This window comes from Gordonia sp. VNK1, from assembly GCF_040049135.1.
GTDB classification, from domain to species: domain Bacteria; phylum Actinomycetota; class Actinomycetes; order Mycobacteriales; family Mycobacteriaceae; genus Gordonia; species Gordonia oleivorans.
The window spans coordinates 115,343-166,133 of sequence record NZ_JBDZDJ010000013.1 but is presented as its reverse complement, the minus strand read 5'-3'; the positions used below and the strand labels follow the sequence as shown (position 1 = coordinate 166,133).

General features: G+C 67.6%; 53 protein-coding genes and 1 pseudogene (1 of these 54 only partly in view). 24 read left to right on the top strand and 30 right to left on the bottom strand.

The features are described from left to right. Positions 1-411: 411 nt before the first annotated feature. The 3 genes from ABLE94_RS17000 to ABLE94_RS16990 are packed head-to-tail and all read right to left on the bottom strand — an operon-like array spanning position 412 to position 2,519. Positions 412-1,251: an HAD family hydrolase gene (locus ABLE94_RS17000; protein ID WP_348809351.1), complete on the bottom strand. Its 840-nt coding sequence runs from the start codon at positions 1,249-1,251 to the stop codon at positions 412-414. Then, complete coding sequence (locus tag ABLE94_RS16995; protein ID WP_348809350.1) at positions 1,248-2,075, bottom strand: lysophospholipid acyltransferase family protein; 828 nt, start codon at positions 2,073-2,075, stop codon at positions 1,248-1,250. Before ABLE94_RS16995 ends, ABLE94_RS17000 begins: the two co-directional genes overlap by 4 nt. A gap of 36 nt (positions 2,076-2,111) precedes the next feature. Beyond that, positions 2,112-2,519, bottom strand: a complete 408-nt coding sequence (locus ABLE94_RS16990; protein ID WP_348809349.1) for a YybH family protein — start codon at positions 2,517-2,519, stop codon at positions 2,112-2,114. Positions 2,520-2,618: 99 nt separating this feature from the next. Here ABLE94_RS16990 and ABLE94_RS16985 point away from each other — a divergent pair, with 99 nt between their 5' ends. Continuing rightward, on the top strand, positions 2,619-3,500 hold the full coding sequence (locus tag ABLE94_RS16985) for a LysR family transcriptional regulator (RefSeq protein WP_348809348.1): 882 nt from the start codon (positions 2,619-2,621) through the stop codon (positions 3,498-3,500). 1 nt (position 3,501) lies between these two features. On the opposite strand, the gene ABLE94_RS16980 is transcribed toward ABLE94_RS16985, so the two are convergent. Both ABLE94_RS16980 and ABLE94_RS16975 read right to left on the bottom strand, forming a co-directional pair. Next, the gene (locus ABLE94_RS16980) at positions 3,502-4,269 is read right to left on the bottom strand and encodes a lysophospholipid acyltransferase family protein (RefSeq protein WP_348807125.1); all 768 of its coding nucleotides are present in this window, start codon (positions 4,267-4,269) and stop codon (positions 3,502-3,504) included. A 79-nt stretch (positions 4,270-4,348) separates the two neighbouring features. After that, positions 4,349-5,209 (bottom strand): DUF5134 domain-containing protein, encoded by an 861-nt coding sequence (locus tag ABLE94_RS16975; protein ID WP_348807126.1) that lies wholly within the window; start codon positions 5,207-5,209, stop codon positions 4,349-4,351. An 84-nt stretch (positions 5,210-5,293) separates the two neighbouring features. Between ABLE94_RS16975 and ABLE94_RS16970 the strand changes: the two genes are divergently transcribed. After that, a complete protein-coding gene (locus tag ABLE94_RS16970) occupies positions 5,294-6,892 on the top strand; it encodes a Rieske 2Fe-2S domain-containing protein (protein ID WP_348809347.1) in 1,599 nt (532 codons plus the stop codon). A gap of 231 nt (positions 6,893-7,123) precedes the next feature. Here the strand turns inward: ABLE94_RS16970 and ABLE94_RS16965 are convergent, their stop codons facing one another. Then, entirely contained in the window at positions 7,124-7,468 is a 345-nt protein-coding gene (locus ABLE94_RS16965; protein WP_348809346.1) for an ATP-binding protein, read from the bottom strand. A gap of 278 nt (positions 7,469-7,746) precedes the next feature. Between ABLE94_RS16965 and ABLE94_RS16960 the strand changes: the two are divergent. Together ABLE94_RS16960 and ABLE94_RS16955 are read left to right on the top strand one after the other, a co-directional pair. Beyond that, positions 7,747-9,281, top strand: a pseudogene (locus ABLE94_RS16960) (basic amino acid/polyamine antiporter). 63 nt (positions 9,282-9,344) lie between these two features. Beyond that, positions 9,345-10,592, top strand: coding sequence for an arginine deiminase (locus ABLE94_RS16955; RefSeq protein WP_348809345.1), 1,248 nt, complete (start codon positions 9,345-9,347; stop codon positions 10,590-10,592). 33 nt (positions 10,593-10,625) lie between these two features. On the opposite strand, the gene ABLE94_RS16950 is transcribed toward ABLE94_RS16955, so the two are convergent. Genes ABLE94_RS16950 through ABLE94_RS16935 form a run of 4 tightly spaced genes read right to left on the bottom strand, consistent with a single transcriptional unit; the run spans position 10,626 to position 14,149 of the window. Beyond that, positions 10,626-11,504, bottom strand: a complete 879-nt coding sequence (locus ABLE94_RS16950) for a DMT family transporter (RefSeq protein ID WP_348809344.1) — start codon at positions 11,502-11,504, stop codon at positions 10,626-10,628. Positions 11,505-11,509: 5 nt separating this feature from the next. Next, on the bottom strand, positions 11,510-12,424 hold the full coding sequence (locus ABLE94_RS16945; RefSeq protein ID WP_348807135.1) for a DMT family transporter: 915 nt from the start codon (positions 12,422-12,424) through the stop codon (positions 11,510-11,512). 12 nt (positions 12,425-12,436) lie between these two features. Further along, positions 12,437-13,699, bottom strand: coding sequence for a serine--tRNA ligase (serS, locus tag ABLE94_RS16940; protein ID WP_348809343.1), 1,263 nt, complete (start codon positions 13,697-13,699; stop codon positions 12,437-12,439). A gap of 24 nt (positions 13,700-13,723) precedes the next feature. Next, positions 13,724-14,149, bottom strand: coding sequence for an ankyrin repeat domain-containing protein (locus ABLE94_RS16935; protein ID WP_348809342.1), 426 nt, complete (start codon positions 14,147-14,149; stop codon positions 13,724-13,726). A 79-nt stretch (positions 14,150-14,228) separates the two neighbouring features. Here ABLE94_RS16935 and ABLE94_RS16930 point away from each other — a divergent pair, with 79 nt between their 5' ends. The 3 genes from ABLE94_RS16930 (at position 14,229) to ABLE94_RS16920 (ending at position 16,267) form a co-directional block, all read left to right on the top strand. Continuing rightward, positions 14,229-15,620, top strand: a complete 1,392-nt coding sequence (locus tag ABLE94_RS16930; RefSeq protein WP_348809341.1) for a septum formation family protein — start codon at positions 14,229-14,231, stop codon at positions 15,618-15,620. Positions 15,621-15,632: 12 nt separating this feature from the next. Then, positions 15,633-15,983, top strand: coding sequence for a metallopeptidase family protein (locus ABLE94_RS16925; RefSeq protein ID WP_348807139.1), 351 nt, complete (start codon positions 15,633-15,635; stop codon positions 15,981-15,983). Positions 15,984-16,048: 65 nt separating this feature from the next. Continuing rightward, positions 16,049-16,267: a hypothetical protein gene (locus ABLE94_RS16920; RefSeq protein WP_348807140.1), complete on the top strand. Its 219-nt coding sequence runs from the start codon at positions 16,049-16,051 to the stop codon at positions 16,265-16,267. A 48-nt stretch (positions 16,268-16,315) separates the two neighbouring features. Here the strand turns inward: ABLE94_RS16920 and ABLE94_RS16915 are convergent, their stop codons facing one another. Both ABLE94_RS16915 and pheA read right to left on the bottom strand, forming a co-directional pair. Further along, positions 16,316-16,984: a histidine phosphatase family protein gene (locus ABLE94_RS16915; RefSeq protein WP_348807141.1), complete on the bottom strand. Its 669-nt coding sequence runs from the start codon at positions 16,982-16,984 to the stop codon at positions 16,316-16,318. Continuing rightward, entirely contained in the window at positions 16,984-17,985 is a 1,002-nt protein-coding gene (gene pheA, locus ABLE94_RS16910; protein ID WP_348807142.1) for a prephenate dehydratase, read from the bottom strand. Before pheA ends, ABLE94_RS16915 begins: the two co-directional genes overlap by 1 nt. A gap of 133 nt (positions 17,986-18,118) precedes the next feature. Here pheA and ABLE94_RS16905 point away from each other — a divergent pair, with 133 nt between their 5' ends. The 5 genes from ABLE94_RS16905 (at position 18,119) to ABLE94_RS16885 (ending at position 22,589) form a co-directional block, all read left to right on the top strand. Continuing rightward, positions 18,119-18,910 carry a DUF2470 domain-containing protein gene (locus ABLE94_RS16905; RefSeq protein ID WP_348809340.1) on the top strand — a complete coding sequence of 264 codons (792 nt, stop codon included), beginning with the start codon at positions 18,119-18,121 and terminating at the stop codon, positions 18,908-18,910. A gap of 147 nt (positions 18,911-19,057) precedes the next feature. After that, positions 19,058-19,864, top strand: a complete 807-nt coding sequence (locus ABLE94_RS16900) for a CPBP family intramembrane glutamic endopeptidase (protein ID WP_348809339.1) — start codon at positions 19,058-19,060, stop codon at positions 19,862-19,864. Between the two features lie 316 nt (positions 19,865-20,180). After that, on the top strand, positions 20,181-21,470 hold the full coding sequence (locus ABLE94_RS16895) for an LCP family protein (RefSeq protein WP_425476226.1): 1,290 nt from the start codon (positions 20,181-20,183) through the stop codon (positions 21,468-21,470). Between the two features lie 143 nt (positions 21,471-21,613). Then, positions 21,614-22,156, top strand: a complete 543-nt coding sequence (locus ABLE94_RS16890; RefSeq protein ID WP_348809337.1) for a ferritin — start codon at positions 21,614-21,616, stop codon at positions 22,154-22,156. A gap of 97 nt (positions 22,157-22,253) precedes the next feature. Then, entirely contained in the window at positions 22,254-22,589 is a 336-nt protein-coding gene (locus tag ABLE94_RS16885; protein ID WP_348807147.1) for a hypothetical protein, read from the top strand. Here the strand turns inward: ABLE94_RS16885 and ABLE94_RS16880 are convergent. The 5 genes from ABLE94_RS16880 to ABLE94_RS16860 all read right to left on the bottom strand — a co-directional run bounded on the left by ABLE94_RS16880 (position 22,576) and on the right by ABLE94_RS16860 (position 26,997). Beyond that, positions 22,576-23,565: a DUF5926 family protein gene (locus ABLE94_RS16880; protein WP_348807148.1), complete on the bottom strand. Its 990-nt coding sequence runs from the start codon at positions 23,563-23,565 to the stop codon at positions 22,576-22,578. The two genes, ABLE94_RS16885 and ABLE94_RS16880, sit on opposite strands and share 14 nt — an antisense overlap. Before the next feature lie 45 nt (positions 23,566-23,610). Next, the gene (locus ABLE94_RS16875; protein WP_348807149.1) at positions 23,611-24,399 is read right to left on the bottom strand and encodes a glycerophosphodiester phosphodiesterase; all 789 of its coding nucleotides are present in this window, start codon (positions 24,397-24,399) and stop codon (positions 23,611-23,613) included. Beyond that, entirely contained in the window at positions 24,396-25,388 is a 993-nt protein-coding gene (locus ABLE94_RS16870; RefSeq protein WP_348809336.1) for a DUF4328 domain-containing protein, read from the bottom strand. The genes ABLE94_RS16875 and ABLE94_RS16870 overlap by 4 nt, the downstream gene beginning before the upstream one ends. 2 nt (positions 25,389-25,390) lie before the next feature. Beyond that, the gene (locus ABLE94_RS16865) at positions 25,391-25,735 is read right to left on the bottom strand and encodes a rhodanese-like domain-containing protein (RefSeq protein ID WP_348809335.1); all 345 of its coding nucleotides are present in this window, start codon (positions 25,733-25,735) and stop codon (positions 25,391-25,393) included. 413 nt (positions 25,736-26,148) lie between these two features. Continuing rightward, positions 26,149-26,997: a S49 family peptidase gene (locus ABLE94_RS16860; RefSeq protein WP_348809334.1), complete on the bottom strand. Its 849-nt coding sequence runs from the start codon at positions 26,995-26,997 to the stop codon at positions 26,149-26,151. A gap of 53 nt (positions 26,998-27,050) precedes the next feature. On the opposite strand from ABLE94_RS16860, the gene ABLE94_RS16855 reads away from it, so the two are divergent. Continuing rightward, positions 27,051-27,812 (top strand): VOC family protein, encoded by a 762-nt coding sequence (locus ABLE94_RS16855; protein ID WP_348809333.1) that lies wholly within the window; start codon positions 27,051-27,053, stop codon positions 27,810-27,812. 17 nt (positions 27,813-27,829) lie between these two features. Here ABLE94_RS16855 and ABLE94_RS16850 read toward each other — a convergent pair whose 3' ends face one another. Together ABLE94_RS16850 and msrA are read right to left on the bottom strand one after the other, a co-directional pair. Then, a complete protein-coding gene (locus ABLE94_RS16850; protein WP_348809332.1) occupies positions 27,830-28,903 on the bottom strand; it encodes a winged helix DNA-binding domain-containing protein in 1,074 nt (357 codons plus the stop codon). A gap of 5 nt (positions 28,904-28,908) precedes the next feature. Further along, on the bottom strand, positions 28,909-29,610 hold the full coding sequence (gene msrA / locus ABLE94_RS16845; protein WP_348809331.1) for a peptide-methionine (S)-S-oxide reductase MsrA: 702 nt from the start codon (positions 29,608-29,610) through the stop codon (positions 28,909-28,911). Between the two features lie 166 nt (positions 29,611-29,776). Between msrA and ABLE94_RS16840 the strand changes: the two genes are divergently transcribed. The 3 genes from ABLE94_RS16840 (at position 29,777) to ABLE94_RS16830 (ending at position 31,509) form a co-directional block, all read left to right on the top strand. After that, positions 29,777-29,926 carry a hypothetical protein gene (locus ABLE94_RS16840; RefSeq protein ID WP_348807156.1) on the top strand — a complete coding sequence of 50 codons (150 nt, stop codon included), beginning with the start codon at positions 29,777-29,779 and terminating at the stop codon, positions 29,924-29,926. Positions 29,927-30,167: 241 nt separating this feature from the next. Further along, positions 30,168-30,797, top strand: coding sequence for a superoxide dismutase (locus ABLE94_RS16835; protein ID WP_348809330.1), 630 nt, complete (start codon positions 30,168-30,170; stop codon positions 30,795-30,797). A 256-nt stretch (positions 30,798-31,053) separates the two neighbouring features. Then, positions 31,054-31,509, top strand: coding sequence for a hypothetical protein (locus tag ABLE94_RS16830; RefSeq protein WP_348809329.1), 456 nt, complete (start codon positions 31,054-31,056; stop codon positions 31,507-31,509). 86 nt (positions 31,510-31,595) lie between these two features. Here the strand turns inward: ABLE94_RS16830 and ABLE94_RS16825 are convergent, their stop codons facing one another. Together ABLE94_RS16825 and ABLE94_RS16820 are read right to left on the bottom strand one after the other, a co-directional pair. Next, a complete protein-coding gene (locus ABLE94_RS16825) occupies positions 31,596-32,345 on the bottom strand; it encodes an energy-coupling factor transporter transmembrane component T family protein (RefSeq protein WP_348809328.1) in 750 nt (249 codons plus the stop codon). Continuing rightward, entirely contained in the window at positions 32,342-34,540 is a 2,199-nt protein-coding gene (locus ABLE94_RS16820) for an ABC transporter ATP-binding protein (protein ID WP_348809327.1), read from the bottom strand. Before ABLE94_RS16820 ends, ABLE94_RS16825 begins: the two co-directional genes overlap by 4 nt. 175 nt (positions 34,541-34,715) lie before the next feature. Here ABLE94_RS16820 and ABLE94_RS16815 point away from each other — a divergent pair, with 175 nt between their 5' ends. The 3 genes from ABLE94_RS16815 to ABLE94_RS16805 all read left to right on the top strand — a co-directional run bounded on the left by ABLE94_RS16815 (position 34,716) and on the right by ABLE94_RS16805 (position 36,956). Beyond that, positions 34,716-35,237 carry a peptidase gene (locus tag ABLE94_RS16815; RefSeq protein ID WP_348807162.1) on the top strand — a complete coding sequence of 174 codons (522 nt, stop codon included), beginning with the start codon at positions 34,716-34,718 and terminating at the stop codon, positions 35,235-35,237. Between the two features lie 116 nt (positions 35,238-35,353). Then, positions 35,354-36,100 (top strand): TMEM165/GDT1 family protein, encoded by a 747-nt coding sequence (locus ABLE94_RS16810; RefSeq protein ID WP_348809326.1) that lies wholly within the window; start codon positions 35,354-35,356, stop codon positions 36,098-36,100. A gap of 94 nt (positions 36,101-36,194) precedes the next feature. Then, entirely contained in the window at positions 36,195-36,956 is a 762-nt protein-coding gene (locus ABLE94_RS16805; RefSeq protein WP_348809325.1) for an SDR family NAD(P)-dependent oxidoreductase, read from the top strand. Between the two features lie 31 nt (positions 36,957-36,987). Here the strand turns inward: ABLE94_RS16805 and ABLE94_RS16800 are convergent, their stop codons facing one another. The 3 genes from ABLE94_RS16800 to ABLE94_RS16790 form a co-directional block, all read right to left on the bottom strand. Then, positions 36,988-38,217: an MAB_1171c family putative transporter gene (locus ABLE94_RS16800; protein ID WP_348809324.1), complete on the bottom strand. Its 1,230-nt coding sequence runs from the start codon at positions 38,215-38,217 to the stop codon at positions 36,988-36,990. Next, positions 38,208-38,714, bottom strand: a complete 507-nt coding sequence (locus ABLE94_RS16795) for a hypothetical protein (protein WP_348807166.1) — start codon at positions 38,712-38,714, stop codon at positions 38,208-38,210. Before ABLE94_RS16795 ends, ABLE94_RS16800 begins: the two co-directional genes overlap by 10 nt. Positions 38,715-38,782: 68 nt before the next feature. Further along, positions 38,783-39,334 carry an XRE family transcriptional regulator gene (locus tag ABLE94_RS16790; RefSeq protein WP_425476225.1) on the bottom strand — a complete coding sequence of 184 codons (552 nt, stop codon included), beginning with the start codon at positions 39,332-39,334 and terminating at the stop codon, positions 38,783-38,785. Positions 39,335-39,619: 285 nt separating this feature from the next. On the opposite strand from ABLE94_RS16790, the gene ABLE94_RS16785 reads away from it, so the two are divergent. After that, the gene (locus ABLE94_RS16785) at positions 39,620-40,453 is read left to right on the top strand and encodes a hypothetical protein (RefSeq protein ID WP_348809323.1); all 834 of its coding nucleotides are present in this window, start codon (positions 39,620-39,622) and stop codon (positions 40,451-40,453) included. On the opposite strand, the gene ABLE94_RS16780 is transcribed toward ABLE94_RS16785, so the two are convergent. After that, on the bottom strand, positions 40,433-42,130 hold the full coding sequence (locus tag ABLE94_RS16780; RefSeq protein WP_348809322.1) for a TM0106 family RecB-like putative nuclease: 1,698 nt from the start codon (positions 42,128-42,130) through the stop codon (positions 40,433-40,435). The two genes, ABLE94_RS16785 and ABLE94_RS16780, sit on opposite strands and share 21 nt — an antisense overlap. Positions 42,131-42,305: 175 nt before the next feature. Between ABLE94_RS16780 and ABLE94_RS16775 the strand changes: the two genes are divergently transcribed. Next, on the top strand, positions 42,306-43,031 hold the full coding sequence (locus tag ABLE94_RS16775; protein ID WP_348807170.1) for a DUF6474 family protein: 726 nt from the start codon (positions 42,306-42,308) through the stop codon (positions 43,029-43,031). A 90-nt stretch (positions 43,032-43,121) separates the two neighbouring features. Further along, positions 43,122-43,754, top strand: a complete 633-nt coding sequence (locus ABLE94_RS16770) for a hypothetical protein (RefSeq protein WP_348809321.1) — start codon at positions 43,122-43,124, stop codon at positions 43,752-43,754. 16 nt (positions 43,755-43,770) lie between these two features. Here the strand turns inward: ABLE94_RS16770 and ABLE94_RS16765 are convergent, their stop codons facing one another. Continuing rightward, the gene (locus ABLE94_RS16765) at positions 43,771-44,619 is read right to left on the bottom strand and encodes an alpha/beta fold hydrolase (RefSeq protein WP_348809320.1); all 849 of its coding nucleotides are present in this window, start codon (positions 44,617-44,619) and stop codon (positions 43,771-43,773) included. Between the two features lie 62 nt (positions 44,620-44,681). Further along, positions 44,682-45,512: an AraC family transcriptional regulator gene (locus tag ABLE94_RS16760; RefSeq protein WP_348807173.1), complete on the bottom strand. Its 831-nt coding sequence runs from the start codon at positions 45,510-45,512 to the stop codon at positions 44,682-44,684. A gap of 70 nt (positions 45,513-45,582) precedes the next feature. Between ABLE94_RS16760 and ABLE94_RS16755 the strand changes: the two genes are divergently transcribed. Then, positions 45,583-46,032, top strand: a complete 450-nt coding sequence (locus ABLE94_RS16755) for a DUF3224 domain-containing protein (RefSeq protein ID WP_348807174.1) — start codon at positions 45,583-45,585, stop codon at positions 46,030-46,032. Positions 46,033-46,101: 69 nt separating this feature from the next. On the opposite strand, the gene ABLE94_RS16750 is transcribed toward ABLE94_RS16755, so the two are convergent. Next, on the bottom strand, positions 46,102-48,225 hold the full coding sequence (locus ABLE94_RS16750) for an ArnT family glycosyltransferase (RefSeq protein WP_348807175.1): 2,124 nt from the start codon (positions 48,223-48,225) through the stop codon (positions 46,102-46,104). Between the two features lie 248 nt (positions 48,226-48,473). On the opposite strand from ABLE94_RS16750, the gene ABLE94_RS16745 reads away from it, so the two are divergent. Further along, complete coding sequence (locus ABLE94_RS16745) at positions 48,474-49,040, top strand: Rv1733c family protein (RefSeq protein WP_348807176.1); 567 nt, start codon at positions 48,474-48,476, stop codon at positions 49,038-49,040. Positions 49,041-49,377: 337 nt separating this feature from the next. Here the strand turns inward: ABLE94_RS16745 and ABLE94_RS16740 are convergent, their stop codons facing one another. Next, entirely contained in the window at positions 49,378-49,905 is a 528-nt protein-coding gene (locus tag ABLE94_RS16740; RefSeq protein WP_348807177.1) for a hypothetical protein, read from the bottom strand. 50 nt (positions 49,906-49,955) lie between these two features. Continuing rightward, positions 49,956-50,791, bottom strand: the 3' portion of a protein-coding gene (locus ABLE94_RS16735; RefSeq protein WP_425476222.1) for a CapA family protein. 352 nt of this gene lie beyond the right edge of the window; the window shows 836 of its 1,188 coding nt (coding positions 353-1,188); its start codon lies beyond the right edge, outside the window — the gene reads right to left on this strand; the stop codon is at positions 49,956-49,958.

Sequence of the window (50,791 nt, the reverse complement as noted above, 5' to 3'; positions counted from 1 at the left end):
CTGCACGCCGTCGACCGCATCCTCGACTGGACCCTGTGGCGCCGACGTCACCAGAAACGCGCCCAACAATGCCACCAAAACCGCAGGTCACAACAACAATAAACCCGATCTACGGCTGTAGTACTAGCGCTCCGTCCGGCTCGACCGGCGGGATGGGGCCGCCTCGACCGGCGAGAGGATGTGGCTCGACCGGAGGGATGGGGCCGACTCGACCGTAATATGAGCGCTGTCAACGGAATAGAGAGCGCTGTCAGTGACGAGGTGAGCGCTGTCAACGGAATAGGGAGCGCTGTCAGTGACGAGGTGAGCGCTGTCAACGTAATTCAGGGCGCTGTCAACGGGATACCGAGCGCCGTCAACGTAATTCAGGGCGCCGTCAACGGGATTGAGAGCGCCGGCGCTGCGATCAGGCTAGCCGAACCAGCGTTCCAGGACCCGGGCGACGCCGTCGTCGTTGTTGCCGACGGTGATCTCGTCGGCGGCGGCGAGGGCGGCGGGGTGGGCATGCCCCATCGCCACGCCGTGGTCGACCCAGGTGAGCATCTCGACGTCGTTGGGCATGTCGCCGAAGGCGATCGTCGAGGACGCGTCACTACCGGTGTATTCCAACAGCTTTCGCAGCCCGGAAGCCTTGTGGGTGTCCGGCAGGGATAGTTCGATCAGGCCGTTGTCGGTGGAGTAGGTGATCTGGGCGAGCTCACCGATCGGACCCGAGAGCCGTTGTGCCATTTCGGCACTGGGCATCCGTGGCGCGCGCACCAGGAGCTTGACAGCCGGTTCGGTGTAGATCTCGTGGTCGCCGACCTCCACGTGGTCGGGGTTGAGCCAGGCGTGTTGGTATCCGGCGGTGGCAACGAAGGGTGCGGTGGCGGCATCGTGGGCCGACTCCCCCACCCGCTCGGCGGCGATACCACAGCCCGGAAGGTGTTCCAGGGCAAGTCTTCCGAGCTCGATGAGCACCTCCGGGGCCAGGGTCGCCGCCCACAGCACCCGATCGCTCTCGACGTCGTAGACGATCGCGCCGTTCGCGCACACCGCATGGCGGACCGGCAGCACCGACGGATCGAACTGATCGGTGATCTCGGCGATCCAGCGCGGCGGACGTCCGGTGGCGAGAACGAAATCGACCCCTTGGGCGACGGCGTTGGCCAGCACCGACTTGGTCCGTTCGGACACCACATTGTCGTCGTCGATCAGCGTTCCGTCGACGTCGCTCGCGATCAGGGTCGGTCGCTGCCCGACGCCACTCATTTTCCGGCCTTCCGGTCATGCGCAGCGGCTTTCGCGGCCCGCGCCTCCGCTTTGCGTTGTGCCTCTTCGGTTTCGATCACCGCAGCCTCTTCTGGCGTCGGCGCCGACCCACCCAGGCGGGCCGGGACCCAGAACTCACCGGCCGGATGCGAGTAGTGCTCCTGGATCTCATGCAGCATCGTCGTCATCGTGTCGCGCACCCTCAGGATCTCGGCATCCATGTCGGCATCGACATCGACGACAATCGGCGCACCGTAGCTCACGCGGACCGGGATCCCACTGCGTCCCATGTTCCGCCGACCGCCCTTGGTCCACTGACGCTGAGCGCCCCACACGATCGCCGGAACAATGGGCACACCCACCTCGGCGGCCATCCGCACCGCTCCGGACTTGAACTCCTTGAGCTCGAAACTGCGGCTGATGGTCGCCTCGGGATAGACCGCAACGATTTCACCACTGCGCAAGGAATCGACCGCCGCGTGATACGCGTCGGCACCTTGTGAACGATCGACCGGAATGGTGCCGGTGTGCGTGACCAGGAAGCGCATGATGCCGATGTCCATGACCTCGGACTTGATCATGAACCGGATTCGACGGCCGACGGCGTGCAAACCGAGGGCAGCGGGAAGAAAGTCGACGTAGGACGTGTGATTGAGGACCAGCACCGCACCGCCGGAGGCCGGGATGTTGTCGAGCCCGGTGAACTGCAGATCGACGTTCTGCGCACGGCGCAGCGTCGAGGCGATGATCTCGAGGGTGCGAAAGACCGGCTCCCGACGCCGAGGTCGGGACCGGGAACCGGTCGGCCCGGCCGCAGTCATCATGCGGCCACCCTATCGGTAGCCTCCGACGGGGAACCCTCAGTCGTCGCTCGACCGCACGAACTCGGGCTGATCGATGATCCGCACCCACGATCCGTCGGGCCGCTGCACGACCACCTGGGCTCGCGCTCCCGCGCCGTCCTTCGGCGGCGTGGAGGTGAGCGCGATGTCACCGAAATACAGGGTCGGCAGCGGCGGCTCCGGCGTGAAAGTCGGCCGGTCGGCCAGCACCGTCGCCCACAGATCGCGAATGGCATCGCGGCCACGGGTCACCTCTCCCGGCGGGAAGGCCATCACCGCATCCTCGTGATACAGCGAGGCCACAGCGTCGGCGTCGCCCGCATTCGAGAACTCGACGAACAGCCGGGTGATGTCCTCCGGGGTGGCGGCGGTGGGTCGGGTGGCGGTGGGTCGGGTGGCGGTGGGTCGGGTGGTGTCCGTCGACATGAGGTCGTCCTCTCCGGTGGTTGATGTGCTCCTCCAGCATCGAACGCATCCACACATAAGTCCAAGACGCATCTTTGATCTGAACTATCATTGGCAGTTATGGAACTCCGGCAGCTGGAGTACTTCGTCGCCGTCGCACAGTCGGGCTCGTTCACCCGGGCGGCCGAACTCACCCACACCTCACAACCCAACGTCAGCGCCCAGATCCGCGGCCTCGAACGCGAATGGGGCACAGCACTTTTCGAGCGTGTCGGCCGCACCGTCACCCTCAGCGACGCCGGTGCCGCCGCCCTCCCGCACGCTCGCGCGGCGCTGGATTCCGCGGCGGCCGCGGCAACAGCGGTCGCCGACGTCGGGCAGGTCATAGCCGGATCGCTGTCGGTGGGCATGGTCGATGGATGCACCATCGGCGCACTGTTCGATGCCTTCGCCGGGTTCCGGAGGGCTCACCCCGGCGTCCGGTTCTCCCTGTGCGAGGACGAATCCCCGGCACTCGCCGACCGCGTGCGCACCGCCGATCTCGACGTCGCGCTCACCGGCCTGGCCGGCACCACTCCGGCCGATCTGGCCTGCCAGGTGATCATCGCCGAGCACATCGTCGCCGTGGTACCGCGCGGTCATCACCTCGCCGGACGTGCCCGGCTCACCCCCACCGACCTGGCGGCCGAAACGCTCGTCGGGTTGCCGCGAGGCGCCGGCATCCGCACCGTCTTCGATCGCGGGTGTCCGGATCTGCGCATCGACGTCGAGGCCAGCTCACCCGATGCGATCCTGGCCCTGGTCCGCAGCGGCGTCGGCGTCGGCATCCTCAGCGAGTCGATCGCGGCCGGTGCCACCGACACCATCCGTGGCCTGCGCATTCGGGGCGTCGACGAGCAGGCGCTGCTGGCCCTGCTGTGGCGCCGGAGTCCCTCACCGGCGGTGGCGGCATTCGTCACCCGGGCCCGCACAGCCTTCGGAGTGGACCGAGTGACGAGGTGACCTACTCCGCCGAACCACCCTCACGCTGCGCACGCTTGGCCGCCTTCGCGGCCTGCTCCTCGGCGTCCATCCGGTTGGCCTCCTCGAGAGTCGGCGCGGAGCCGCCGAGGCGCGCGGGTACCCAGAACGCACCCTTCGGATGATCGGGGTAGCTTTCCTGCAACTCGAGCAGCTTCTCGCTCATCACCTTGTGTAGTTGGGCGGTGAGGGCGTCGGGATCACCGACCGGCTCTATCGGCTCGGCCACCCCGATGGCGATCGGCGTCTTGGTCCGACCCAACCGCTTCGGATGGCCCTTCGTCCACACCCGCTGCGCGCCCCAGATGACGGTCGGGATGATCGGCGCACCCGATTCGATCGCCATCCGCGCCGCACCCGACTTGAATTCCTTCAGCTCAAAACTGCGGCTGATCGTCGCCTCCGGATACACGCCGACGAGTTCGCCGTCCTTCAGGTACTCGACGGCGGTCCGGTAGCTCTCCGCCCCCTGAGCACGATCCACCGGAATGTGCTTGAGCGAGCGCATGATCGGACCCGAGTACTTGTTGTCGAAGACCTCTTTCTTCGCCATGAACCGCACATACCTCTTGCCCTGCAGGAAGGCCGGGATGCCGGCGTAGGTGAAGTCGAGGTAGCCGGTGTGATTGATGGCGACGACGCCGGGCCCGGTCTTGGGCACGTTCTCGACGCCGGACACCGAGAACTTGAGTCCCTCGGCCAGCCACAGGAGGCGCGCGGTGGTGATGACGGACGAGTACACGGGTTCCATGACAGACGAGCTTAGCGAGGTGGTTACGGGTGCGTAGCCGCGTGCCGAGAACTCGGCGCCGACGCGGCCGTCACGGCACTCACAGCGAGAACCCGGCCATGCCCTGCATCCCGAAGAACATGTAGGCCATGCTCAACGCCATGAACGCCATCGCCAGCCGGTCCGGCCACCCGGACGGCAGGTAGGCGTCATCACCGGCGGTGTGGCTGTGTTCGGAGCCGGTATCGCTGCCCGCTCCCGGGGGCACGACCGAGTATCCGCGGAAGATGTCGCTGAGCCACCCGATCGCCTCGGCGACGAACCACACGATCAGGACGACACTGAGCAGTCCGCTCCACGACGCCATCGGCAGCCACATGTAGATCATTCCGGCCTGCTGAGCGAGCAGCAGCAGCCACAGCAACGAGAACGATCGTCGGCGGGCGAGCAGGCTGACGAGATAGGCCAGGACGAGCGCGCTGATGACGACGAAGAACCACATCTGTGCCCGCGAGACATCCGGCCCCCAGGACTCCGGCGGGCGGAACGACATGATCAGGTACATGTAGATCATCGACAGGCACATGACGATGTGCCCGAGGTGGAACCAGCGATTTCCGTGTCCGCGGATCACGCACGGCACGTGATGCAGAGCCGCGCCGAGCAGCAGGATCGACACGAGGATCGTCAGCCAGGGCGGGAACCAGTCGATCCCCGGTGCCATCTCGTGCATATCGGACTGCATCTCCATCGGCATGCCGGGCATCTCGTCGGCGAGCGTGATCATGGCGTTCCCCTGAACCTGGTCGGTCGTCATCTGCAGGGCGGTCATCACGATCACCCAGGACAGTGGTCGCCGGGGACAGCCCTGCGGTTCCGCGATGTGAGCGCGGTCATGCGTCGACAGGGCCGCACACGCCTCGCCGGAGGCGGCGCCGACAAACACAGCCCTACGGCCCACGACGTCACCACGCCGGGCTCGTTAGATTGGTATGTCGAAGCGACAGGCGCGCAGCCCCGCGCATGCGAAGCAGAAAGGCCCCACGTGCAGATCACCAGCATCGGCCATGCCGGATTCCACATCCAGACCTCGGCCGGGTCGATCCTCTGCGATCCCTGGACCAATCCGGCGTATTTCGCCTCGTGGATCCCGTTCCCGGACAATTCCGAGCTGGACTGGAAGGCCCTCGGCCAGTGCGATTACCTCTACGTCTCGCATCTGCACCGCGATCACTTCGACGAGCAGAACCTGCGGGACAACGTCAGCAAGGACGCGACGGTGCTGTTGCCCGACTACCCGGTGCCGGATCTGAAGCGGGAACTCGAGAAGCTCGGTTTCACCAAGTTCGTGGAGACCACCGACTCGGAGAAGACGACGGTCACCGGCCCCAAGGGCTCCCTCGATGTCATGATCATCGCGTTGCGTGCCCCCGCCGACGGCCCGATCGGCGACTCCGGTCTCATCGTCGACGACGGCGAGACCGTGGCGTTCAACATGAACGACGCCCGCCCCATCGACCTCGACGTCATCGACGAGCAGTTCGGTCGGGTCGACGTGCATCTGCTGCAGTACTCGGGCGCCATCTGGTATCCGATGGTCTACGACATCCCCCGCCGGTCCAAGGCGAACTTCGCCGCACAGAAGCGTCAGCGGGGCATGGATCGGGCCCGGTCCTACATCGAGCAGGTCGGCGCCACCTGGGTGGTGCCGTCGGCCGGTCCGCCGATGTTCCTCGACGAGGACCTGTTCTCGCTCAACGACTTCGGTTCGGGGATCGAGGGTTCGGACAACGAACGCCCCGGCGATGTCACCTCGATCTTCCCCGATCAGGAGACCTTCCTGGAGCAGATGCGGATCCACGGCACCGACGACGGCGTGAAGCATCGTGGGCTGATGATGGTGTCCGGTTCGGTCGCGAACTTCACCGGTGATGTTCTCGACGACGTCACGCATCCCTATGCGCCGCACGATGTTTTCGGCGAGAACAAGCAGGCCTATCTGGAGCGGATGAAGGAGAAGTTCGCCCCGGTGATCGCCGCGGAGAAGGCCGGCTGGGCGTCGGCCGAGGGCGATCCGCTGCTGCCGCCGCTCAAGGAACTCTTCGAGCCGATCATGGCCGCCTCCGACCTGATCTGCGACGGCATCGGCTACCCGGTCGGTCTGGTGATGGGCGAGGAGACCGTCGTCCTGGACTTCCCCAATCGCATCGTTCGCGAGCCGAAGGAGGGAGAGGGCAAGTACCGCTACGGTTTCCGGATCTCCCCGGAGATCGTGCGCACCGTCCTGCGCGACGACGAACCGGACTGGGTCAACACCATCTTCCTGTCGACGCGCTTCACCACCTGGCGCATCGGCGGATACAACGAGTACCTCTACACCTTCTTCAAGTGCCTCACCGACGAACGCATTGCCTACGCGGACGGCTGGTTCTCCGAGGCGCACGACGATTCGGCGTCGATCACCAAGGACGGCTGGCAGATTCAGCGCCGCTGCCCGCACCTCAAGGCCGACCTGAGCAAGTTCGGGGTGATCGAGGGCGAGAAGCTGACCTGCAACCTGCACGGCTGGCAGTGGGATCTGCCGACCGGCCGCTGCCTCACGTCCAAGGGACATGAGCTGCGCGCCAAGCACCTCGACGGCTGAGAGGTCGTGAGAGGTTCGGGGGTCACACCATGTGACCCCCGAACAGGGTCACCCGAAAGAGCCGCCGGGACCAAACCTACGCCGCCGGCGACCATTCCGGTCCGAGGGCGGTGGCGATCGAAGCCACCGTCAGGAACTCGATGAGCATCAGCGGTACCAGCCGGGCCGCCATCTCGGCCGCCGCGGTGGTCAGCACGCTACGTTCGTCGACGGACTGCAGCGCCGGAACCGTCAGGGTGACCGTCGTCCCCTGCTGCGCGCGGACTCGACCTCCACATCGGCCATGGCGTCGAGTGCTCTCGGCGCCAAGCGATCTCGCAGGGTATCGGCGTCGAACATTCCGGTTCCGTTGTCGCACAACGTGCTCCGTCGGAATCGGCGATCGAAGTGGACCGCGACCCGATCCGTCCCGGAGTGTTTGGCCGAGTTGGTGATCGCCTCGCCGATCAGACCGACGATCCCCTCCCGACGCCATCGGGGCTGGGCACCGAGCGCCCGCTCCGGATCATCCGCATCGTCGACGGTGACGTCCCGGTCGAACACCCGGGCACCGGCCGGCACGACGATGTCGGACACACGTAGTGATTCGAGTTCGTCGAGCGCCTCGATGTCGGTGGTCGGTAGAAATGCCGAAAACGAAGGCGTGATGAACGATGGGTGTACGCTGGCCGATAGGAATCGCGGTCACGCCCGTGACCTGGGGTTATCGGTTCGCCTTCGCATCCTTGACCCCCGAAATGTGGACAACAACTCGACATCGGCGCCCTCGCGCGACGTGCAGAATGAGCCTTGTGCATCATCGGTTCGCCGATATTCGATCCCCATTACGGCATCGCAGCGCAGGAGGATCATTCATGGCATCTCCGACGTCGGACACCGACCCGGCAACCACCACCGGCAAGGTCAATCTCGCCACCCTGACCGCCATGGTCGTCGGCTCCATGGTCGGATCGGGAGTATTCCTGTTGCCGAGGCGTTTCGGCACCGAGACCGGTGTCCTCGGCGCCATCATCGCCTGGGCGATCGCCGGCACCGGAATGCTGATGTTGGCCTTCGTCTTCCAGCGACTTGCCGTGCGCAAGCCGGCGCTGGACGCCGGAATCTTCGCCTACGCCAAGGACGGCTTCGGTGACTACGTCGGATTCAGCTCCGCCTTCGGTTTCTGGGCCTCGGCCTGTGCGGGCAACACGTCCTACTGGGTGCTGATCATGGCGACCACCAGCGCCTGTTCCCGGCACTGGGAGACGGGTCGACGCTGCTGGCCGTCGTACTCTCCTCCGTCGGACTCTGGTTGTTCTGCTTCCTGATCAGTCGCGGCGTCCAGCAGGCGGCCATCATCAATCGCATCGCCACCATCGCCAAGGTCGTGCCGATCATCGTCTTCATCGTGCTCGCACTTGTCATGTTCGACGCCGGATACTTCTCCGACAACTTCTGGGGCGGAAACGGGATCGACTCCGGCTCGCTGTGGGAGCAGGTCAAGGGCACCATGCTCATCACGGTGTTCGTCTTCCTCGGCATCGAGGGCGCCAGCATGTACTCGCGGTTCGCCAAGAAACGTGAGGATGTGGGCAGGGCAACGGTTTTCGGCTTCCTTGGCGTTCTCGGCGTCTTCGCCCTGGTCACCCTGGTCTCCTACGGCGCGATGCCGCAGGGCCAACTCGCCGAGGTCGACCAGCCGTCGATGGCATCGGTACTGGAATCGCTTGTCGGCGAGTGGGGTTCGGTGTTCATCCGCATCGGCGTGATCCTCTCGGTACTCGGCGCCTACCTCGCCTGGACACTGATGGCAGCCGAGATCCTCTCTATCCCCGCCCGCACCGCGGACATGCCGAAGTTCCTCTCGCGCACCAACAAGGCCGACGCCCCGGTCCCGGCACTGATCTTCGCGACCGGCCTGGTGCAGATCCTGCTGATCATCATCCTGTTCGTCGACGACGCCCTGGACTTCATGCTGGATCTGACCTCGGCGTTGGCACTGCTTCCGTATCTGCTCGCCGCCGCCTACATGCTCAAACTCACGCTCACCCGCGAAACCTACGGCGGCGAACCGGGTTCCGAAGGCAGCCGCGGCAGAGGCACCGACATGACGATCGCCGTCGTCGCGGTGATCTACACCGTTTTCCTGCTGTGGGCAGCCGGAATCGACAAACTCTTGTTGTCCTGCATCCTGTTCGCCCTCGGCACAATCCTCTACGTCATCGCCCGGCGCGAGCAGAAGCTGCCCGTCTTCCGGCGATTCGAGGCCGCGATCTTCGGCGTATTCCTGGTGGGTGCGATCGGCGGTGTCATCTACCTCGCCACCGGAGCCGAGGACATCTACGACCATCCCGAACAGGAGCGACACTCCAACTACGTCGAATATCCCGAAGCCGGACAACCGGATTGACCTCCGGCCGAACGGCCACCACCTCATCGCACAGGCACACATCATCGAGACAGGACGGACGCAATGACTGCACCATCAGCGAAGTACGGGGTTCATTCCGAGGTCGGGAAACTGCACAAGGTTCTGGTGTGCTCCCCAGGACTCGCGCACGAACGACTGACCCCCACCAACTCCGACGAACTCCTCTTCGACGACGTGCTCTGGGTGCAGAACGCCAAACGCGATCACTTCGACTTCGTCACCAAGATGCGTGACCGCGGCGTCGACGTCGTCGAGCTGCACAACGTCCTCACCGAGACGATGGACATTCCCGAGGCACGCACGTGGCTGCTCGACCGCAAGATCGTCGCCAACGAGACCGGCATTGGGCTCGTCGGCGCCACCCGCGAATTCCTCGACGACATCAGCACACGTGACCTCGCGAAGTTCCTGATCGGCGGATTGTCCACGGTGGACCTGCCCACCGAACTGCGCCCCCGCTACATCGACCTGGTCGACGAGGCCACCGGACGCGGCGAGTACCTGATGCCGCCGCTGCCCAACACCCTCTACACCCGCGACACCACCTGCTGGATCTACGGCGGCCTCACCCTGAATCCGTTGTATTGGCCTGCGCGCCATGCTGAAACACTGTTGATGAAGGCCATCTATCAGTTCCACCCCGACTTCGTCGGCTCGACGGTGTGGTGGGGCGATCCGGAAAAGTCCTGGGGCGCAGCAACCATCGAAGGCGGAGACGTGCTGGTGCCGGGCAACGGCGTGGTGCTGATCGGCATGAGTGAACGCACCTCCCGCCAGGCGGTCACCCAGGTGGCCCGCGACCTGTTCGCCGCGGGCGCCGCCGAGAAGGTGGTGGTGGCGGGGATGCCGAAACTGCGGTCGGCCATGCACCTCGACACGGTGTTCACCTTCGCCGACCGCGACCTGGTATCGGTATACCCCACCATCATCGACGCGGTCCGCCCGTTCACCCTGGTGCCCAGCGACGCCGAACCCGGCGTCGAGGTCATCACCGAGACCGACCACTTCCTCAAGGTGGTACAGAAGGCCCTCGGGCTCGACGGTCTGCGGGTGGTGGAGGCCGGCGGCACCGCCTACGCCTCGGAACGCCAGCAGTGGGACAGCGGCAACAACCTGGTGGCCGTGGAGCCCGGCGTCGTCTTCGCCTATGACCGCAACACCTACACCAACGCCCTGCTGCGCAAGCAGGGCGTCGAGGTGATCACCATCGTCGGTGCCGAACTGGGCCGCGGACGCGGCGGCGGGCACTGCATGACCTGCCCGATCATCCGGGATCCGTTGCCCGCCTGATCTCCCCGCCGCGTCGATTCACACCTGTGAGCGTCAGGCGTTCTCGGCCTGCTCGACCTCGGTGACCGCCGACGACGTCGCCACCACCATGGCGCCGGCGACCGCGACGACGAAGGCGGTCACGGCAATCGGCCCCCATCCCGATCGCACGGTGTCGCCGAGCCAGAGAATGCCGACGGCACTGGGGATCACGGTCTCGCCGACCACGATCGACGCGGCGGCCGCGCTCACCGATCCGGTCTGCAACGCGATGGTGAACAGGTAGAAGCCGCCGAGACCGCACGCCACCACGGCGTAGGCGGCCGGGTCGGTCAGCAGCGTCGGCAGGTCGAACGGATCGAGTCCGTCGACAAGGCGTACGGCCACCGCCATCACACCGAACAGGGTGCCGCCGAGCAGGCCCGCCATCACCGCGACGCGACCGGTGAGCAACCGCATCCCGATGAGGCCGGCCACGAGGAGTCCCAGTCCGATCCCCAGGACCATCCAGTGGCCGGATTCGGTGTTGTCGTGTCCCTCCTCACCGGCCGACACCCCGAGCACCACCAACGCGACCACGACCGCCACGATCGCCCACCGGTCCCGCATCCGCAGATCGATGTGCAGGACGATCGACGCGAGCACCGCGGTGACCGCGAGATTGGCCGCGATGATGGGCTGTACGAGGAACAGCGGTGCGGTGCGCGCGGCGAACAGATTGCCGAGGAAGCCCAGTCCGTCGAGGACCAGTCCGGCGATGAACGTGGCGGTGAGCATCGCCGCGATGGTGGACCGCAGGCTCGGCGCCCCGCCCCCATTCCCAGCGCGGCCATTCGTGTCGTCGGGGACACTCGTGGCGCCCTTGGCCTGCAGCACCGACGCCGTGCCGTAGGCGCATGCGGCCACGATCGCCGCGACGATGCCGATCACCATGAGTGTCAGCCGTGTCCGTACCCAGCGGGACGGTTGGTCAGGTCGGCCTTCTCGACCGCGGTCACCGCACTCGACGACGCCAGCACCACACCGCCCAGGACGGAGGCGACGAAGGCCACGATCGCCGCCGGGCCCCAGCCGTCGCGGACCAGATCGCCGAGGAAGATCAGTCCGACCGCACCGGGCAGAACGGTCTGCCCCACCACCAGGGCGGCCGCCGCGCCGTTGACCGACCCCGTCTGCAGGGCGACGGTGAACAGGTAGAAGCCACCCATGCCGCTGAGCAGCAGCGCATACAGCGCCGGGTCAGTGAACAACACACCCGGCTCAAAGGGGCTGACACCGTCCAGGATTCGCGACGCCACCGCCATCACTCCGAACACCGCACCGGCGATCAGACCGGTCGCCGCGGCAATGTGGCGACGCATCGTGCGCATCACCACCAGTCCGAGACCGAACAGTCCGAGACCTGCCACCAGCACCGCCCAGTGCATCCACCACATGTCGTCGGCGCCTTCCCGGCCCGCCGACACCGCCAGCAGGATCAACGAGAACACCACCACCGCACCGGCGATCCAGTCGCGCGTGCTCAGGCCGACCTTCAGCACCACCATCGCGAGCAGCGCGGTCGCGACGAGGCGCGCGGAAATAATGGTCTGCGACAGGAACAGCGGGATGAGTCGCGCCGAGGCGAGGGTCGCGATGAAACCGACGATGTCGAAGATGAACCCAATCAGGAACGGGACCGTCAGCATCGTCGCCGCCGTCGACCGCAACGACGGATGCGCCTTGTTCGACTCACGGCGTTCCTCACGGATCGCCGCGCGTTGGGCCACCTGATCGGCGCCGAGCGCCTGGAGTACGGCCGCCGCGGCGAAGGCGAATGCGCCGATCACCGCGACGATGATTCCGAGGGTCATCGCGAACTCACATCACGACATTGAGGGGGTGAGCACCTCGGTGCCGACGAAACGCGCGAGTTCCGGCGGCAGTACCACCGAACCGTCGGGCTGCTGATGGTTCTCCAGGATCGCGACCAGCCAGCGTGTGGTGGCCAGCGTGCCGTTCAGTGTGGCCGCGACCTGAGGCTTGCCGGTCTCGTCGCGATAGCGGATGGACAGTCGACGAGCCTGGAAGGTCGTGCAGTTCGACGTCGAGGTGAGCTCGCGATAGGTGTCCTGGGTGGGCACCCAGGCCTCGCAGTCGAATTTGCGGGCCGCCGACGATCCGAGGTCACCGCCGGCGACGTCGATGACGCGATACGGCACGTCGATCGCCGCGAGCATCTCCTTCTCCCAGCCGAGCAGCTTCTGGTGTTCGGCCTGCGCCTCCTCGGGTTTGCAGTAGATGAAACCCTCGACCTTGTCGAACTGGTGCACGCGCAGGATGCCGCGGGTGTCCTTGCCGTAGGAGCCGGCCTCGCGGCGGAAGCAGCTCGACCATCCGGCGTAGCGCTTGGGCCCATCGGCGAGATCGATGATCTCGTTCATGTGGTAGCCGGCCAGCGGCACCTCGGAGGTACCGACCAGGTAGAGATCGTCGTCCTTGTCGAGGTGATAGACCTCGTCGGCATGCGCACCGAGGAATCCCGTGCCGCCCATCACCTCCGGACGCACCAGCACCGGCGGGATCATCAGGGTGAAACCGTTGGCGGCGGCCTTCTGTGCGGCCATCGTCAGCAGCCCCAGCTGCAGCATCGCGCCGAAGCCGGTCAGGAAGTAAAACCGCGACCCGGACACCTTGGCGCCACGTTCCATGTCAATCAGGCCGAGGGATTCGCCGAGTTCGAGGTGATCCTTCGGGTTCTCGATCGGGCGGGGCTCACCGACGTGCTCAAGCACGACGTAATCGTCCTCGCCGCCGGGCGGTGCCCCCTCGACGACGTTGGAGATCGCGATGTGCGCGGCCTTCGACGCCTCGTCGGCCTCGGTCTGACGCGCCACCGCGGCCTTGACCTGGTCGGCGAGTTCCTTGCCCTTGGCGAGCAACGCCGTCTTCTCGTCGCCGGACGCCTTGCCGACCTGCTTGCCGAGGGTCTTCTGCTCCGAACGCAGCGCATCGGCCTCGACGATCGCTGCCCGACGCGTCGCATCCGCGGAGAGCAGCTGGTCGACCAGTCCGGGGTCTTCGCCACGGACCCGCTGGGACTCGCGAACACGGTCGGGGTTCTCACGCAGAATCTTGAGGTCGATCACGAGAAAAAACCTTACGCGAGCTGATCAGGAGTCCCAGAGTCGCAGGTAGTCGTCGCGGCCGAACATCGTCGCCGTGTCGTGCGCGGTGGGCGCCCCCGCTCGCGGATCGGCGCCCGCCCCGATGAGTGCCGCGACCACGTCGTCGACTCCCTTGAACACCGCCCCGGCGAGCGGTGTCTGACCACGATCGTTGGCCAGGTCGACGTCGGCGCCACGCTCGGCGAGCGCCATCACCGTGTCGGCGTGCCCGTGATAGGCGGCCAGCATGAGCAGCGAGTCCCCGGACCGATTGCGCAGGTCCGGGGGTGCACCGGCGTCGAGGTAGGCGGCGAGTTCGGCGGTCGCACCGGCCCGGGCGAGGTCGAAGAGCCGGGTCGCCAACTCGATCACGGCCGGGTCGATGTCCGGTTCGGGGGCGTGGCCTTCGGGCTCATCGGCGTGCGCAGACACGGGTCGAGTCTAGGGCGGACGGCCTCCGGGGCCGTGGCGACGCTCGCCGTGCGGGCCGCACCAGGCATGATGGATGGCGATGAGTGACGAAGCCCACCGTGACGACGACGTTCGGGACGACGACGCACCGGACGATGACGTTCAAGACGCCGCACCGCCGTACGACGATGCGGACGACGATCAACAGAGTCCGACGAGCGATCACCACAGCGCGACGACGAGCCTGGTGAAGCAACCCGACACCGACCCCGCCGACGACCAGCCGACCACACAGTTCCGTCAGGTCGACGCCGACTCCGACCGCACCCGGCAGGCTTGGTCGGAGGTCGAGCCGGTCGACGCCGACCAGGACACGGTCCGGTTCGAGCCGTCCGAGGACGAGTCCGTTCCCGAGCCCACCGCATCATCGAGTTGGCTGCAACGCAACATCGTGCTGATCGGTTTGGCCGCGGTGCTGGTGGGCGCACTGGTCGCCGGGGGCATCGCGGTGGCGATGGGCGCCTTCGACGATCGCGGCAGCGTCGGCGACACCGACATCGGCGAGAGCGAACGCCTCGCGGAGAACGCCTTCACCCAGTCGGGACCCGGGGATTGCCTGACGTGGCCGGCGAACAAGCCCGGTGAGCCGGTGAACGTGCCGTGCGCCGAGGAGCATCGCTTCGAGGTGGCCGGCGCACTGAACACGGCGATCCTGCCCGGCTCGGAGTTCGGTGAGTCGGCACCCTGGCCCGGGCCCGAGCGCTTCGGGCAGATCCGCGACGAGCAGTGCCCGGTGATCGTCAACCGCTACCTCGACGGACGGCTCGATCCGCAGGGCCGTTTCTCCGTCGGCCTCATGTACCCGCCGCAGGATCAGTGGGTCAAGGGTGCCCGCGAGTTGCGCTGCGGCCTGCAGGTGACCGGCGCCGACGGCACGCCGCAGCTGTTCGCCGGGAAGGTCGCCGACCAGGATCAGTCGTTCCAGTGGGCGGCCGGCACCTGCATCGGTATCAATCCCGAAACCCGCCAGGTCGCGGTACCTCCGACGACGGTGAGTTGCTCGGAACCGCACGCCTTCCAGACCACCGGCATCGTCGACCTCGCCCAACGGTTCGGCGACAAGAGCTCCGGACGTCCCTGGCCGGCGGTGAAGGACCAGAACGCCTACCTCGCCACCATCTGCCCCGCCCAGGCCGAACGCTTCGTCGGCGGCAAGGCCAAACTCGACGCCACCACGCTGAACGTCCAGTGGTCGGTCATCGGTGAGCCACGTTGGCTGTCGGGGAGCCGAAAGGTGGTGTGCTATCTGGGTCTACCCGACGGCGGCGGGTTCGCCACGCTGGTCGGCGACGCCCGCGGCACCGTCCTGATCAACGGCAAGCTGCCGGTGGCGCCGTCGCAGGCACCCCCCGGACGGGCACTGCCGACGCCGGTTCCATTGCCGCAGGGCGTCACCCCCAATCCGCTCGAGACTCCCGCCCCGGCCGGCTGAGAAAGGCGCACGATGCCCGTACGGATGCGCGACGAGGAGTTCGAGATCCTCGTCGGGGATGCGCTCGACTCCATCCCGAGCGAATTGACGGATGCGATGAGCAACGTCGTCATCCTCATCGAACCCCGCAACGCCGAGTCCGATCACATCCTGGGGCTGTATTCCGGTGTGGCACTGACGCGACGGACCCATGACTACGGCGGATTCCTGCCCGACACGATCACCATCTACCGGGAACCGATTCTCGCGATGTGCCACACCCGTGAGCAGGTGGTGCATGAGGTCGCGGTCACTGTGGTGCACGAGATCGGCCATCACTTCGGGATCGACGACGAGTGGCTGCACGCCCACGGCTGGGGGTGAGATCGAGTCACTGCCGCCCTCGATCCACCTCACGGGTCGCCGGACAATGGGTTACATTCGCAGACATGCCGCCTGTACCCGATCATGCCGCCCGGGTACAGGCGACGATCTTCGTCGACGAGTTCGAGGCGATGGCCGACTCGCTGGTGGCCGAACTCGACGACCTGCCACCGCGCTCACCTCAGCGGCATCAACTCACCGCCGACCTCTATGAGGTTCGTCGCCACATCGCGCAACTCCAGCACACATTCGGACTCCCCCCGGTCCGAGGCACCTCCGCCTAGCCGCGCCTGAGCGACGGGACGCAGCCTGCTCGGAGCCGGACCGCACTTCTACCCCATCGGATTGTCGTCGACCACCAGGGGCTCGTCGACGACATCCCCGAACGGCGCGCGTGTGGCACCCCACCGATGGCAGATCCACAGCCCGTCCCGGTACTCCAGCTCCACCGAGCCGGTGTTGGGCAGATGTGTTGCGGCGGCAAACTTTCCGTCGATACCCGCCAGCCGGGCGGCGACCAGCCGGATGGCGGCACCATGACTGACCACCACCACGTCGGTGGCGTCCGGTCCGCTCAGATGACGTTGCGCGAGAACGTCGATCGCCGGAAGGTAACGCGCATAGACCATCTCGAGGGACTCGCCGCCGGGGATGCGGGTGTCCGGTGCACCTCCGTACCAGGCGTCGAGGACCGATCGGAACACCCCGTGCGCCTCCTCATCACTGCGATCCTCGAGTTCGCCGGCCTGCACCTCGTGGATTCCCTCGACGACCTCGGGCGTCACCTCCCACACCGAGCCGATCAACTCGGCGGTCTGCTGGGCGCGTCGCGCGACCGAGCTCACCAGCACCGCCGGTGTTTGCCTACCACTTTCCAGCGCATACCGAACGCCTTGGCGCACACCGAAATCCGTCAGCGCGGCACCGGGCAGCGCGGTGTCGAGGCGGCGCATCACGTTGGATGTGGTCTCACCGTGGCGGACCAGATGCAACCGGGCCATCAGTCCTGCCCCTTGCGGATGCGCTCGAGCCACTGCGCCCCGGCGCGGTGATCGGGTGGTGGTGCGCCACCGGGTCGGGTCATCGCCCAGGACCCGAGGTAGGTGATCCGTTCGGCCCGACGGTAGAGCGCCTGCAACGCCTCCGCGACGGCCGCGTCATCGATGTGTCCGACGGCGTCGAGGAAGAAGCGATACTGCCCCGGCATCGTCGTGCCGTTGTCCAGATCGCGCCGGGGACGTGATTGGATGCGGGTGAGATCGATTCCGCGCGAAGCGAATTCGTTCATCGCAGCCATCAGGCTGCCGGGCTCGTTGGACAGTTCGAGGATCACCGACGTGCGGTCGGCGCCGGACACCGGCAGCGGGGCCGCGGGCCGGCCGATCAGCAGAAACCGGGTGAGCGCATCGGTGGCGTCACAGACGCCGTCGGCCAGCACGACCAACCCCGACGAGGCGGCGGCCAGACTCGTGGTGACCGCCGCGTCGGTCACGCCGGCCGCGGCGTCGAGCGCGGCGGCCGCATTCGAGGTGGCGGTGACGAACCCGGCCTCCGGGAACAACCGGGCGACGCTGGTGCGTACCTGCGCCGAGGCGACCGGATAGGCGGCGATGGTGCGCACGTCGTCTGCGGCGACGCCCGGCCGGGCGGCGATGGTGAAGGCGATCTCCAGCTGGACCTCGGCGAACACCTGCACCCGCGGTATCACCGCGCTCGCGACGGGGACGAGGGCATCCATCGTCGCCGGCACCGAACCCTCGAGGGAACTCTCGATGGGCACGCAGGCGAACTCCGCCCGTCCGGAGCGGACGGCGTCGATGGTCGCCACCGGGCTCGGCGCGACGACCTTCTCGATCGCCCCCGGTCCCGTCGCTCCCGCCTCGCCGGACACCGACGCACCCTCGCCGAGCAGTGCCGACATCAGGTCCGCGTCGGCGAGGAACCGATCGAGGGCCATCTCGGTGAACGTCCCCGACGGCCCGAAGTAGGCGAACTGTGTCACGACCAGAGCCTAGCCGTTCATCGGACCGGACGAATTTCGCTCAGAGGTATTTCGACCCTTGCCGTTGACGCCACCTCGAATTAGGTTAGGGTTACCTTCGTAGCCGCACAGCAGACCGAGTGAGGACCCGACCATGACACGAGCCATCACCGACCGACCGTCGGATGCCGAGGTGATCGCGACGGCCTGCCGACGCGCCGACTCGGCGATGCTGGCCGTCGAGGTCGCCGGTCGCACCCCCGCATCCGATGCGGCACACCCCGGCGGCCCGACGACGGTGGGCCTGGTCCACCTCTTCGAATCCCAGGCGTTTCTGCTGGTGGCGACCGATTCCGAGGTCATCGAACTCGCGTCGGGCTGGCCCGAGGGGGTCCCGGCGATGGTCGAGATCACCGACTGCTCCCCGATCGACCTGCGCGAACGCGTGCGGTCGTTGGTCTGGCTCAACGGAACCGCCCACGCCGTCCCGCGTGACCTGGAACGCGACCTGGCCCTCGAGATCGCCGCCGATCATCCCGACGGCGGACTCCTCGACATCGGCCACGGCCGGTCGATGATCCGACTGCAGGTCGACAACGCCGTGGTCGCGAGCAGTTCCGGCGCGGCCTGCGTGCAGGCGTCCGAACTCGCCGTCGCCGACCCGGACCCGTTCTGGGAGTACGAGGGCGACTGGATCGCGCACCTGGATTCCGATCACGCCGACGTCGTCGGGCAACTCGCCCGCAAGCTCCCCCGCGACCTGCGCAACGGTCGGGTCCGCCCGCTCGGGCTGGACCGCTTCGGCATCCGCTTCCGCGTCGAGGGCTCCGACGGTGACGCCGACGTCCGACTTCCCTTTCCCCGCCCGGTGAACGACGTGAGCGAGTTGTCCCGGGCGTTGCGTTCCCTGGCGGGCTGTCCGTTCATGAACAGCCTGCCCGACTGACCACCCGACGGAGTTCCACCCCGGTCTCGATGGTTGGGCTGGCCACCGAGATCGATGAGGCGAACTCCGGATGTGGTGCCGGTGGATCACCGCGATACCCCTCCGGGGTGATCCACGGCACACATTCGTCCCACTACCCTGACCGACATGCGCGCCACCCCGCGGACCTGGGTCCGCCCGCGGCCACAGACCGTCGTCCCGGTCGTCACCGATCGCGTGCAGCGGCGGGCGTTGATCATCGAACTCGCCATCGTCGGCGTGTTGACCTTCGGTTTCTCCGCGCTGTCGGCCATCTTGTCGCTGATCGAACTGCAGGTCTCGGTGGGTGTCGGCAATGCGACCGTCGCGCTGAATCCGAGCCGTTCGTCGGTCGGGGCGATCGACTTCCTCCGCCAGCTGATGAGCGCCGCACGTCTCTACGCCATCGCCGCGCTGGGCGCCTACCTGCTCTGGCGCGGTGGGATCGTCGCGCGCCGGGTGGGTCTCGGCCGCATCCGCACCCCCGACATTCCCCCGGGGCTGGTCCTGGCCGCGGTGATCGGGCTGCCCGGACTGGCGTTGGTCGCCGCGGCACGAGCCCTCGGCATGAACGCCCACCTGGTGCCCAGCGAAACCGACGGCGCCTGGTGGCGATGGCCCCTCTACATCCTGCTCGCGATCGGCAACGCGGCCGCCGAGGAGATCGTCGTCGTCGCCTACTTCATCACCCGGCTGCGCCAGCTCGGGGTGGGCGAGAACACCTCGATGGCCGCGAGCGCGGTGCTGCGCGGCGGATATCACCTCTACCAGGGCATCGGAGCGGGTATCGGCAACATCGCGATGGGGGTGATCTTCGGGCGGTACTACCAGCTCACCTCCCGCGTCTGGCCGTTGGTCATCGCACACGCGGTGATCGATGTGGTCGCGTTTGTCGGATATGCACTGGCGCACGACCATCTGGGGTGGGTGGGCTGAGGAGGCCACACCGGGTGAATGACACGGAAGTGGCGGGCCCGTCGGTACATTCGGTGGGATGAACCAGCCAGATCCGCCTCCCGTGGGGCGCCGCGGTTCCGCACCGCCGCCCCCGCGCCGACGGAATCCGGCACCCCAGCCCCCACCCGGCTTCTCACCCGAGTGGCAGGGCCCGCCACCGCAGAACCGGGCACAGCAGAACCCGCCCGGACGCCACAACCCGCCACCGCAGAACCCGGCACGTCAGGCCCCACCGCAGCAACCCGGCCGCGACCGGTTCCCCGCACCGGGTCCGCATGGCCACCGTCCGCCACGCCTGCCGGCCGATCAGTCGGGTCAGTTCCCGATACCGCAACGCGCGCGATCCCGGGACGCGGCACCGGCGTTCGCCGAGCCGCCGACCGTGCGGGTGGCCGACCCGCGTGACGCGGCGCCGGCGCCCCGGGCGTATTCGCAATCGGCGTACGCACCGACGCAGAAACCCGAACCGGTTCCCGACCGTGAACGCCGGCCCGTTCCCCCGGACCGCCGGCCACCCGAGCAGCGGCCCCGCGGCCCAGAACAGCGCGGCGCAGACCAACCGCCGCGTCCACCGGCCGCACCCCGTCCGACGGGGTCCGAACCGCCCCGCCGCCGCGCATCGCTGTTTCGCCGGTCCCCAGGCCGGCCGGTCCGGCGATTCACCCGTCGCCGCGTCGGCACGATCTTCCTCGTGGTGTTGCTGGTCGCACTGGTCACGCCGATCGCGTTGATGTGCTACTACGACTCGAAGCTGCACCGGGTCGACGCCCTCGCGCCGTATGCGGGCCGTCCCGCCGACACCCCCGGTACCACGTGGCTGATCGTCGGCACCGACTCCCGCGCCGATCTCACCGAGGAGCAACGGCGCGAACTGGCCACCGGCGACAGCGACGGCGCACGGACCGACACCATCATGATGGTCTACAAGCCGCCGTCCGGGGACGCATCGATCATCAGCATCCCGCGTGATCTCTACGTCCCAGTTCCCGGGCAGGGGCAGCACAAGATCAACGCGGCCTTCAACTTCGGCGGTCCGCAGCTACTGGTGCAGACCGTCGAGCAACTCTCCGGGGTGCGCATCGACCACTACGCGGAGATCGGTTTCGGGGGATTCGACCAACTCGTCGACGCCGTCGGCGGCGTCGACATCTGTATCGACACCGCCCTGCGCGATCCCAAGGCCGGCCTGAACCTGCAGGCCGGATGCCAAACACTGGGCGGCGCACAGGCTCTCGGGTTCGTCCGGACCCGCAACTTCCCCAACGCCGACCTCGAGCGAGTTCAGAATCAACGAAAGTTCCTGGCCGCCTTGATGTCCAAGGCGACCAGCCCGTCGGTCATCGCCAACCCGTTTCGCCTGTTCCCCTTCGTCAACGGCGTCGTCGACACCCTCACCGTCGACAACGGCACCCACATCTGGAATCTCGCCATGCTCGCGTGGTGGTTACGCAGCTCGCCACAGACGGTGACCACCCCCAACGGTGGTGCCGTCGACACCGACGACGGCAGTTCCCTCGCGGTCGACGACTCCACCACGGAGTTCTTCGACGCGATCCGGATGGGCAGGCAGATCCCGCAGCAGTGAGGCCCGATCCCGTGCACCGGGGAGACCCGTCGAATCCCGGTGCCGAATCCCGATGCCGCCGAGCGCATCAACCAAGGTCAGACTGCCCTCAGTAAGGGTCAACTGAGCCGAAACCGGATGCTTCGGCCGGTAGAATCGGACACATGACCACTACCGAATCGACCAAGTTCCACCAGTTGCTCCACGACCAGGTCGGCCACGAATTCGCCGCGTCACAGCAGTACATCGCCGTCGCCGTCTACTACGACAACCACGACATGCCGCAGTTGGCCAAGCACTTCTATCAGCAGTCCGTCGAGGAACGCAATCACGCGATGATGATCGTGCAGTACTTCCTCGACCGTGACATCCAGGTGGCCATCCCCGGAATCGAGGCCCCGCGAACCGAATTCGACGATTACAAGGCGCCGATCGAGTTGGCGCTCGACCAGGAACGACGGGTCACCCAGCAGATCGTCGACCTCGCCAAGTCGGCCCGCGACAGCGGCGACTACCTCGGCGAGCAGTTCATGCAGTGGTTCCTCAAGGAGCAGGTCGAGGAGGTCGCCACGATGACGACCCTGCAGACCATCGCCGAGCACGCCAACGGCAACCTGTTCGATCTGGAGAACTTCGTCGAACGCGAGTTCGCCGGCGGCAGCACCGGGGACGCCACGGCACCGGTGGCCGCGGGCGGCAACCTCTGAGAGGGTCCGGTCGAACAACCCGGGGTTGATCCCACGATCTGGGTGAATCTCCGGTGATGTTCAGCCATTCTTCAGCCCTATGCGGCAGGGTGGTCCCATGGCATCACGAAGCGGTAACAGCCCCGCCTCCTCCGGCCGCCCTGCCCGCTCGGGTCACACCAGGCGTACGACCCGATCGACGACGGTGCCGCGGTGGTTCGCGGTGCTCGCCGCGGTCTACGGCAGCCTGCTGACCTTCCTCGCCGTCGCGTTCTACCTGGGTGCGAGCACGTCGAAGACGCACACTGCCGCGGCATTGGTCGACGGGGTGGGCCGGTGGTGGCCGTCGGCGGTGCTCGCCGCGGCACTCATGGCCAGCCTGCTCGTCGGATTCGGTGCGGCCGCGTCGCGTACCCGCCGTTCCCGGGCCGACGGGCGCATCAACGTATCGTGACCTGCCGCCCGCGCAGCCCGTCGCGGGAACTGCGTTCGGCGGTGGTGAGGTCACCGGTCTCGGTCAGCGCCTCCGACAGCCAGGTGTCGAACTGATCGAGTCCGTCGTACCACTCCTCGTGGTGACGTTCGTTGTCCAGATCGAAGACGGGCACCAGCAACCCCAGCGTGCGGAACGACCCGGCGAACCGGGATCCCTCACCCAGCGTCAGCCGACCCGCGGCATGCAGACGTGCCAGCGCCGTCATCACCTCGTCCTCGGGTTCGGGACGCACCCACCGCAGGTGTGCGCGTTCCCCGGCGTCGACCCACCACGGCGCACCCTTGCCGCTCGTCACGGCCAACCGCGCCGTCGGCATGATGGTGTCGTTCGCTCGCTCGAGCATCACCGAGATCTCTTGCGGCACTTCGGTACCCGGTGGGAACCACCACGAGAAATCGCCGTGCACGGTGATCGACAGATCGGCGTCGGGGTTCAGGACGTCGGTGAGACGCAGGTCGGATTCCGTTGACGCACCCCGTAATTCGCCGCCGGGGTCGCTGTGCGCGGCCCAGTCGATGGCGCCGGCGAGCGCGGCATCGAGTTCGTCGGGTTCGGGATCGGACTGCAGCGCCACCAGACCCTCGGTCCGGCCCCGTGATTCCCGGGTGATCGCCGCGACGGCTCCGGGCAGGATGGTCGCCAGGATCACCTCGTTGCGGGTTCCCGCCGGCACCGGGGGCAACACCGCGGTCTCATCCGGCATCACCGACGTCAACTCCACCGGCGGCGGCCCCGGCTCGACGAGGTCGAGGACCGCGGTCGCCGACGACACGAACGTGTGCAGTGCCACCAGATCACATTCGGCGGCGAGCCCGGCGAACGGCCGGGGCGGGGCGACCAGCGCGGCCGCCTGCCGTGCCTTACGCGCCGCGACCCGCTCGGCTCGGTTGCTCCCCGGGCGCGGCCCGCTTCCCCGCTTGCTCTTCTTGCCCATCGGTCCACCTTCTCATGCGGCCCGGCCGAACATGGGGCCCGGCCGTCAGTCGACGGTCACCAACCAGTCACGCACCTTCTGCGGATGATTCGTCGCGATCCACCGCACCCCGAGGTCGGCACACAGCTGCACGTCGGCCAACTCGTCGACCGTCCAGCAGTAGGTCACCCGACCGGCCGCGGCGGCTTTGTCCACCAGATCCGGATGCAACCGCAAGGTCTCCACCGAGGGTCCGATACCCGTCGCCCCGACCGCCGTGGCGGCGCTGCCGCCCAGCACCCGTGCCGTCTCACCGAGCAGGATCGTCGGCAGCATCGGCGCGTGCCGACGGATTCGCCACACCCCCGACGACGAGAACGAGATCACCACGGCCCGACTGTGGTCGGCCGACGGTGGCGTCGCGACCCCGAAATCGTGCAGCGTGGACAGCAGTTGCTGCTCGACGAGACTGCCGAACCGCACCGGATGTTTGGTCTCGATGAACAGCCGGACCGGCCGACGCCAGTCGAGGGTGAGGGTGAGCAACTCGGTCAGCGTGAGCACCTGCGCCGGCTTGCCGGCGTTGTGCCAGCTGCCGAAATCGAGTTCACGCAGTTGCGGCAGGGTCATCTCACTGACCACACCCGATCCGTCCGACGTGCGGTCCACGGTGCGGTCGTGGATGCAGACCAACTCGTGGTCGGCGGTGAGGCGGACGTCGCACTCCAGACCGTCGGCGCCCTGCGCGAGGGCCAGTTCGTAGGCCGCGAGGGTGTGTTCGGCGTGATCGGCCGACGCACCGCGATGGGCGACGACTGCGGGCTTGCCCGACCGGGAGACCTGGTCGCCGATCATGCGGCCACCACCCATCGCCGCTGCGGGGCCACGTCGACGTCGGTGTGATCGAAGATCGCGATCAGGCGTCGGCCCACCCACAGGGCGAACCCCGCCGACACCGCCGCGCTGAGGGCCACCATCAGCACGGCGTTGGCCCCGGTCTGGATGGACCCGGATTCGGCGGCCACCCACCAGGTGATCGCGGCCAGCACGGCCACACCGTTGACCAGGGCCCACGCCACCCACATCGTGCGCAGGCGCGACGAATCGCGGGCATCGCGGCGTCCGTCCATCGCGGCCGCCTCGTAGATGAGCATCGGTGCGCCGACCACGTTGACCAACGGGATCGCGGCGAGCGGGATGCTCATCCATCGCGGCCGCGGATCGAGATACCCCGCCGACGCATACGCCTCTGCGCGCTTGGCGAGCAGCCACCGAACGAAGACGACGGTGGCGTAGACATAGCACCCGAGGGCCGCCACCCCGGCGACGAGCACGAGGATGGTGCTGAAGGTGATCAGCCATTCCGGAAGGGTGGTCGTCCGGTTGATCGCCAGCAGCACATAGCGGAACAGGTGGATCACCGCCGAGACCACCAAGGCCAGACCGACCAATTGCAGGGCGCTGGTCAGCACTTTGGTCAGACGTGTCGCCGCCGACGGCCCGTCGTCGGGTGACACCGGCGAATCGAGCAGACCCCACTGCGGGATGTAGGCGTAGCGCGGGATCTGATGCGACACCGCCTGGTGCGGCGCGCGTGGCGGCGGCAGGGTGTCGGCGGGCCGTCGCGCGATCCACCGCACTGCCCGGGTGCCGTACATGTGCGGCGCCGACCGGACGGGCGGTGGTGGCGGCGGTGGCGGTCCGGACTGTTGATACCGGGCGACGACGGCACTCGCCTCGACATCGTCGGCGACGACGGTCAGCGGGCCACCGCACCGGGGGCAGCGGTCACGACCCGGGCGATGCGGCGCCTGAATGCGGCAGCGGGGACACAGATCCAGCATGATCAGGCAGGTCCCGCTCCGGTCGGACCGGAGGTCTGCACCGGCTTGCCGTTCTGCACCCAGGCGAGCATGCCGCCCTGCACACAGGTTCCCTCGTATCCGACGCGTTCGAGGTATTGCAGGACCCGCATGGACCGGCCGCTCGAATGGCAGATGACATAGAGATCGGCGTCGGGATCGATCTCGTCGAGCCGGCCCGGTACGTCGCCGAGCGGGATGTGGACGGCACCGTGGACGTGCCCGGCCGTCCACTCGTCGTCCTCACGGACGTCGAGGAGGACGCGGTCGGCGTCGGCGGTGAAATCGTCCGGGAGTTCCGTCACGGGAACCTGCGGTATCTCTCCCATGCTCACCGATCCATGTTCGCATAGGCGGCTGCGCGCCGAGGCCCGCCTGCCCAACGCCGCGGCCCGACCCCCTTGGATGCTTCGTGTGACCGTCGATCGGGGGACAGCCGGTTTGACCCGCCCGAACCACCCGTCGACCGACTATGTAGGACTGCATAACGCTATCCACATGCGGCGATACCGCGCTGTGACCTGTATCACGGACCAAGGGTCAAGTTGTGGATGAGACTGTGGAATCTGTGGAGAATCGCACTCCGCATGCCTAACAATTGTGATCGGCATCACTCGATCGGTGCGAACATTCCGCACAGTGTTCACGTCAGTACACGACCACCGACCGGCTTGACAAATCGTCGAAATCCACAGGCCCTGTGGATAACGTGGGGACAACACGTCGCAAGTGGATCAATCAATCAGCGAAAACGCACACCACTGGCCCCATCGAGCGCACGCACCGCACCACCGATGAGATCCTCGGCGAGGACCGACGCGTGCACCTGATCCCCGAGGATCCGCGTCAGCAGCGGTTTCGGCGCGTCGACGGTCACGATCTCCGCATCCGGATAGTGCTCGGCCACCACCGACCGCATCACGCCGACACCGTCGACGAGGCCGAGTGCGGCGGCCTTCTCGCCGATCCACACGTCACCGGAAAACAGGGCGGCGTCGTCGCCCTCGAGGCGCTTGCCGCGACGTTGACGTACCCACCGGATGAACGTCTCGTGGAGTTGACCCTGCAGTCCCTCGAGCCACGCCACATCGTCGGCGTTGACCGGCGAGAACGAATCGAGCCGCACCTTGTTCTCCCCCGCGGAGTACAGACGCCGTTCGACGCCGAGTCGCGCGATCACATCGGTGAAGCCGAATCCCGAGGACACCACGCCGATCGACCCGACCAGCGACGTGTGTGCCGCGTAGATCTCGTCGGCGGCGCAGGCGATCCAGTAACCGCCGGAGGCCACGACGTCCTCACAGAACGCGAGGACCCGGACACCCTTCTCGGAGGCGAGCTGACGGATGCGTTCGGCGATGTACTCCGACTGTGTGGGCGACCCGCCCGGCGAGTTGACGACGATGACCACCGCACGCAGATGCTCGGTCTCGAACGCCCGCTTGAGCACCGATTCCACCGACCTCGTCGTCAGGCCGGCCCGCCCGGGCCCGACGTGACCGATCACGCCGTCGAGTCGCACCACCGCGACCTTCTCCGCACGCGCGCGGCCGAGCTTCTTGGCGATCCGCTTGATCGCTGCAGCAGTCATCTCGCCGAGTCTAGCGACGCCTGATCCGCACACCCACCACCTACACTGCTCACGTGCAGATCCGGTGGCTCACCGCGTTCCTCGACTTTCCCGCGCGGCAGTTCGGCAGTGAGGTCACGTTCTGGCGGGCCATCGCCGGCTCGACGGTGTCGCCGCCACGTGGCGAGCATCGGGAGTTCGCGACGCTGCAACCCTTCAACGGCGATGCGCACCTGCGGGTCCAGCGGATCGAGTCCGGCGTCGGCGGCGTGCACGTCGACATCCACACCGACGATGTGCGGGCCGCCGCCGACGAGGCCGTCGCACTCGGCGCCGTCCTGGCGGCCGACAACGCGTCGTTCCTGGTCATGGAATCGCCGGCGGGTCTGCGGTTCTGCCTGGTCCCCGCGGCCGCGACCGCGCGCCGATCCCGTCCGATCCGCTGGCCCGAGGACACCATCAGCATCATCGACCAGGTGTGCATCGACGTCCCGGCCATCCTGTTCGACCGCGAGGTGTCCTTCTGGTCGGAGCTGACCGGACGGCCCACCCTGTCCGCACGTCGCTCCGAATTCGTCCGCCTCCAACGAGATCCACGCCTGGCCCTGGGAATCCTGTTGCAGCGCTTACTCTTCGACGGGTCGGCGCCGGCGGCGGCCGGGTTGCGTGCGACCGCGCATCTGGACCTGGCGACCACCTCGGTCGACGACGAGATCGCCCGCCACGAGGATTGGGGCGCAACGATGGTCGAGCGTTTCGATTCGTGGGCGGTGATGATGGATCCGGCCGGACGCCGCTACTGCATCACCGACCGCAATCCCCGCACCGGCGACTGAGATGGTGATCGGCGGGCTCAGTCTCCCGCAGCGAGCCAGGCACGTAGCCGGTCCACCTCGTCGTCGAGTTCGCCCGCCACGCTGCGAGCGGGCTCGAAGAAGAGGTCGACGTGCGGTCCGTCGTCGGTGAGCGACCAGGTTCCTGCGAGCCGGCCGTCGCAGAGCACGAAACCGGGTGAGCGGCCGTTCGGGGTGACGGTGCGGGCGAACAGTTTCTCGTCGGCGATCCGCGCGCGGTCGGCCTGCGCGACCAGGATGTGATCGAACGGCGCGATGAGTCGGACCGGTGCCGGGGTGTCCGCGGGGATCAGATCGAGACCATCGAGGTCGTACAGCGTCTGACCGTCCGGGCCGGTGTGACACTGCAGTTCCCAGTCGCGCTCCATCTCTTCGACGAGGGGCCGCAGTCCACGCAGTCCCGACCACGTCTGGATGGCCGGCACCGACGCCGGACCGAATCCGCGCAGATAGAGCCGGATCAGTTCCCGGCGCGCCTCGTCGCCGACGAGGGCGGGTTCGCCGGGACCGATCCACTCGTCGAGCAACCGGTAGGTCACCGCACCCCGACCCCGCCACATCCCGCGCGGCGGGATCTGCACCAGCGGAAGGCCGCACCGGGCGACGGCGACCAGGGTGGCGGGTTGCTCTTCGGGGAACCGCTGCGACAGCGTCGCACCGAGTTCGGCACCACCGACAGACCGCCCGGCCAGGATGTCGACCGCGGCGGTGATCACCTCCGACGGATCGGCCTCGGACAGCCGACCGCGATGGATCGTGCGGATCTCCGCGTCGAGGGCCTCCTGCGCGACCGGCCGGATCCAGCGGGCGTCGGCGCCGTCGACGAGGAAGATGGTGCTGCGCAGCAGGGCCATCCGTACCACTTCACGATCGGTGAGCAGATCGTCGAGTTCGCCGGGTTCGAAGCCGTCGATGCGGGAGAACAGCCCGAAGAAGGCCGCTCGCGGATCCTGCGACTGCATGCCGACGATGCGGTCGAGCACCTCGATGGCGTCCTCGTCGGCGCGCGCGAGGAGATGTTGACGGTGCAGCAGGGTGCGATTCCACTGACCGACCGAGATGGGTGCGGGCACGCGTGTCAGCCCGGGAAGGTGATTCCGGTGGCCGCGTGGCAGCGATACCCGTGCGGGTTCTTCGCGAGGTACTGCTGGTGGTAGTCCTCGGCGTAGTAGAAGTGTCCGTCGCCGGCCTGATCGAGCGGGGCGATCTCGGTGGTGATCGGGCCCAGTCCCGCCGCATCCAGCGCGGTCTGGAAGGTGGCCGCCGATTCGCGGGCGAGGTCGGCGTCGGCGGCCGAGGTGGTGAAGATCGCCGAGCGGTACTGGGTTCCGATGTCGTTGCCCTGACGCATCTCCTGCGTCGGATCGTGGGTCTCCCAGAAGGTGCGCAGGATAGTGCGCAGGTCGACCCGTGATTCGTCGAAGACGATCAGTGCGGATTCGGTGTGCCCGGTCCGGGCGGTGCAGGTCTCCTCGTAGGTGGGATTCGGGGTGTAGCCGCCGGCGTATCCCACCGCCGTCGTCCACACGCCCGGCACCTGCCAGAAGATCTCCTCGACACCCCAGAAACAGCCGCCGGCCAGCACGACCGCGTGCAACCCGTCGTCGAAGGTGCCGATGCCGGTGCCGTTCTCGAAATCCGAACCCCGCATCGGGTGATGCAGGACGATGTTCTCCGGCGCGAGCGGCACCGGGGTGCTCCGGCCCGGCAATGCCGCGTCGGCATCAATGAGCTGCTGCTTTCCGGACCGGGACGCGAAGAGCTCGTCAAGCCATGACATGCGTCGATCCTACGCAAGGAGTTCCCGGCTTCATTTGAGTCGGCCGACCCACTGTGCTTAAGATGACCCACACGGGATGTGACACCAATCACCACGGTGCTTTATTCCCGTCGAGCCCGAGACCTGCTCCACCCGGGTCTCTCACAGAAGTCAGTGGAGGACCGCGATGGCCACAGATGCGACACGCAATCTGCGATCGATCACCCGCGGCCCGAGCGCGCCCCGCGCCACCTACGACGTCCGGTCCTCGTGCATGGGGATCGGCGCCAGCATTCTCGGACTCCTCATCCTGTTGGGCATCCTGGCCCTCATGTGAGCCCACATCGACTCTCGGGCAACGTAATTCGGCGCTCATCGGGCACCTGACACGACCCACAGACCTCAACCAGGGTTGAAGTTTATTGGGTCGATTTTGTTGCATTCGGTCAACCACTGCGTAAGGGTGGAAGGGTCCGCGATGTGTCGTCCACCCAGACGATTCCGCGCGTGTCGATAGTTGAGAAGCAATACCCCCAGACGGTATGTGCCCAAAGGGTATATGCACAGAGAGGAATACCGTGGCCGAATACACCTTGCCGGATCTCCCTTATGACTACGCGGCACTGGAGCCGCACATCTCCGGCAGGATCATGGAGCTCCACCACGACAAGCACCACGCCACCTACGTGAAGGGCGCCAACGACACCCTGGCCAAGCTGGCCGAGGCACGCGAGGACGGGACCATCGCGGGCAAGGTCTACGGGCTGTCGGCGACCCTGTCGTTCCACCTCGGTGGACACACCAATCACTCGATCTTCTGGAACAACCTGTCGCCGGACGGTGGCGACAAGCCCGAGGGTGACCTGGCCGCGGCCATCGACGATCAGTTCGGCGGCTTCGACAAGTTCCAGGCCCACTTCACCGCCGCGGCCACCACCCTGCAGGGTTCGGGCTGGGCGATCCTGGGCTACGACACCATCGGCGGCAACCTCGTCACCCTGCAGCTGACCGACCAGAGCGGCAACATCCCCGCCGCGATCATCCCGGTCGTCATGCTCGACATGTGGGAGCACGCCTTCTACCTCGACTACCAGAACGTGAAGCCGGACTACGTCAAGGCCTGGTGGAACGTGGTCAACTGGGCCGACGCCGCCGAGCGTTTCGCCCGCGCGACCAGCCAGGGCAAGGGACTCATCGTTCCCGCCTGATCGATCTCAGACCTCGACGGCGGCCGAACCCGAAACGGGTTCGGCCGCCGTTGTCGTTGATGAGGTTGTCGTCAGAACCGAGGACATCGACCCTCCGTCCGGTGTCACCAATCCTGGTGACACACATCGGTTTTCGTCCGAACGATCGACACGATCAGCAAGTGAATCCCCCGAACGGCCGATATCGGGGTCGTGCGGCATGCGGTTAACGTCGCACTGCTGTCCCCCGACACCTGATGTCCTCGAAGGAGATTCCGTGACCTCTCGCAGAATGCGCGTCCTGTCCGCGGCCGCACTGTCCGCCGCCGCTCTCGCCCTGGCCACCCCCGCTGTGGCCAACGCCGGCGGTACACATGATCCGGCGTACAGCCACCCGCCAACGTCGGCTGCGCCGGCTCCCGAGACCACGCAGCAATGCAACGAGGCCACAAAAGCAGGACACGGAGGCGAGACTCGTACCGGCCATACCCTGGGCCGAACGGGTCCGACCAGTTTCGAATTCACGTACAACACCTACTCCGTCCCGGACCAGGTCGAAGTCTTCTATGAAGGGCGGTCGCTGTACTCGACCAACGGTTATGTCGGAACCCGCGGCGACAAGACAGTCACCGTAGCGGTACCCGCTGGGCGCGCCGATTACGTGACCGTCGTCGTGAACGGAAACACCACGGAAAGCACCGACTGGGACTACACCGTGCACTGCCCCGCCTGATCTGACATCGACTCACGCCTCAGGGTGTCGCACGCTCACCGCGTGCGGCACCCTGAGTCGTCACCGGGCGCCATCCACCCGAACGCTCACCACACCACCGTCGCCGTGATCGCCGCGGCACACGCCACCACGATCACCGCGAGCACCACCCAGTCCCGACGATGGGGCCGCGACGGGTAGGCCGTCAGCCGACCGGTGCCGCCGCGCGCGGTGATCGCCTCGGCCATCTCCTCGCTGCGTCGTAGCGCCGAACTCATCGCGGCGACCACCATGTCGATGATGCCCATCTCCGCGGCGGGATGCCCGGAGTTGGCGGGGGCGGTCGGCCGCAGCCGGTGCGCGGCACGCAGCAGTCGCAGCTCCTCGATGAGCATCGGCAGACCACGCAGGCACAGCGCGATCGACACCGCCCACTCGTCGACGGGCAGCCGCAGCCATCGCAGCGGTCGCATCAGGGTGGCCACCGCGGGCGCGACCTCGGCCAACGGCGTCGTCCAGATCACCAGGATCGACGTCCCCAGCAACACCAGCCCGAGGGCCGTCGCCCGCAGGAAGATCACCACCGCATTCAGCCCGACCGCGGCGTTGACCGCGGCGCCGACCAGGATCAGTCCCCAGAACCACCAGGGCGGTCGGGGGATGGCGCCCAACGGGATTCCGGCGAGCAGCGCGGTGATCACCAGGACCGCCGCCACCATGCCCAACGCCGGCCACGACGGCAGCACCCACGTCATCGCGCTCAGCGCGAACACCACGAGCAGTTTGGTCCCCGCCCAGAGGCGGTGGATCACCGAATCGCCGGGCACCTGCCGCAGCGGCACCGTCCGCATCGTCATTCGATCGTCCCCTCTGCGTTGATCCCCTCTGCGTTGATCCCCTCTGCGTTCATCCCCTCGCCACGCACCGGCCAGGCCGCACCATCCGGTCCCCCGGGCATCTCTTCTCCCCCGGCCGTGAGTTCGCCGCCGACCAGATGCACCCGCCGGTCGCAGACCTGCTCCAACGACGAGAAGTCGTGCGAGATGATCACGATCGTCATCCCCGCCTGCCGCAGGGACGCGAGCACCCCGATCACCTCGGTCCGCGCACCCGGGTCGAGCCCGGCGAGCGGTTCGTCGAGCACCAGGATCTCCGGGGTGCGCGCCAGCAACCCGGCGAGCACCACACGCCGCATCTGACCGCCGGACAGCGAGTCGGTCCGCGCCGCGGCCATCGACCTCGGCAATCCGACGGCCTCGAGGACGCGGGCCACCTCGGTGGTGCCGACCTTCTCACCGCCCGCGGCCATGATCTCGTCGCCGACGTTCTGCTTCTGGATCTGCAGCCGTGCATGCTGAAAGGCCAGCCCGACCTCGCCGACCGAGTCGGTGACCTTCTGCCACTCGTCGTCGACGAACAGTTCGCAGGACCCTTCGGTAGGGGCGATGAGTCCGGCCATGATCCACGCCAAAGTGGTCTTGCCCGAACCGTTTCCACCGACGATGAGCAGTCCGTCGCCGCGATCGACGTGCAGCGACACGTCATGCAGCGCCCGCACCTCCCACGGTGAACCCGCGAGGTAGACGTGTCCGAGCCCGGCCAGACGCAACAGCGGTCGGCGACTGCGGATGGCGTGGGTGTCGCCGATGGATTCCGGGAGTGCCTCGACGCGCTGGGCCTCCGGTGCCATCCACTCCGGCGGCGTCGGCGCCACCCGGCCGTCGACGATGTGGATGACGCGGTCGGCCGACCGCGCCTCCGACGCCCGGTGGGTGATCAGCACGACGGCCACGCCGCGTCGTTGGGGCAGTTCGGTGAGCAGGGCCATGATCTCTTCCCGACCGACCGGATCGACCATCGAGGTCACCTCGTCGGCGATCAACAGCGCGGGATCGCGGGCCAGCGCACCGGCAATCGCGAGACGCTGTTGCTGACCGCCGGACAGGTCCGAGGTCTCCCGCTCGCCGAGTCCGGCCAAACCCACCTCGGCCAGCAACGCATCCACATCCACCTCGGTCTCCGGTGGCAGACCCCACACCACGTCGTCGGCCACCCGCGAGCCCAGCATCTGGGTCTCCGGGCGTTGCAGCACCATCGCGGTGCCGCCGGCCCGACCCAGGCCGGCGAGCCCGGGACGGATCACCGCACCCGCCGACGGCCTGCGCCCGGCGAGCACCTTGGCCAGCGTCGACTTCCCCGAACCGTTGGCCCCGACGACGGCCACGAACTCACCGGGCTCGATGATGAGGTCGACGCCGCGCAGGATGCGCCGACCGCCCGCCTCGTAGGCGAACTCGACGTCGCGCAGCGTCATCGGAACGGGCGCGACAACCCCGGAACCGACCGCGGAGTCGACCCCGGAGCCGGCGGCGTCACCGGCGTCGAGGGTGTCCTCGCTCGGCACATCGGCCAACCGGGCGATGATGGCACCCAGAATCCACCAGGCGACGACGATGGTGATGAAGGTCCCGACGGTCCCCGAGATCAGCACCCACGCCCACCAGTAGTCGGCGATGTTGGTGCCCAGCCCCTTGAAGAAATCGCCCACTCCGCTCAGGCCCGGCACCCTGGCGACCCATCGGCCGAATCCCTCCATGCTGTTGCGCATCGCGGCGAGCACCAGCTCGCGCAGCGGCTTGAGCAGGAACAACACACCGACGGTGACCGCGGTGACCAGGGGTGCGGTGACCAGTGCGGCTGCCAGCATCGTCGGCACGCCCCGACCGCGACGTTTGATCTCGCCGATGATGCCGCCGAGGACCGCCGACCCGAACACCGACAACGCCGCACCCGACCCGGCCATCGCGAAGGCCACACCGGTGCTGGCCACCGCCGCGGCGACCATGGCACGGGGGCGGGTTCGCGCCGCGATCAGTGCCAGCGGCACCGGGGCGAGCACGCGGACGGCACTGGCCAGCGGGATGACCGCGGCCACCACGACCGCGGCGACGGCCAGTCCGCCGAAGATCGCGATCGTGGCGATCTCCACCGGCCGCAACGGTCCACGCACACCGGCCGACCCCGTCGACGATGTATCGGTCTTTCTTCGCACCCGTCCAGTGTGCCTGTGCCCACCGACGTACCTGCCGGAGAGTCCTGCGCCGCGCGATGTAAAAGAACCGTCACATCCGGTGTTTCGAGTTGTCCGGCGCAGGGGCAGGGTGGATTCTTTTTCCACCGGTCGTTCGCATCCGGTTCGCTCGTCACCTGCGCGGAAGGGAGACACCATGCAGTCGATCCCCATCGGACTCACACCCGTTCACCAGGAAGGTGAACTGAACGGCATCCTGATCTCCGGTCGCTGGCCGGAATCGACGCTGGAATGGACCCAGACGCTCGTCGCCTCGGTCCGCATCGCCTGCCGTCCCGGGTTCCTGCCCACCACCACGATCTTCGGGGTGGTCGAGGAGCATCCCGACGACGCCGACACCGAGACCGTCGGGATGATGGTGGCCGTGGGCAACGTCGTCGACGACAGTTTCCTCGAGGCCGGGCGTTTCCTCACCAATCCGCCGGCGTTGTTCATGTTGCATCCGCCGTCACGGACCCGTCCGTCCCTGCCGGAATGCGCCGACGTCGCCTCCGGCTGTGTGTTGCTGCCGGGACTGCCGGAACTCGGCCTCGAGCACCGGGCCGGGTGGGCCGAGGCCGAGGCCGACGGAACCGTGGTGACGCTGCGCAACAAGGTGGGGATCGATCCCAACGCCGACCCCGATACCGCGGTGCTGGCGATGCTGCTCGCGGCGTGAGCATCCGGATCTGTTTTTCAGGGCACCCTAACTCCTGGTTTTGAGTCCCCTACCTGCATAAATACGGATCAGCGAGACGTTGCACACATCACTGAGGGCTGTCTAACCTGGCCTTCATGATCGCTGCCCTCCTGTTGAGCTTCGGCGTGATCTTCGTCGCCGAACTCGGCGACAAGTCGCAGCTGATGGCCATGACGTACGCCCTGCGCTACAAGTGGTGGATCGTGCTGGCCGCGATCACCGTCGCCACCACCGCGGTGCACGCGGTGTCGGTCTTCTTCGGCCATTTCCTCGGCCTGTCGATCCCGTCGGATCTGATCTCGATCGTCGGCGGTCTGGCGATGTTGATCTTCGGCCTGTGGACCCTGCGCGGCGACGACCTCGACGACGACGAGCAGAGCAAGGCCGACCGCGTGGGTGCCTCGGTGTTCTTCGCCGTGATGTCGTCGTTCTTCCTCGCCGAACTCGGCGACAAGACGATGCTGGCCACCATCACCCTGGCCACCGACAACAACTGGCTCGGCGTCTGGATCGGATCGACCATCGGTATGGTCGCCGCCGACGCGCTGGCCATCGCCGTCGGCGCCGTCCTCGGCAAGCACCTCCCCGAACGCACCATCGCACTCGGTGCGGCCGCACTGTTCTTCGTCTTCGCGGCCTGGCTGCTCTACGAAGGCCTGTCGGTGGCCTCGACCCCGGTGATCGTCGGCACCGTCACCGCGGTCGTCGTGCTGATCGGCGTCGGCTCGGTCTACATCCACCGGGTGCATCGCCGGCGGGTGCGGGCCCGACTCGACGAGGCCCAGCAGGTGCTCGCACACGCGCACGGCGAAGGACCGGGCGGGGACGAGCCGGGCCACTGAGTGCGGCAGGGTCGGGATGAGCGGCCGGCCGGCGACTGTCTAGGGTGACGGGGTACCGAGCGAACGCTCGGCCGACTCCCCGAAAGGACACCCGATGGACGTCTCCGGCTCCTCCGTCATCGTCACCGGCGCCGCCTCCGGCCTCGGCGCCGCCACCGCCGCCCGTTTCGCCGCCGCAGGCGCCGAGGTCTTCGGCCTCGACCTGCAGCCGTCGATCGACAAGGCCGAGCCCGTGGGCGGTGTCACGCTCATCGCCACCGATGTGACCAGCGAGGACGAGGTCCAGGCCGCCATCGACACCATCGCCGCGTCCGGCGCCCCACTGCGTGTCGCGGTGAACTGCGCCGGCGTCGGTTGGGCCTCGCGCATCCTGAGCAAGAAGGGTCCGCACGACCTCGAGTTGTTCCGCAAGGTCATCGACATCAACCTGGTCGGCACGTTCAACGTGATGCGCCTGGCCGCCAACCAGATGCAGAAGGAAGCACCCGTCGACGACGACGGCGCCCGCGGCGTCATCATCAACACCGCGTCGGTGGCGGCCTTCGAGGGCCAGATCGGTCAGATCGCCTACGCCGCATCCAAGGGCGGTGTGCACGCGATGACCATCTCCGCCGCGCGCGACCTGGCGCAGGTCGGTGTGCGCGTGTGCACGATCGCCCCCGGGACGATCAGCACCCCGATGCTCGCGGGCATCACCCCCGAGTTCCAGAAGACCCTGGCCGAGGCGATCCCGTTCCCGCAGCGACTCGGCGAGCCCACCGAGTACGCGCAGCTCGCGGAGTTCATCGTCACGCACAACTACCTCAACGGCGAGACGATCCGGATGGACGGTGCGCTGCGGATGGCACCGCGCTGAGGCGAGAACACGCCGACCCGGTGCGGGCCCGCTACCCCTTGCGGTGGCGGGCCCGCACCGCGATGTCGGGTGAATCCTGTTCCCCGACAACGGGTGTGACGGCCTCGGAGGTGGTCGCCTCGGTGGTGATCGTCTCGGAGGTGATCGTCTCGGCGGCGAGCGCCTCGGAGACGGCCAGCAGCGGTTCGGCATCACCCTCGAGGGTGTCGGAGGTGGCCGGCAGCAGGTGGCGCACGGCACCGGCCCGCGGTCCCTGCGCCAGCCGTTCGTCGACGGCTCGCCGGATCATCCGGGCCGCGACGTCGGCCTCGGCATAGTCGAAGACCGGCGGGAGGAACGGACTGAGCTGGGTCAGCGCATCCCGGATCTCGACGACGCGGCGATGCAGCAATGCGGTGGGCGACAAGTCATCTGTGCCCGGCAGCACCACCTCGGGCACCGCGTCGGTCACCAGCGTCCACAGCGGCAGCAGCCGGCGCGCCGCATTCCGCCGCCGTCGGCGGGAGGCGAGTTCACGCCACCGCGCCTGCACCATCGGGTAGCTGATGCCGAGGAGGAATCCGACGACGCCGAGAACGGCGATCACCCGGCTCGCGGTCAACAGCCCCTGCAGGTGCACCAGTCCGCTCGCGTTTCCGAGGACGTAGACGATCTCGGTGATCGCGGCGACGGCGAGCAGCCCCAGCCCGCCGATCAACATCGACAACGAGTGCCGCAGATAGCCGTCCGCCAGCGCCAGGTACTGCCAGACGCTGCGCAGGCAGGCCAGGAACCCGTAGGCGAGATACCCGGTCGCGATCAGATAGAACGCCGCGTAACCCCAGTTGGTCAGGGTCCATTCGCTCATCGACGCGGTGCGCATGTCCGACGGCACCAGGTAGAGGCTGACCTGCAGCCCGACCAGCGCCGCGACCAGCGGAACCGCCTCGACTCCGGCGCGGCGTTCCCGCGTCACCCGATCGCGTGGATAGAAGAACACGACGATCAGACCGGCCACCCCGATCGCCAGCAGGCCGTACAGCGCGACCCGGGCGGCCCCGGCGAACACGACGTCGTCGAGGGTGCGCGCCGCCGACGCGTTGGAGACCGCGAATGCGAGGGTGAGGGCCGCCACCGAGATCGTCATCGCCACCGCCTGCAGTCCGCCGCCGGACCGCCGGATCTGATCGAGCCGCCAGCACAACGCCGAGACGAACACCACCACGGCGAGCACGTTGACGGTCGCGGCCGCCGCCGTCCACTGCGCGGCCATCACAGCCATCCCTTGTGGCCTCCCAGCAGACGCTGCAGTCCACGAACATCGGTATCCGATGCGCTGCGCCCGACGCCGTCATTGGCCTCGGCGGCCCAGGTGAGGATCATCGAGGCGATGGTCTCGGCCTCCGCCTCGCGGACATCGTCGTAGCAGGTGCGCCGCAACGTCGCCTCGGTGTCGGCGGCGCTGAGCCCGGCCATCACGGTCGGCAGATCGCTGAGCATCTGATGCCCGGCGATGAGGTGGGCGAACTCGTGGATGACGATCTGATCGCGATGCCAGCGGGTGGTGTTCGCCTGATGGAAGAAGTAGTCGGCGTCCTCGGCCGCGAGCCAGATCCCGTTGGGGACGCCGGCCGGCAGGGGATGTGCGACGACGCGGATCGGACGACCCCGCCGCTGTCCGTGGCGTTCACAGAGCTGATCCACGTCGAGCGGGAGGTCGAGGTCGAGGCCACTCAGCGTCGACCTGCACAGCGACCACATGGCCCGGCGACTGCGCATCACCGAACCGTCCCCCGCCTGCGACGAAGGTTTCCGCGAAGGCCGACGGCGGTTACCGAAGCCGATCGTCAGTCCTGGGTTTCCTTGCCGCCGACGACTCGCAGCAGCGCATCACCCTGGTCCTCGGTGAGTCCGGCGGCGACGATGTCGGGCGGATCCTTCGGCAGGCCCTGCTGTTCGCGCAGCACCTTGATGAGTTCGTTGACGACGGTCACCGAATCGCTGGACAGCCCGGCCAGACGGAACGCGGCGAGCTGCACGTTGGTGTCGGCCTGCAGGCGCATCAGGTCGATCTCGTCGCGCGTGCGCTGGGCCGCGCGATCCTCCAGGAAGTAGTGGACGTCGACGCCGAACGCCGCGGCGATGCCCTCCACCGTGCGGAACGACGGCGACTTGGCCTTCCCCGAGCGCAGCTGGCTGAGGTAGGACTCGCCGAGGCGGAATCCACGTTCGGTGGATCGCGCCGCGATCGCCTTGGCGCTGTAGGCGCGTCCGTTGGGTCCGGGAACGGTACGGAACAGTTCCTCGAGCCGGCGGGCGAAGAGTCCCGGGTCGGTATCGACCGGTCGCTCGGATCCTGTCGCACGATCTGTGGACATGTCATCCCCTCGAGTGGTCATCATCTACTCTCCGAAACTAAAGCTTGCATGTGCAAACATTAAATACCTCAAACTGGATCGCGCGCAACGGCCGCTATCATCAATAATTACCCGACGGCCGCATACATACGCAGAGCGAGGCCACTGCCAGCGCGGCTGACGTTACTGTGTTGTTGGTCACACTTCTGATACCGGGCGTGTATCGCGCTGTGATCGCACCGTGATCACGCAGAGACGAAAGCCGCCGTCGGGTGAACCGGCGATGAACGAACGATGATGAACAGACGAGGGACGGAGAGGGTTTTCGTGGCGGGACGACGACTGCGGCTGACGCGACTGCTCGGCGCCGCCACGATCGCCCTCACGCTCGGACCCGGCGTCGGCCTGGCCGCCGCACACCCCTGGCATGACTCGCCGGGCCACGGCAGTGGCACCGGGACCGGCACCGGGACCGGCACCGGCACGGGTCCGGGAAGTGGCCACCACTGGCCGACGACCACACCGTCGACCGGGACCACCACCAGCGAGCCCACCACGACCGACCCGACCACTACCGATCCGACCACGACCACCTCGTCGGGAGGCCTCACGGTCACCCCGGGCGGGCCCGGCGCCGGAAGTGGCAGCGGGCACGGCACAGGCGGAGGTGCGGGTGCCGTGGTACCCACCCTGCCGACCACGACGGTGCCGTCGGCGAACCTCGGGTCGGCACCCGGACGACCGGCCACCCCCGGTCCGAGCGGCGCCGATCCCGGCTCGGGCAATCCCGGCGCCGCCAATCCCGGCGCACCCGCCACCGGTCCGGCCGCCGCACCCCAAGCCCCCCAGGTCGCCGTGCCCCGGGTGGCCCCGGCGGCACCGAACGGCGCGGTGACCGCCGCGCCGTCGGCCGGCATCAACCCTCCGGCACCGCAGGCCGATCCCGCACCCGCGACCGCCGGCGAGCCCGCCGTCACACCTGCAGGCACGTCGGGGCCCACCCCTCACGTCCCGCAGGCCGCGCCCGGCACATCGGTGGCGCTGGTGAGCGTGCGCGATTTCCTCGGCGACGTCGCGCCCGGCCTGCTCCTGCTGCTGGGTGCCGTCGCACTGATCGGCAGCGGACCCTTCCTCGAGGCCCTACGCTCGATGCGCGTGTGAGTCCGACGCCGTTGTGCGCGAATCGGATCCGCTTTGCCGAAACGCCAGCAGGTCGTCGCGCAACGGCAATGCCCGGGCAGCCGGCTCAACCATCCACTCGCGCAACACCTTCGTCGCCCGGACGTCGTCCTCGTTGTACTCCAGCAACCGATCACGCTGGGAGAGGTCGACATCGACACCGTCGAGTCCGACGGCCCGCTTGTACCAGTCCATCGACGCCGCACCACCGGCCTCGGCGTCACGCCAGGTGAAGCCGGCCACCGGCGCAATGCGCTTGAGTCCCTTGCCTTGTGGACAGACGAAGTTCGCGCCCACCGCCTCGTAGATGTCCACCCACTCGTCCGAGGCGATGAAGTCCTCGACGTCGGCCCGGGGCGGAATGCCGTCGGCGTCGGCGAACCGGTCGACCGTCGACCGCAGCCACCGGTTCTCGGCCTGTTGCGAATAGCAGTATGCGGCAAACGTTTTGCCCTGGGCGTGGGCGCCGGCACGTTCGGCCATGAGCCAGGTCCAGAACTCGGCGAATGAGCGCGCCTCATCCCTGGTCGGCAGTGGCTGCCAGGTGACGAACGCACGGTAGATCACCGGCCGGTCGCTCTCGACGCGATCGGTGAGCAGCGTGCCCCACATGTACGCGCCGTCCTCGCCGTAACTCTCCATGTCGACGTCGACCTCGACGTCGGCGCGGCGCACCTGCGGCTCCTCGACACGACGGATGAGGGGGATGTCGGCGAGCCAGGCGATCGCGGTGGACACCGCATCGTCGAAGGCGATGTTCGACGGCCACGATTGCGGCGCCGGACCGCGGTGGCGCGCCAGCTGGTCGATGGTGGTCACCCCCGACTCGACGAGCAGGTCAGCCTGATTTCCCGACGCCACCAGGCTGACATCGCGACGCTGCACGAGTTCGGGTTCGCAGCGCGGCCACCACGGGCAACTCCGGCACTCCGAGACCCGGCGGGCGGCGGTCAGCACGTCGCCGGAGGCCACCGCCTGACGGCGGGTGAACACCTCCCGGTACTCGCGCAGCAGCGTCCCCGTCCGGTGGACGACGATGCAATCGGCATCCAGCCCGATGGAACCGCCGAGCAACCTCGACTCGTCACCCGACGGTGCCAGTCCCAGATCCAGCAGCATCTGGGTGAGGTGCGCCAATCGCATCTGATCGCGGCGATGGTTACGCCCGGTGCGGTACGGATCGTGGGTGGGCAGCCAGCCCCACAACGGACTGGTGAGAAACGGGGTGGCGTCGGGGGTGAGGTCTCGGCGCACCTTCGCCGGATAGGACACACGATGGTTGACGACGATGACCGGCAGGTACCCGTCGCCGACGCGCGCCAGGAGTTCGGAGTGGCCACGCCGGCCGCCGTCGACGTCGGTGGGCAGGGTGGCATTCCAGATCCACGACGCCCCGTCGGCGCAGGCCCGCAGGGTCGCCGCGACGCGTTCGGATGTGCGTTCCGGCCCGATGATGACGAAGGTGCCCGGCGGTTGATCGCTGTGCATGGCGCGCAGGAGATCGCGGACCCGGTCGCGGTGGGAGTTGGCGGCCTCGGTGCGTCGGACGGCCTCGGCGGTGCGGGGACGGTCGGCGGCCAGTTGCGGATGCGACACATCCAAGGCGAGCCGGTGCTCACAGCCGGCGAGGTCGCGCGCATGCAGGATGGCCGGCCTCACCCCCTCACCACCTCTCCTCATCGTGATCGGGCGGCCGTGGGTGTTTTGGCTTCCTGTCCACCGCCTCCTCCCGAGCCTATGCAATGCTTGATCGGGTTCACGTCACCACCGGTCCGGCCCCTCCGCGGGCACCCGGGTGAACCGGCCACCGGCAGTCCGCAGCGAAAGGTCCCTGATGGGTGTGTTCTCGTCCGACGGAAAGAGCCGATCTCAGCGTCGCGCCGAGGCCAAGGCGCTGAAGAAGAAGGCCAAGCTCGAGGCGAAGTTCGAGTCGAAGGACCGTCGCAAGGCGGAGAAGTCCCGGCTCAAGGCCGAACGCAAGCTCCGCGACAAGGAACGCAAGGCCGACGCCAAGGTGGCCGAGAAGGTGGCGCGCAAGTCCGCCAAGGCCGAGCGCAAGGTGGCGAAAGCCCAGGTGAAGGTCGCCGAGGCGGAGACCAAGACGGTCGCCGCCAAGGCCAAGGCCGCCGCCGACGCACGTCCCCTCAGCCCGGCCAGTGTTCGTCGGTACCTCACCGTTGCGCGGCTGGTGGCTCCCATCGTCGCGCCGATCGTCTACCGCGCGGCGGTGGCCGGACGCGGCCGGATCACCTCCCTGCAGGCCGATCGTGCCGGTGTCTCGCCCGAATTGCTGCGCCAGTACTCGGGTCACGGTGCGCCGTTGGCCGCCCGCATCGCCTCGACCCGGTCCGCGCTGGAGAAGGTGTCCGCTCAGGACACCTCGCACGATGCGAAGACATTCGTCGACACCATGGGCGGGCGACTGGACAACCTGTCGATCGCGGTGGAGGCGTCGGAGGCCATGTCGTCCGGACAGCGCCGCACCGCCCACCGCGCGATCGAGGATGAGCTCGGCGCCATCGACGCCGACATCCTGGCACGCCTGGGTGTGCGGGCCTGACCGAACCGCGCGTGCGGCTGCCAGGCAACGCTCCGGTGTCCTCTAGGATCGGGTGAAAGGCCCGGTGACACGCAAGGGAGCGACCTCACGATGACGGAATCGGATCCTGTGGACCCCGTCGACCGACCCGCACCCGAGAACTCGGGCGCGACACCCGCCGGCGAGAAGGCCGCAGCGAAGAAGACTCCCGCGAAGAAGAGTCCGGTCGCAAAGAAGGCTCCCACCAAGAAGGCGGTCGCCAAGAAGGCTCCCGCGAAGAAAGCCCCGGCCAAGAAGGCGGTCGCCAAGAAATCCCCCGCCAAGAAGGCCCCGGCCGCCAAGAAACCGGCCCCGGGCGCCGGGACCGCACCGGCCAAGAAGGCTCCGCCCAAGACCTCACCGAACGCCGGATCTCCCGCGGCGGCACAGAATCCGGCGGCATCGTCGTCATCCCCGGAACCGCCGACCGTGGTGCCGACACCGCAAGTCGACGAGGCTCCGATCATCGAGACGCCGGTCGCCGAGACACCGGTCGCCGAGACCTCGGTTGTCGAGACGCCGGTGCCGGCGACTCCGGTCGTCGACGCCGTCGCCGAGGCCGATGCCCAGCGCGCGACGTTCGCGCAGTTGCGCGCCGGCGCCCCCACCGAACTCCCGTTCCCGATCCGCGTGCCGGTGATCGCCGCCGCGATCATCACGGCGCTCTCGGTGATCGGGGTGCTGCTGCGGCGCCTGCGCCACTGAGCCGGGGCCCAGAGCGTCAGGCGGAGTGCGCGATCCGGGCGAGGACCGCGTCGGCCACCGCGTCGGGTCGACGCTCCGGAATCCAGTGGTCGACACCCTCGAGCACGATGAAGTCGTAGGGCGCATCGACCATCGCCGCACATCCGCGGGCCCCCGCGCGCGACAGGTAGATGTCGCCATCGCTCCAGATGTAGGTGGTGGGGACCGTCGTCTTGCGACGCGTCAGTTCGCGGTCCATGTACCGCATCGCCCGGTACCAGTTGAGGCCGCCGGGCAGGGCACCGTAGTCGACGATGTCGATGCGCAGCTGATCGACAAATCCCTTGGGCCCGAACCGTTCTGCGCGTTCACTCGCCAGCGCCTTGGGCAGTAGCCACTCCACCAGGCCCGGGATCTGGAAAACACCCATGTACCACGACCGGAGCAGTTGCCCCCGGGGCATCGCGCGCATGTAGGCACCCGCGTGCGGGACGGCGAGCGTGGTCAGCGTCGCCAACCGGTCCGGGTACTGCGAGGCCACCGCCCACGCCACGATCGATCCCCAATCATGGCCCACCAGATGCACTTTGGGGGCTTCCACGGCGTCCGCGAGGGCCACCACGTCGGCCACCAACTCGGCGATCCGATAGTCACGCACCTTCGCGGGGCGGGCCCGTGGCGAGTACCCGCGCTGATCGGGGGCGATGGTGCGCAGGCCCGCGGCATTGAGGAGCGGGGTCACCGATCTCCAGCAATCGGCACGCTCGGGGAATCCGTGGAGCAGGATCACCGGTATCGACGTCTCATCGCCGTCGGCGATCGGCCCGGAGTCGACGACATCGAAAACGTAGCCGTCCCTGCTGAATTCGGTGATCTTTCCCGGCATGCCGACCTCCACTGCCCACCCGATGGCCCACTGTGTCGCTTTCGGATGGTACATCGTCGGGTTCAGCGATTACGCGAGTACGCAGCCGGTGAGATCCCGACGATCCGCGTGAATGCCCGTGTGAGATGCGCCTGATCACTGAATCCGAGGCGCACAGCCGTATCCGCCCAGTCGATGGCACCACCCGCGTTGGCGACCGCCGCGACGTCGAGCATCCGGAATCGCTGGATGACCCATTTCGGCCCGATTCCCACGTAGTCGCCGAATTGCCGCTGCAGTGTCCGCAGGCTGACGCCGGCGAGCGCGGCCAGGTGCTCGGCCCGGGTGAGGTCCTGATTGTGTTCGGCGGCGTCCACCAGCGCTCCGACCTCCCCGATCACCGGATCCGCACGCGGCCCGAGCCGCTCCAGCCAGTCACATGCGGCGTCGACGAGATCGGTGTCTCCACGCTCCGGGTCGAGGAGTGTCGCCGCGATCGGCCGGTCGTCGACGCCCAGCACGGTCTCCAGCGGCACCACCGATCGGGTCAGGGCACTCACCGGCGCGTTCGAGAACGCACGAAAACCGCCCGGGCGGAACGCAATTCCCACGGTGTGTCCGCGACCGGCGAGGGTTCGCGAGAAGTGCAGATCCCCCACCCCGTTGACGTTGAGTCGTCCGCCCTCGGCGGCGAGATGCACCACCGGTTGCGGAATCACTTGCTGCACAACGGGTGTGTCCACGGCCCAGCGGACGATCCAGACATAGTCCAGCCACGGCGCCAGGTCCGGCGTCGGCCGATGACGGGTGATCTGCAGCGGCTCGGCACCGACGGAGCCGATGATCGCCGATCGGCCGCGTCCCTCCGGCTCATCGGTGCCACCGGCAGCGTCGGCGGATGCGTTCTCGCTCATCGTCTCCAGTGTCGGGCGTGATGTCGTGTTTGTTCAAGACCCGGCTGCGGCGACGCGGCAGCCTGAGAACATGACAACCACGACGACACATACCGCAACGGGCACATTCAAGGTGACCGGCTGGAACGAGGCCCCCGTCTACACCCGCGACGACCGCACCGTCGAGATCAGCGGCGTTGCCTACCCGGCGCACGGGTTCACCCGCGCCGACGTGTCCTACGACTACTCCGGCGACATTCACGGGACCGGCACGCTCGCCTATCTGATCGCCTACATCGAGGGCACCGAGGCCCCGACGCTCGGTCTCCAGGCCTTCGAGGGGTCCATCGACGGGCACGACGGAACACTGGTCCTGCGCCACGACGGTTCCCACGATGCCACCGGGGTGCATGAACGTCTCGACATCGTCGACGGGCTCGGCTCCGGCGGCCTCGCCGACATGCGTGGCCACGCCGAGATCGAGATCGCCGGCCATAGCGACGACGGGTATCCGATCACCTTCCACTATTCGATGGGCTGAGCAAACCAGGGACGACAACAGCCGCGACCGGAATGGTCGCGGCTGTTGTGCCGGTTCGTGCCGGATGGGTCAGATCAGCTTGTAGACCGTCTGCCCGCCGACGGTGATCGCGGTGAAGTTCTCCGACACCCAGGTGGAGATCTCCGAGTTCCCGCCGGGACCGCCACCGGAACCACCGATGTAGTAGGCGATCTGGCCGTCGGCCACCATCTGCTTGAACTCGTCGAGCGTCGGAGCGGGGTCGCCGCTCCAACCGCCGATGGCCATCACGGCCTCACCCGAGGCGATCTCGATACCCGCTGCCGACTGCGAACCGTTGGTCGCCGCCGCCCACTTGGTGTCGGTGGCCTGCAGGAGCTTCACCAACTCGGCGCTGGTCGACGCGCCACCGGGGCCACCCATGCCGCCACCGCTCGGACGTTGTCCGGTCTGCTGGCCGCTGCCCTGGCCTGCGGTCGAACCCTGACCCTGGCTCTGCGTCGAGCCCTGGTTCTGGGTCGAGCCCTGGTTCTGGGTCGAGCCCTGGTTCTGGGTCGAGCCCTGGCCCTGGTTCTGGGTAGAACCCTGGCCCTGCGTCGAACCCTGGTTCTGTCCGGGCGGTGTCCCGCCGCCGCCGCGGTTACCTCCGCCGCCGGGGCCACCCATGCCGCCACCTTCCATGGAGGTCTGGACCGCGGTGGGGATCGAGCCGCTGTGCGCGGTCGCCGCGGTGGCGATCGAGAAGGCCGCCGTTCCACCGAAGCCGGCGAGCGATCCGGCGATCAGTGACGCCGCCACGAGCTTCTTGAGTCCGAGCACGGAGCCGGCGATGACGCCCACGATTGCGACCACGGCGACCACACCGATCAGCCAGCGGCACCACACCGGACCCCAGTCGTTGCGATCGAGCAGGACGATCGACCACGCGGCGGCCAGTCCGATCATCGCGGCCATCGCGATGCGGCCGTCCCAGTTGTCACGTCGACGCCAGGCGAAGACGGCTCCCATGCCGACCAGGGCGCCGATCGCCGGGGCGAGGGCCACCGTGTAGTAGGGGTGGATCGTGCCGCTCATGTAGCTGAAGACCATGCCGGTCACCAGCAGCCAGCCACCCCAGGTGACGATGGCGCCGGACTCGATCCGGTTCACCCCGTTGCGGTAGGAGAAGATCGGGAAGCTGCGGATCATCAGGTACACGCCGAAGGCCACCACGAACAGGGCCACGGGCAGCAGCCAGGAGATCTCATTGCCCATCTCCGAGCCGAACAGCCGATCGAGGCCGGTGGAGCCGCCGAACGAACCGCCGGCCGTACCACCGCCACCGCCGGGCCCGTTGCCCTGGCCACCGCTGATGCGTCCGACGCCGTTGTAGCCGAGGACCAGATCCATGAACGAGTTGTCGGTGGAGCCACCGATGTACGGCCGCGAACTCGCCGGCACGATCATCGTGACGACCACGAACCAGCCGGCCGAGACGACCAGCGCGAGTGCCGCACCCAGCAGGTGGGCGATCCGCTTGATCCATCCGTTGTTGGCGAAGACCAGGTAGGCCAAGCCGAAGGCCGGCAGCACCAGCAGACCTTGCAGCATCTTGGTGAGGAACGCGAAGCCGAGCGCCACACCGACCAGTGCCAGCCAGCGGCCGGAGTTCGTCGCGATGGCCCGGGCCATGCAGTATCCGCCGGCGACCATGAGCAGGACCAGCAGCGCGTCGGGATTGTTGAATCGGAACATGAGCGCCGCGGCCGGTGTGAAGGCTAGGACGGCACCGGCGATCAGGCCCGCTGCGGTGCCGTGGCGCGGATCGGTGAAGACCCGACGCATCGTCGCGTACATCAGTGCGACGGCCAGCATGCCCATGACGGCCTGCGGGGCGAGGACCGCCCACGAGTTCATCCCGAAGATCCGCACCGACAGTCCGGTCACCCACAGCGAGGCCGGCGGCTTGTCGACGGTGATGAAGTTCGACGGATCGAGGGCTCCGAAGAACCAGGCCTTCCAGCTCTCCGATCCCGCCCATGCCGCGGCGGCGTAGAAGGTGTTGGCGTAGCCGCTGGCCGAGAGATTCCACAGGTAGAGGAATCCGGTGGCGGTCAACAGTCCGGCCAGGGAGAGCTTGCTCCAGGGCACGGCACGTCGGGATCGCCGGTGCGCCGGTGGCGCGGCATCGTCGGCCGGCGGCGACGTGCTCGGCCGGTCCAGAATTGCGGTCATCACTCCTCCTGAGCGGATCGGGGTCTTCGTCGCGTGCTCCGCTCCGATAGGCGTCACACGCGCACTGCGTCGAGTACCAGAGTGGGTCGCCGGGCTCCGCTGAGACTGGACACCGACTGGGAGAAGTCTGTGAACGCCGAAGTGTTCTGTTCGTCACAAAAACCACGGTCAACCGGCATTGTGGTTGGCATTGCGGCGCCCAGAGGCCAATTCTGGATACGAGAGTTCCCCTTTATGACGAGGTTCAGATGGCTGCGCACACCACGTACCGGCGATTCGCCGCGTTCTATCCGTGGTCGACCAACCCGCTGATGCGTCGTGGCGATCGACATCTCGCCCGCGCCGGTTGGTCGGCCGTGCTGGTGACGGTGCTGGCGATCCCGCTGTGTATCTGGGCGGCCACCACCACCTATGACTCGGTCACCGCCCGTGCCGACCGCGCGATTCCCACGACGGCGACGGTCCTCAGTGTCGTCGAGGCCGACCCGACCGCGATCGACACGTCGGGCACGGTGTCCTGGAAGAACACCGACGGAGTGCACACGGCGATCACGTCGGTACCGCGCGGCACCGCAGAGGGATCGTCGATCGACATCTGGACCACCGCCGACGGTTCGCAACTGCAGCAGCATGCGGGCGCGTTGGAACGGGCCATCGGTGCCATCTGGGTCGGCATTCTCAGCTGGGCGCTGGTTCTCGCCATTCTGATCGGCGCGGTGGCACTCGTCCGACGACGCGTTGCGCGCGCCCACGCCGATCAGTGGGACCGGGAGTGGCGTCAGGCAGGCAACGCCAACGGTTGGGCCGCGCACTAGCGGCGCGGACGATAGAGAGATGGCTGAGGCCCGGAAAGCTGGCCGACTGCCCGGCAAGGAGCCGAAACTCACTCCCCTGCAACAGATACGGCTATAAGATGACTACGAATCAGGCCGGTACTGGATCACCGAGTTGATGGAGCTCTACCCGTTGAAGCGATCCTCGATCTACGCGACGATCACAGAGAGCGAGCGACGTTCGACGGAGAGTTCGAGCGGGCGGCCAACCCCTCCGACTGTGCTAGCATCAGTAGTGCCCAGGCAGTAGCCGAGGGAAGTGACCCGGCAGCCATCCGGACGGTTGGTGAGCCGGGTTTCGCGCTGTCTGGACCACTGTTCAAGAACCGTCGACGTGGATCACCGATCGAATGACTGGCTCTACTCTTCTGCGCCAGTCGCCACCTTTGACGTAGCACCACACGACCGCGTCGGAAATCCAGAGCAATGGTTCCTGGGTCGGTCTTTCGTGGCGGTAGGACAAATCGGGAACCCGGTGCCGGCGGACCGCGGCATAGAGCGTTGCACGGTCGGCGTCGACGAGACTGTCGTCCTGCTCGATCACCAGTGATGATCCGCCGTCGCCCGCGAGATCGCGCACGACTGCATCGAGTGCATGCCGTCTCCCCTGCCGCTGATCTCGTATCGTGGTTGTGTCGTACACCCGCACGCCCAGGTCAAGATCGCAGATCGCTGAACAAATCTTGCGGCGGCGAGGGTCCGACTCTTTCGTGAAGTGAATCCGACGTTGACCATTCGCCCGCAACGCCTGCATCGCTTTCCGGCTGGCCACCAGCGAGGTGGGATCGCTGATCGTGCAGGCGACAACAAGTCCTCGCACCTTGCTCTCGTCAACGAATGCGTGCATTGCGGGAGATTATCACCCAAATAACACGCTGCTACCTGCGGAAAAGCACCTCAGCCCGGACCGGCCACCACGGACGGCGATGCCGGCGTCGTCACCGGACGGGGCGCCACCGGAACGAAGGCGTTGACCGCACGACCCCGCAGGGTCGGCGAGATCTCGTTGATGAAGGCCAACACCTCCCGACCCTCCGCCGGCGGATAGGGCGTCGGGACGTAGTCGTTGTACGCCTCCGTCCGCGAGACGCGCGTCGGGATCACCCGGAAGTCGACTCCCCGAACGTCCTTGCCGGACATGTCGAATCGGGTCTGGAGGATGAACGTCCGCTTGTCCGTCGGATTGCTGTTGCCGCCGAAGGCGAAATTGCCGAACGAGTAGGCGATGAGCTTGCCGCGGTAGATCTCCATCGACTGGATCACGTGCGGGTGGGTGCCGACCACCAGATCGGCACCGCTGTCGATGGCGAGGTGGGCCAACTCGGTCTGCACGCTGTACGGCACGTGTTCGGACTCGATTCCCCAGTGCATGAACGGGATCACGACGTCGGCGCCGGCCGCGCGCAGGCGATGGATGTCGGTCACCAGTTTCCGGCGCATCGCCGGATCGTCAGTCCACGCCTGATAGCCGACGAAGCCGAACGTCACACCCTTGACCGTCGTCAGATTACGGATGTCGTAGGTCGATCCCTCACCCTCGTAGCCGGTGCCGAAGTATTCGACGCCGACGCCCCGCAACGCCGCGAGGGTGTCGTCGAAGCCGGCCTGGCCGTAGTCGAAGGTGTGATTGTTGGCGACGGTCACCACGTCGATCCCGCCCGCCGGCAGCGTCGCGGCGAGGGCAGGCTCCCCGTGGAAGTGGTACACCTCGCCCTCGCCCTTGTACCGCTGAT

Coding starts and splice junctions, on each gene's coding strand:
- ABLE94_RS17000 (WP_348809351.1), bottom strand. CDS start 1,251: ATGAGTGGCGTCGGGCAGCGACCGACCCTGATCGCGAGCGACGTCGAC.
- ABLE94_RS16995 (WP_348809350.1), bottom strand. CDS start 2,075: ATGATGACTGCGGCCGGGCCGACCGGTTCCCGGTCCCGACCTCGGCGT.
- ABLE94_RS16990 (WP_348809349.1), bottom strand. CDS start 2,519: ATGTCGACGGACACCACCCGACCCACCGCCACCCGACCCACCGCCACC.
- ABLE94_RS16985 (WP_348809348.1), top strand. CDS start 2,619: ATGGAACTCCGGCAGCTGGAGTACTTCGTCGCCGTCGCACAGTCGGGC.
- ABLE94_RS16980 (WP_348807125.1), bottom strand. CDS start 4,269: ATGGAACCCGTGTACTCGTCCGTCATCACCACCGCGCGCCTCCTGTGG.
- ABLE94_RS16955 (WP_348809345.1), top strand. CDS start 9,345: ATGACTGCACCATCAGCGAAGTACGGGGTTCATTCCGAGGTCGGGAAA.
- ABLE94_RS16950 (WP_348809344.1), bottom strand. CDS start 11,504: ATGGTGATCGGCATCGTCGCGGCGATCGTGGCCGCATGCGCCTACGGC.
- ABLE94_RS16945 (WP_348807135.1), bottom strand. CDS start 12,424: ATGACCCTCGGAATCATCGTCGCGGTGATCGGCGCATTCGCCTTCGCC.
- ABLE94_RS16930 (WP_348809341.1), top strand. CDS start 14,229: ATGAGTGACGAAGCCCACCGTGACGACGACGTTCGGGACGACGACGCA.
- ABLE94_RS16925 (WP_348807139.1), top strand. CDS start 15,633: ATGCCCGTACGGATGCGCGACGAGGAGTTCGAGATCCTCGTCGGGGAT.
- ABLE94_RS16920 (WP_348807140.1), top strand. CDS start 16,049: ATGCCGCCTGTACCCGATCATGCCGCCCGGGTACAGGCGACGATCTTC.
- ABLE94_RS16915 (WP_348807141.1), bottom strand. CDS start 16,984: ATGGCCCGGTTGCATCTGGTCCGCCACGGTGAGACCACATCCAACGTG.
- ABLE94_RS16905 (WP_348809340.1), top strand. CDS start 18,119: ATGACACGAGCCATCACCGACCGACCGTCGGATGCCGAGGTGATCGCG.
- ABLE94_RS16900 (WP_348809339.1), top strand. CDS start 19,058: ATGCGCGCCACCCCGCGGACCTGGGTCCGCCCGCGGCCACAGACCGTC.
- ABLE94_RS16890 (WP_348809337.1), top strand. CDS start 21,614: ATGACCACTACCGAATCGACCAAGTTCCACCAGTTGCTCCACGACCAG.
- ABLE94_RS16885 (WP_348807147.1), top strand. CDS start 22,254: ATGGCATCACGAAGCGGTAACAGCCCCGCCTCCTCCGGCCGCCCTGCC.
- ABLE94_RS16880 (WP_348807148.1), bottom strand. CDS start 23,565: ATGGGCAAGAAGAGCAAGCGGGGAAGCGGGCCGCGCCCGGGGAGCAAC.
- ABLE94_RS16875 (WP_348807149.1), bottom strand. CDS start 24,399: ATGATCGGCGACCAGGTCTCCCGGTCGGGCAAGCCCGCAGTCGTCGCC.
- ABLE94_RS16870 (WP_348809336.1), bottom strand. CDS start 25,388: ATGCTGGATCTGTGTCCCCGCTGCCGCATTCAGGCGCCGCATCGCCCG.
- ABLE94_RS16865 (WP_348809335.1), bottom strand. CDS start 25,735: ATGGGAGAGATACCGCAGGTTCCCGTGACGGAACTCCCGGACGATTTC.
- ABLE94_RS16860 (WP_348809334.1), bottom strand. CDS start 26,997: ATGACTGCTGCAGCGATCAAGCGGATCGCCAAGAAGCTCGGCCGCGCG.
- msrA (WP_348809331.1), bottom strand. CDS start 29,610: ATGTCATGGCTTGACGAGCTCTTCGCGTCCCGGTCCGGAAAGCAGCAG.
- ABLE94_RS16840 (WP_348807156.1), top strand. CDS start 29,777: ATGGCCACAGATGCGACACGCAATCTGCGATCGATCACCCGCGGCCCG.
- ABLE94_RS16825 (WP_348809328.1), bottom strand. CDS start 32,345: ATGACGATGCGGACGGTGCCGCTGCGGCAGGTGCCCGGCGATTCGGTG.
- ABLE94_RS16815 (WP_348807162.1), top strand. CDS start 34,716: ATGCAGTCGATCCCCATCGGACTCACACCCGTTCACCAGGAAGGTGAA.
- ABLE94_RS16810 (WP_348809326.1), top strand. CDS start 35,354: ATGATCGCTGCCCTCCTGTTGAGCTTCGGCGTGATCTTCGTCGCCGAA.
- ABLE94_RS16805 (WP_348809325.1), top strand. CDS start 36,195: ATGGACGTCTCCGGCTCCTCCGTCATCGTCACCGGCGCCGCCTCCGGC.
- ABLE94_RS16800 (WP_348809324.1), bottom strand. CDS start 38,217: ATGGCTGTGATGGCCGCGCAGTGGACGGCGGCGGCCGCGACCGTCAAC.
- ABLE94_RS16795 (WP_348807166.1), bottom strand. CDS start 38,714: ATGCGCAGTCGCCGGGCCATGTGGTCGCTGTGCAGGTCGACGCTGAGT.
- ABLE94_RS16790 (WP_425476225.1), bottom strand. CDS start 39,334: ATGACCACTCGAGGGGATGACATGTCCACAGATCGTGCGACAGGATCC.
- ABLE94_RS16775 (WP_348807170.1), top strand. CDS start 42,306: ATGGGTGTGTTCTCGTCCGACGGAAAGAGCCGATCTCAGCGTCGCGCC.
- ABLE94_RS16770 (WP_348809321.1), top strand. CDS start 43,122: ATGACGGAATCGGATCCTGTGGACCCCGTCGACCGACCCGCACCCGAG.
- ABLE94_RS16765 (WP_348809320.1), bottom strand. CDS start 44,619: ATGCCGGGAAAGATCACCGAATTCAGCAGGGACGGCTACGTTTTCGAT.
- ABLE94_RS16760 (WP_348807173.1), bottom strand. CDS start 45,512: ATGAGCGAGAACGCATCCGCCGACGCTGCCGGTGGCACCGATGAGCCG.
- ABLE94_RS16755 (WP_348807174.1), top strand. CDS start 45,583: ATGACAACCACGACGACACATACCGCAACGGGCACATTCAAGGTGACC.
- ABLE94_RS16750 (WP_348807175.1), bottom strand. CDS start 48,225: ATGACCGCAATTCTGGACCGGCCGAGCACGTCGCCGCCGGCCGACGAT.
- ABLE94_RS16745 (WP_348807176.1), top strand. CDS start 48,474: ATGGCTGCGCACACCACGTACCGGCGATTCGCCGCGTTCTATCCGTGG.
- ABLE94_RS16740 (WP_348807177.1), bottom strand. CDS start 49,905: ATGCACGCATTCGTTGACGAGAGCAAGGTGCGAGGACTTGTTGTCGCC.